Genomic DNA, 56,116 nt, shown 5'->3' on the forward strand with positions numbered 1-56,116 from the left:
CATGAACCAGCAGCTCGCGGGCTTTGCCCCGGCACCCGTCGCCGCCCGCATGGAGAACCACGGCCACCACATGGTCAAGGTCGCCATGCAGACCGGGAACGACCTCCTCGCGCGCGTGGGGTCGATGGTCGCCTACGAAGGCTTCGTGCAGTACGAGCCGAACCCGCCCGCCGTCCGCCAGATCGCGCGCGACTGGATCACCGGCGAGGGCGCCCCCCTGATGAAGTGCTCCGGAGACGGCCTGCTCTACCTCGCCGACTACGGAGCCGATGTCGTCGTCATCAACCTGGCGGGCGACTCGCTGTCCGTGAACGGCACCAACCTGCTCGCCTTCGACGCGAGCCTCCAGTGGGGTGTCGAGCGGGTCAAGGGCCTGGCGAAGTTCGCCGGGCAGGGCCTGTGGAACATCAAGGTCTCCGGCCAGGGCTGGGTGGCGCTGACCTCCCGCGGCACGCCGATCGTCGTCGACTGCGGCCGCGGCGAGGACGAGACGTATGTGGACCCGGACGCGCTGATCGCCTGGTCGCCGAACCTGAAGGTGAAGGGCAAGCGCAGCTTCAGGGCCGGCTCCCTGATCGGGCGCGGCAGCGGCGAGGCCTACCAGATGGGCTTCTCCGGAGAGGGCATCGTCGTCGTACAGCCCAGTGAGGACAGCACCGACCGCCTCCGGATCCGGAGCTGAGGGGGAGCAACACACCATGCAGAGCTCGCTTTTCGCGCACGCTGAGCAACAGACTCAGGAGCGCTACTCCGTCCAGAACCCGCAGCTCCTGCGGGTCGCCCTCGAGGGCCACGACGACGTGCTCGCCCGCAAGGGCTCGATGGTCGCCTACCAGGGGCTCATCGAGTTCGACGCCGAGTTCCAGAGCCGGGGCCAGCAGCGCGCCCGCGCGCACACCGGCGAGGGCCTGGACCTGATGCGCTGCCACGGGCAGGGCACCGTCTACCTCGCGAACCTCGCGCAGTACATCCACCTGGTGGACGTGGACCAGGACGGCCTGACGGTGGACAGCGCCTATGTCCTCGCCATGGACTCGTCCCTCACCCACCAGGTCATCGCCGTGGACAGCCAGTACGGCATCTCCGGCTCCGGGAAGTACCAGCTCAACATCACCGGGCGCGGCAAGGTCGCCCTGATGACGTCGGGCCAGCCGCTGATGCTCCAGGTCACCCCGGACCGGTACGTCAACGCCGACGCGGACGCGATCGTCGCCTGGTCCAACGGGCTGCGGGTGCAGATGCAGGCCCAGACGCACTCCTCGGGCGTCTGGCGGCGCCGCGGCAACACCGGCGAGGGCTGGGAGCTGAGCTTCATGGGGCAGGGCTACGCCCTCGTCCAGCCCAGCGAGATGCTGCCGCCGCAGCACGCCAACATCGGCCAGGGCGCGCGCGCCCAGTTCGGCATGGGGCAGCAGGGCGCCCGGGGGCAGAACCAGGGCAACGTCTGGAACTGATGCCCCCGAAGGGCATGCGTAAGGGGCGGTCGCCCTAGCGACCGCCCCTTACCGATGTCTCAGCGCTGGCGTCTCAGCGGTTGTTTCAGCGCCGCGTCACAGCCGCGCGCGCGTGTCCCGCACCAGGCGTACGACCGACTCGTCCGCCACGTCCGCCACCTCGTCGTACGCGAACCAGCGCAGGTCCAGGGACTCGTCGCTGATCGCCTCGGTCGCGTCCGCCGGGGCCAGGGCGGCGTACTGCACGTCCAGGTGCTGGGTGCACGGGCCGGGGATCGGGTGCCGGTCCAGGCGGACCGGACCGCCGGGCAGCAGGGACAGGCCCGGGACGCCCGACTCCTCGGTGGCCTCGCGCAGCGCGGCGGCGGCCAGGGAGGCGTCGCCGGGCTCGCAGTGGCCGCCCATCTGGAGCCACATCCGCAGCTTCTTGTGCAGCGTGAGCAGCACGCGCCCGCGCGCCGGGTCGACGACCAGGGCGCTGGCGGTCACATGCCCGTCCGTGCAGGCCTTCCACAGGCCGTCCTCGGGGTGCGCCGACAGATGGTCCAGGTAGTACTGGCGCAGCTCGTCCTGGGCTGCGTCCTGGTCGTCCCGGCCGTCGTATGCCTTCAGTACGAGAACCGCGTCGTCGTGCAGGCTCACTTGCTGTCGTCGTCCTTGCCCTCGCCGGAGCCGCCGTCCGCCGGGCCACCGTCCTCGGCGTCGCCCTTCTTGAGGTCCGGCTTGCCGGCAGCGCCGCCGCCCGCCGCCTCGCCGAGCATCTTGTCCAGCTCGGAGAAGTCCAGCTGCTCGCGGTGCACGAAGCCGTCCGGGTCGTCCAGGTCCGAGGCCGTCGGCAGCATGTCCGGGTGCGCCCACAGGCCGTCGCGGCCGTCCACACCGCGCGCGTCCGTGAGCGAGGCCCACAGGCGCGAGGCGTCCCGCAGACGGCGGGGGCGCAGCTCCAGGCCGATCAGGGTGGCGAAGGTCTGCTCGGCGGGGCCCCCGGTGGCGCGGCGCCTGCGCAGCGTCTCGCGCAGCGCGTCCGCGGACGTCAGACGGGGCTTGGCGGCCGCGTGCACGACCGCGTCCACCCAGCCCTCGACGAGCGCGAGAGCGGTCTCCAGGCGGGCGAGGGCGGCCTTCTGCTCGGCCGTGTCCTCGGGCTGGAACATGCCCTGCTGGAGCGCTTCCTGCAGCTGCTCCGGGTTCTGCGGGTCGAACTGGCCGACGACGTCCTCCAGCTTGGAGGTGTCGACCTTGATCCCGCGCGCGTACCCCTCGACGGCGCCGAACAGATGCGAGCGCAGCCACGGCACATGCGCGAAGAGCCGCTGGTGGGCGGCCTCGCGGAGGGCCAGATACAGGCGCACCTCCTCCATCGGCACGCCCAGGTCCTTGCCGAACGCCTCCACGTTCACCGGCAGGAGCGCGGCCTTGCCCGCGGGGCCGAGGGGCAGGCCGATGTCCGTGGAGCCGACGACCTCGCCCGCGAGGACGCCGACGGCCTGGCCGATCTGCTGGCCGAACATGGCGCCGCCCATGGAGCGCATCATGCCGATCAGCGGGCCCGCCATGGCCTGCATCTCGTCCGGCAGGACGTCGCCCATGGCGAGGCCGACCCGCTCGGCGACCGGGTCGACGAGCTCCTTCCAGGCCGGGAGGGTCGCCTCGACCCACTCGGCGCGGCTCCAGGCGACGGCGCTGCCCGCACCCGACGGCAGGGACGTCGCGTCGTCCAGCCACAGGTCCGCCAGGCGCACGGCCTCCTCGACCGAGGAGCGCTCGGCGGGGCCGACGCTCGCGTCCTTGGTGCCGTCAGGGGTGCCCTGCGAGACGGTCTGGCGGGCGATGTCCTTGGCCATGTCCCAGTTCACGGGACCGCCCTCGTACGACAGCATCTGGCCGAGCTGCTGGAACGCTGCCCCCAGGTCGTTCGGATTCATCGATCCGAACATCGCGGCGAAGGGGTTGTCGCCCCCCGCGCCGCCCGCTCCCAGCGGCCCGAAGCCGAACGGGTTGGCAGGGCCACCGGAACCCTGTCCCCCTCCGGGGGTGTCCTTCTTCTTGCCCTCGTCGCCGTTCTCCGGCTCCTCCGGCGGAAGGCCGAATCCGAATGGGGTGTCACTCACGGGGTTCCTCGGCTCGTAAGGCCACCGGATCTTGGGTCCGGCGGCGGCTGCCCGACAACACCACCCAGCGTAGACACCGCGGCGGGTTCGGGCCTCGGTGCTCCGCCGCCCCGGGGGCTGCGGCAGGATGGTGCCACCTGGTACGTACGCGTCAGTTTGCGTCTGTACTGAAGACAACCGCTGGAGACGCCCGGTGAGTTCCCCAGATCCACAGGTTCGCGCAGCGCGAAACCCCGAAGACCCGACACCGCCCGAGGCGGGCACAGGGCCGGACGCCGAGGCGGCGGGGGAGACGCCGCCCTCGGTGGTGCCGCTGCGCGACGGCTCCTCGTCCGCCTCCGCGCGCGGCCCCGTCGTCGCCGTCACCGGCGCGGCCACGGGCGTGGGCGCGCAGCTCACCGAGCGCCTGGCCGCGTCCGACGAGATCAAGCAGGTCGTGGCCATCGACGAGCGCCGCGGCGACTGCGCGCGGGCGCAGTGGCACATCCTCGACGTCCGCGACCCGGCCATCGCCGAGAAGCTGCGCGGCGTGGACGTCGTCGTGCACCTGGCGCTCGATCTCGACCTGGAGACCGACGGCGCCGCCCGCACCGCGTACAACGTGCGCGGCACGCAGACCGTCCTCACTGCGGCCGCGGCCGCGGGTGTGCACCGGGTCGTCCTGTGCACCTCGGCGATGGTCTACGGAGCGCTCTCCGACAACGAACTGCCCCTCTCCGAAGACGCCGAATTGCGGGCGACCGCGGAGGCGACGGGCGTCGGCGACCTCCTGGAGATCGAGCGGCTCGCCCGCCGCGCGCCGCGCGCGCATCCCGGTCTGAACGTCACCGTGGTCCGCCCCGCGATCCTCGTCGGTGGCACCGACACCGCGCTGACCAGGTACTTCGAGTCGCCGCGGCTTCTGGTTGTGGCCGGGTCGCGGCCCGCGTGGCAGTTCTGCCACGTCGACGATCTGTGCAGTGCGCTGGAGTACGCCGTCGTGGAGAAGGTCGACGGGGACCTGGCCGTCGGGTGCGACGGGTGGCTGGAGCAGGAGGAGGTCGAGGAGCTGAGCGGGATCCGGCGCATGGAGCTGCCGTCCGCCGTCGCTCTCGGGGCCGCGGCCCGGCTCCACCGGATCGGGCTCACACCGTCCCCGGCGGGGGATCTCGCCTACACGATGTATCCGTGGGTCGTCAGCGTCAGCCGGCTGCATGACGCCGGGTGGCGGCCGCAGTGGACCAACGAGGAGGTGCTCGCGGAGCTCCTCGAGGAGGTCGCCGGGCGGCGGACGGTCGCCGGGCGGCGGCTCGGGCGCAAGGACGCGACGGCTGCGGGGGCCGCGGGGGCGACGGTCGCCCTGCTGGGTACGGCTGCCTTGGTGCGGCGGGCGCGGAAGGCTCGGCGGCGGCTCTAGCGTCCCGCCGGGGGCGGGGCCCGCCGCTGTAGGGACGTCCAAGCGGTGGGTGCCGGTGCCGGGGGAAAACGCTATTCCTGGATGTCAGTGGTGTGCGGCACGATGGGGGCATGGCGCGTAATCCGATGGACCACCCCGGCGAGCAGGCTGCTGCCGAGCCGATTCGGCTGCTGGCGATCCGGGACACCCCGCTCTCGCTCGACGAGGTCTTCCGGGCCGTCGGGGACGACTCCGCGGGTGGGACGGCGCTGTTCGTCGGGACGGTGCGCGACCACGACGGCGGCGCGGACGTCGACGAGCTGGGGTACTCCAGCCACCCCAGCGCCGAGGCCGAGCTGCGCCGGGTGGCAGAGAAGGTCGTCGCCGACTTCCCCGTGCGCGCCCTGGCCGCGGTGCACCGGGTCGGCGACCTCGCCGTGGGAGACCTCGCGGTCGTGGTCGCGGTGTCCTGCCCGCACCGGGCCGAGGCCTTCGCGGCCTGCCGCAAGTTGATCGACGACCTCAAGCACGAGGTGCCGATCTGGAAGCACCAGCGCTTCTCCGATGGCCAGGAAGAGTGGGTGGGGGCTTAGGCCAGGGGAGCTCCGGTTGCGTAACCCGACCCCTGCCGTGAGCGTTGACGGAGCGGATGGTTAATCTGCTGATCAGTCAGTTTTGGTCGCTCATGGGGTCGGGAGGTCGACATGGCGTCGCTTGCCTGGTTGCTGATTCCGCTTCTGGCGGCGGTCGGTGCCGGTCTGTGGGCCGGTTGGGCCAATCGGAACCGCAAGAGCGGCAGGACCGGTGACATCAGCGAGCTGAACGGCTACGCCGCGTTCCGCGAGGCGATGGAGAAGTCCCACTCGGGCTCCGACACCCCTGCCTGATCCCGTACGGACGCCCCAGGGATGCACCCACAGGACCGTCCCGTACTGTCGTTCCATGCCACGCCGCACTGCGACGATGCTCGCCTCCACCCTGATGCTGATCGCGCTGCTCTGCGCCGGAGTGCTCATCAAAGTGCCGTACTCGGAGATGTCGCCGGGGCCGACCGTGAACACCCTGGGGGACCACGACGGCGAGCCGGTGCTGCAGATCTCGGGCCGCAAGACGTACCCGACGAGCGGTCACCTGAACATGACGACGGTCAGGGTGACCAGCGCCGACTACAAGATGAACCTCCCGGAGGCCGTGTACGGCTGGCTGGCGCACGACAACATCGTCGTGCCGCACGACACCCTGTACCCGAACGGCAAGACCGAGCAGCAGTCGACGCAGGAGAACGCGGAGGAGTTCAGCCAGTCCCAGGAGAGCGCCAAGGTCGCCGCCCTGAAGGAACTGAAGATCCCCGTGAAGTCGCAGGTGGTCGTCTCCACCGTCTACAAGGACAGCCCGGCCGAGGGCAGGCTGCACGCCGGTGACGTCATCAGGAGCGTCGACGGCAAGCCCGTGAAGGAGTTCACGGACGTCGCCGAGCTCGTCAGGAAGCACAAGCCGGGCGAGCAGGTCGTGTTCGGCATCGTCCCCGTCAAGGAGGCGGCCGCCGCGGAGAAGGCCGACAAGCGCCCCGCCGCGACCGAGGAAGTGAAGATCACCACGACGAAGGCCGAGGACGACCCCAAGGTCGCGATGGTCGGCATCAAGGCCGGGACCGACCACACGTACCCGTTCACCATCGACATCAAGCTCGCCGACGTGGGCGGGCCCAGCGCCGGGCTGATGTTCGCCCTCGGCATCGTCGACAAGCTCACGCCGGGCGACCTCACCGGCGGCAAATTCGTCGCAGGCACCGGCACCATCGAGGACAACGGCAAGGTCGGCCCGATCGGCGGCATCGAGATGAAGACCGTCGGCGCGCGCGACAAGGGCGCCGAGTACTTCCTGACGCCGAAGGACAACTGCGCGTCCGCCGCGAGCGACGTCCCCGACGGGCTCACGCTGGTCAAGGTGGACACCATCAAGGACGCCGTGAAGTCGCTCAAGGCCATCAGCAAGGGCGACACCGCCGACCTGCCGAAGTGCACCACGAAGGGCTGATCGGACGGCAGTGGCCGGGGCGGCCGACGCCGGCCCCGGCCACGTAGTACGGGAAAAGGATCAGGAGGCTACTCCGCGAACGTCGCCGCCAGCGCCTCCGCGAGCCCCGGCACCAGGTCCGAGCCCGTGAGGACGTCCGTCGCCGCGTCCTTCTCGCGCAGCCGCAGCGCCGACTCGCGGGCGCCGTCACGCAGCACCGCGACGGTCATGCGGACCTCCTGGCGCTCGGGGTGCTTGGCGACCCACTTCGCGAGCTGCTTCTCGCTCATGCCCTCCGGAACGGAGGCCTCCGCGGACGGCGGGAGCATCAGGCGCTCCACGCTCAGGGCGCAGCCGGCGACCGAGTCGGGCCAGGCGATGGTGCCGAGGAACTCGTCGAGCGGGGAGCCCGGGGGCAGCTCCTCCTGCTCGATGGGGGTCAGGGGCGCGGCGGCCGCGGCGTCGGCCAGGCCGAGGCGGTCCGCCAGGGTCGGCTCCTGCACACGGAGCCGGGCGGTGTCGACGAGCGCGAAGAGCCGTGCGGGCTGATCCCAGCCGAGACCGGCGACATAGTCGTCGATTTCGAGCACTGCGCGGGTGAGGGGACTCGCGGCCATCGGTGGGCCGGAGGAGGAAACGTTGGGCATGCCCAATATCCTGCCTCGTTCGGACCCGGGAACGGGAACTGAGTAAAGCGTCGGTAAGTTGCATGAGTGGGCTCTACGATCGCGGGGCCCGTTTCAGCCAGCCACAGCAACAGCTACAGCGAACTTCGAGGTGCGCACCTTGGCTTTCCAGATGCCGGACCGCGGCGGAGGCCCGACGGGGCCACGGATCAGAGTGGGCCGACCGTCCCGTCGCGTCCGGACCCTGCTCATGACGCTCGGCGTCCTGGCCGTTCTGGCCATGGCGTTCGTCATGTTCGCGGGATTCTGGACGGACTGGCTCTGGTACCGCTCCGTCGGCTACTCATCCGTCTTCACCACGACCCTGTGGACCAAGATCGGCCTGTTCTTCGTCTTCGGTCTCATCATGGCGGCCGCGGTCGGCGTGAACATCTGGCTGGCGCACCGGCTGCGCCCGCCGCTCAGCGCCATGTCGATGGAGCAGCAGAGCCTCGACCGGTACCGCATGGCGATCGCGCCCTACAAGAAGTGGCTGCTGATCGGCATCACGGCCCTCGTCGGCCTGATCGCGGGCGCGTCCGCCGCCGGCCAGTGGCGCACCTGGCTGATGTGGGTCAATGGCGTCCCCTTCCACCAGAAGGACCCCCAGTTCCATCTGGACGTGTCCTTCTTCGCCTTCGACCTGCCCTGGTACCGCTTCCTGCTGGGCTTCGGCTTCGCCGCCGCGGTGCTCTCGGTGATCGCCGCCGCCCTGACCCACTACCTGTACGGCGGGCTGCGCATCACCAGCCCCGGCGGACGGGCCACGGCCGCGGCCACCGGTCACCTCTCGGTGCTCATCGGCATCTTCGTGGCCCTCAAGGCGGTCGCGTACTGGCTCGACCGGTACGGCCTCGCGGTGAAGTCCAGTGACTTCAAGGCCACGGGCAACTGGACGGGTCTGCGCTACGTCGACGCGAACGCCTACCTCCCGGCGAAGACCATCCTGTTCTGCATCGCCGTCATCTGCGCGCTGCTGTTCTTCGCGACGCTGTGGCGACGCACCTGGCAGCTGCCGGTCATCGGCTTCGGCCTGATGGTGCTCTCCGCGATCCTCATCGGCGGTCTCTACCCGGCCATCGTGCAGAAGTTCCAGGTCCAGCCGAACGAGCAGGCCAAGGAAGCCCCGTACGTCGAGAAGAACCTGGAAGCGACGCGTAAGGCGTACGACATCGGCGGCACCGATGTGAAGAAGTACCCGGGCGTGAGCAGCACCCAGGACACCTCGAAGCTGCGGGGTGCCGCGACCGACGCCGCCAGCTTCCGCCTGCTCGACCCGAACATCGTCTCGCCGACGTTCCAGCAGCTCCAGCAGATGAAGGCCTACTACGGCTTCCCGTCGAACCTGGACGTCGACCGCTACAAGGACAAGGACGGCAAGGAGCAGGACACCGTCGTCGGCCTGCGCGAGCTCGACCTGGACGGCGTCCAGAAGAACAACTGGATCAACGACCACTTCCGCTACACCCACGGCTACGGCGTCGTCGCGGCCAAGGGGACCGAAGCGAAGGGATCGGGCGAGCCGGTCTTCACGGAGTCCGACCTGCCGTCGAAGGGCAGCCTGCCGCCGTACGAGCAGCGCATCTACTACGGCGAGAAGACCACTCAGTACTCCATCGTCGGCGGTCCGCAGAAGGAGATCGACTACTCGGACGACAGCGGCGAGAAGACGACCAGCTACAAGGGCAAGAGCGGCGTCAACCTCTCCAACCCGCTCAACAGGGCGGCGTACGCGGTGTCGTTCGGCGAGCCGCAGATGCTGTACTCCGGAGCGATCGGCGATGGCTCGCGGATCCTGTACAACCGCACGCCCAAGGAGCGTGTCGAGGCGGTGGCCCCCTGGCTGACGATCGACGGTGACGCCTACCCGGCGGTGGTCGACGGCAAGATCCAGTGGATCGTGGACGCGTACACGACGACCAACGGCTATCCGTATGCCTCGCGCACCACGCTCGGCGACACCACGGCCGACTCGCTGACGGCGAAGAACAACCAGCGCGCGGTGGTGGCCCAGCAGAACCAGGTCAACTACATCCGCAACTCGGTGAAGGCGACCGTCGACGCGTACACCGGTGACGTCAAGTTGTACGAGTGGGACACCAAGGACCCCGTTCTGAAGACGTGGCGCAAGGCCTTCCCGGGCACGGTCAAGGACAAGAGCGAGATCTCCTCGGCCCTGATGGACCACCTGCGCTACCCGCAGGACCTGTTCAAGGTGCAGCGCGAGCTCCTCACCCGCTACCACGTGAAGGACGCCGACACCTTCCTCAGCGGCAGTGAGGTGTGGGAGGTCCCGAGCGACCCGACGAACCAGACGTCCAGCGCGGTCCCGCCGTACTACCTGAGCATGAAGATGCCGGGTGCCAAACAGCAGGACTTCTCGCTGACGACGACGTTCGTGCCCAACAAGCGCAACAACCTCAGCGCCTTCATGGCGGTCAACGCGGACGCGCGATCGCCTGACTACGGCAAGATGCAGATCCTGAAGATGCCGACGGACAGAACGGTCGACGGACCAAAGCTGGTGCAGAGCCAGTTCAACTCCGACAAGGACATCGCGGAACAGATCAGGCTCCTCAAGGGCGGCGACTCGGAAGTCGACTACGGCAATCTGCTGACCGTGCCCCTGGATGGCGGGCTGCTGTATGTGGAACCGGTCTACGTCAAGGGCGGCGGGCTCAAGTACCCACTCCTGAAGCGGGTCCTGGTCACCTATGGAGACAAGATCGCCTTCGAGAGCACCCTGGAGAAGGCCCTGAACGTGGTCTTCGGCACCGAGGGAGCGACACCGGTCGAGCCACCGGACAAGCCGGGCAGCGGTGAGAAGGACAAGCCCGACAAGCAGAAACCGCCGACGTCGGACAACCCCGCCCTCCAGAAGGCCATCGACGATGCCCAGAAGGCGATCGACGACGGCAAGGAAGCTCTCAAGAACGACGACTGGGAGGAGTACGGCAAGGCGCAGGAGAGGCTCCAGGAGGCACTGGAGCGCGCCGAGGACGCCCAGCCGAAGAAGAAGAGCGACAAGGGCGGCGACGGGGGCGGTTAGGGGCACCTCAGCAGGCCCGTAGCGCGCGACAGCGCACGGGCACCACCCCGCGCCGTGGTACGGTTGCAACACAACGGCGCGGGGTGGAGCAGCTCGGTAGCTCGCTGGGCTCATAACCCAGAGGTCGCAGGTTCAAATCCTGTCCCCGCTACTCACGCGAAGGCCCGGATCCTCTAGAGGATCCGGGCCTTCGTCATGCGCCGGTCCGGTCCTGGTGCGATCAGGGCTTATACCGGTGGCCCATGCCATCGGTGTGGGGTTCGTGCGAAGAGTGGTCCGGGCGGGGGGAGTTGGGCAAAGCTGTGTTTCACTTATCTCTCTGTGGGCATGTCGACAAAACGCTGAAGTGACCTCACTGGCTGCGGTATACCAGGTGTACCCAGGTTGCAGGTGGTGCGACGATGGACGTTATGGGGGACAAGGCAACTCTGTTGGAGAGTGGGCGGTTTGCGCAGCCGGCCGAACGGGAGGATCCCGGGTCGGCCGCTGAGGAGATGCGGCACCGGATCGCGGCTGAGGCCGGAGACGTGGACGCGATGAGCGTTCTCGGCAGCCTGCTGCTGCGTCGCGGTGATCTCGACGGTGCCGAATCCTTGCTGCGGGCCGCGACCGCGGCCGGTGACCGTGCCGCCGCCAACAACCTCGGCGTCCTTCTGCACCAGCGTGGATATGTCGACGAAGCGGCAGGATGGTGGCGCATCGCCGCCGTCGCCGGTTCCGCCGCGGCGGCGCACGCGCTCGGCCGCCACCACCGTGAGCGCGGCGACGAGCCCGCCGCCGAGTACTGGCTCCGGCAGTCCGCCGAGCAGGGCCACACGCTGGGGGCTTACGCCCTCGCCGACCTCCTGGAACACCGCGGTGACGTGGGCGCCGAGCGCTGGATGCGCACGGCGGCCGAGCGCGGCCACCGCGAGGCGGCGTACAGGCTCGCGCGGGTGCTCGACAAGCGCGCGGAGCGGGAGGGGCCGGGGGAGTCCGGCGCCCGGACCGGGACCGGTCTGCGCCCCGCGCTGTCCGCGCTGTCCGGTCAGTCCGCGCGCCCCGGCGCGGGCGGGCGGACGGACGGCGCGAAGCCCGGTCTCGTACGCCCCGACATGGGGGCGCGCATCGGAAGCATGCGCCCTGCCAGTGGTGCGCGCTCCGGTGACGCGCGCTCTGACAACGGACGCAAAGAAGGTGTCCGCGCGGGCGGCGCCGACGCCCGGCGCGGCGACCGCGGCCTCTCGCTCACCGACGAGGCCGAGCAGTGGTACCGCCAGGCGGCCGCGCGCGGCCACCGCCGGGCCGCCCTGCACCTGGGCGCGATCCTGGAGCGGCGCGGCGACCTCAAGGAAGCCGGGCGCTGGTACCTGACGTCCGCCAAGGACGGCGAGGCGCGTGCCGCCTGCGCGCTCGGCTTCCTGCTGCGCGACGCGGGCGACGAGGAGAACGCCGCCGTGTGGTGGCTGCGGGCCGCCCAGGACGGCGACGGGAACGCCGCCAACGCCCTGGGCGCGCTGCACGCAGAGCGCGGCGAGACCCAGACCGCCGAGCGCTGGTACCGCGCGGCCATGGACGCGGGCGACAACAACGGCGCGTACAACCTCGGCCTGCTCTGCGCCGAGCAGAAGCGCACCGCGCAGGCCGACCAGTGGTACCGCCGCGCCGCCTACGCCGGGCATCGCGAGGCGGCCAACGCGCTCGCCGTGCTGCTGCTCCAGGGCGGCGACGCGGCCGGGGCCGAGCCGTGGTTCTCCAAGGCCGCGGAGGCCGGCAGCGTGGACGCGGCGTTCAACCTCGGGATTCTGTACGCGAGTCGGGGTGACGACACCGCGGCCCTCAAGTGGTACGAGCGGGCCGCCGCTGCCGGGCACACCGAGGCCGCCCTCCAGGTCGGCACGGCGCGGCTGCGCGACGGCGACGAGCGGGACGCCGAGCGGCACCTGCGGTGCGCGGCGGGCGGCGGCAGCGCGGAGGCGGCGTACCGGCTCGGCACCGTGCTCGACGCGCGGCGTCCGCCCGCGGGGCCGCCCGCGCTCGGGGAGCCCGCCGCGCAGAAGACCGAGTGCGAGGAGTGGTACGAGCGCGCGGCCGAGCAGGGGCACCGGCGTGCCCAGGTGCGGGTCGGGATGCTCGCCGCGGGCCGGGGCGACGTGGTCGAGGCCGCGCGCTGGTACCGGCTCGCCGCGGAGGCGGGCAGCCGGAACGGAGCCTTCAACCTGGGGCTGCTGCTGGCCCGGGAGGGCAGTGAGCCGGAGGCCGCGCTGTGGTGGACCCGGGCCGCCGACGCGGGGCACGGGCGGGCGGCGCTGCGGCTCGCGCTGCTGTACGCGCGGCGGGGGCAGCTCACTGAGGGGCAGCGGTGGGCCTCGCGGGCCGTGGAGCTCGGGCCCGCCGAGGTCGCCGAGCGGGCCGCGCGGTTGCGCGAGGCGCTGCGGCAGGAGCTGACGGCGTAGCCACCGGAAGCGATTTGCGCTGGTCGTGGGCCTGGCGTACTGTTGGGTTCACCGACGCGGGGTGGAGCAGCTCGGTAGCTCGCTGGGCTCATAACCCAGAGGTCGCAGGTTCAAATCCTGTCCCCGCTACTGAAAGACCGAGGGCCGGATCCATTGCGGATCCGGCCCTCGGTCGTATGCGCACACGGCCGCGTGTACGCGTTGAACGGCGAAGGCCCGGCACCCACGGTGCCGGGCCTTCGTGCGAGATTCGTGTGAGGAAAAGAGACGCTACGCCGCGCAGCTGGGGCACACGCCTCGGTACGTGACCTCGACGTCCGAGATCGTGAAGCCGAAGCGCTCCGAGTCGGGGAGCGCCGACAGCGGGTTCCCCGTCGGGTGCACATCGCGGATGGCGCCGCAGCGGGCGCACACCAGGTGCTGGTGGGGGCGGTGCGCGTTCGGGTCGTACCGTTTGGCTCTGCGGTCCGTCGAGACCTCGAGGACCTCGCCGAGCGAGACCAGCTCGCCGAGGGTGTTGTAGACGGTCGCCCGGGAGATCTCCGGCAGCTTGTCGACGGCACGGGCATGCACCTCGTCCGCCGTCAGATGCACATGCTCTCCGTCGAGGACCTCGGCCACGACACGCCGCTGCGCGGTCATCCGCCAGCCGCGTCCGCGCAGTCGTTCCAACAGGTCACTCATGACAGCCAGCCTAACAGGCAAGGGGACCAGGTCCCGAACGGGTGTGACTTTGGAAGCTTACTTGACTTAGACATTGTCTATTGTAGGATCGAGTTCGGCATCAGCCAAGGGACAGGACTTGCACCAAATGACGCAGGAGGCGCACGTGACGCAGGGACCCCTCACCACGGAGACCGGCGCGCCGGTAGCGGACAACCAGAACAGTGAGACCGCGGGCGTCGGCGGGCCGATGCTGATCCAGGACCAGCTTCTGCTGGAGAAGCTCGCGCACTTCAACCGCGAGCGCATCCCGGAGCGCGTCGTGCATGCCCGGGGCGCGGGCGCGTACGGCACCTTCACGGTGACCGCGGACGTCACGAAGTACACGCGCGCCGCGTTCCTCTCCGAGGTCGGAAAGGAGACGGAGACGTTCCTCCGCTTCTCCACGGTGGCCGGGAACCTCGGCGCGCCCGACGCGGTGCGCGACCCGCGCGGCTTCTCGCTGAAGTTCTACACCGAGGAGGGCAACTACGACCTCGTCGGCAACAACACCCCGGTGTTCTTCATCAAGGACGCCATCAAGTTCCCCGACTTCATCCACACGCAGAAGCGCGACCCGTACACGGGCTCGCAGGAAGCCGACAACGTGTGGGACTTCTGGGGGCTCAGCCCGGAGTCCACCCACCAGGTGACCTGGCTGTTCGGCGACCGCGGCATCCCGGCGTCGTACCGCCACATGAACGGCTACGGCTCGCACACGTACCAGTGGACCAACGAGGCCGGTGAGGTCTTCTGGGTCAAGTACCACTTCAAGACGGACCAGGGGATCAAGAACCTGACCGCCGCGGACGCCGAGGTCCTCGCGGGCAAGGACCCGGACTCCCACCAGCGCGACCTGCGTGAGTCCATCGAGCGCGGCGAGTTCCCGTCCTGGACCGTGCAGGTGCAGATCATGCCGGCGGCCGAAGCGGCGAACTACCGCTTCAACCCCTTCGACCTCACCAAGGTGTGGCCGCACGAGGACTACCCGCCGGTCGAGATCGGCAAGCTGGAACTCAACCGCAACCCGGAGAACATCTTCGCGGAGGTCGAGCAGTCCATCTTCAGCCCCGCCCACTTCGTGCCGGGCATCGGCCCGTCGCCGGACAAGATGCTCCAGGGCCGCCTGTTCGCGTACGGCGACGCCCACCGGTACCGCGTCGGCATCAACGCCGACCACCTGCCGGTGAACCGCCCGCACGCCACCGAGGCGCGCACGAACAGCCGGGACGGCTTCCTGTACGACGGCCGACACAAGGGCGCGAAGAACTACGAGCCGAACAGCTTCGGCGGCCCCTTCCAGACGGACCGCGCGCTGTGGGCGTCCACCCCCGTCAGCGGCGGCACCGGCAACCACGAGGCGCCGAGCCACGCCGAGGACGACGACTTCGTGCAGGCGGGCAACCTCTACCGGCTGATGTCCGAGGACGAGCAGGCGCGTCTGATCGAGAACCTCGCGGGCAACATCGCGGGCGTCTCCCGCGACGACATCGCCGAGCGAGCCATCGACAACTTCCGCAAGGCGGACGGTGACTTCGGCAAGCGCCTGGAAGCCGCGGTCCAGGCCCTACGGGGCTAGCGCCCCTCCCCTTCTGCGCCTAAACCGGCGCCGCTCTCGCGGACCTGGTTTCTCGGCGTGGGGGTTGCTCAATTGATGGTTGCTGTTTCGTGCGGCGCCTGTGCGGATGTCGTCCGCACAGGCGCCGTTGTGCTCAGGCCAGGGTCGTCGCCCGGCGGCGTATCGGCGCCCAGCAGCGGATGATGTCGCGTACGGAGACGATGCCCACCGGCTCGTCGCCGTCGAGCACGATGAGGTGCCGGAACCCGCCGTGCGACATCGCGTCGCCGGCGTCCTCCAGGGTCCAGGTCGGCGCGGCGAAGACGACGTCGGTCGTCGTGTGCGTGCCCGCGGTCTCGGTGTCGGGGTCCTGGCCGAGGCCGAGGGAGATGAGGACGTCGCGCTCGGTCAGAATGCCGAGGCCGTAGGTGTCGGGGTCGAGGACGACGGCCGCGCCGACGCGGCGGGCCGACATCAGCCGGGCCGCCTGCCGGAGGGTGTGGGCGGGGCCGATGGTGAGGACCATCGTGCTCATGGCGTCGCGGACGAGCATGGGCTGGAGCCACCTCCTTGGTGAACCCGTGGTCCGTGCGATGGCGAAGGATTGCCTCCGCTTGACGGCGGAGGAAGGCCTCCCCGTCATCGACTTGGAGAACGGGTTCACAAGTTCACAAGTGGGGGAGCTCTCAGAGTCGCAGCCGCGCGGGGTGTCAACAAGAGGGCGTACGGGGTCAGTTCGCCGGCGCGGGAAGCGCCGCCTCACCTCAGTAGCGCTGGTTGAGGTACCCGAGCAGCTCGTCGTGGAGCAGGCCGTTCGACGCCGCCGCGTTGCCGCTGTGCGGGCCGGGGGTGCCGTCGAGGCCGGTGAAGCTGCCGCCCGCCTCGGTGACGACGATCGCGGTCGCCGCCATGTCCCAGAGCGACAGCTCCGGCTCCGCGCACAGGTCGACGGAGCCCTCGGCGACCATCATGTACGGCCAGAAGTCCCCGTAGCCACGGGTGCGCCAGCAGGCCCGGGTGAGGTCGAGGAAGCCGTCGAGGCGGCCCTGGTCCTCCCAGCCGCTCAGCGAGGAGTACGCGAGCGAGGCGTCCTGGAGCCGCGAGACCTCGGAGACGCGCAGCCGCGTCGCGGACGTCAGGCTGCGGCCCGTGTACGCGCCGCCGCCCTTCGCCGCCCACCAGCGGCGGCCGAGCGCCGGCGCCGAGACGACGCCGACCACCGGCTGATATCCGCCCTCGCCGGCCTCCATGAGGGAGATGAGCGTGGCCCAGACGGGTACGCCGCGTACGTAGTTCTTGGTGCCGTCGATCGGATCGATGACCCAGCGGCGGGGGCCCGTGCCCTCGACGCCGTACTCCTCGCCGAGGATCGCGTCCCGCGGCCGTGCCCGCTGGAGCTGGCCGCGGATCAGCTCCTCGGCGGCCTTGTCGGCCTCGCTGACCGGCGTCATGTCCGGCTTGGTCTCGACCTTGAGGTCGAGGGCCTTGAACCGGTCCATGGTCGCGGCGTCGGCGGCGTCCGCGAGGACGTGGGCGAGGCGCAGATCATCGTGGTAGTCGGGCATGGGTGAACAGTATCGATCCCGTTTCGCACGAGCCACAGCGCGTATCGGGCGGTGCCCGCAGGAACCCTTGACAGTGCCCGCGGGCGCGTCAACTCTGGCGAACAGGACCGCAAGGGCCGTCCAGGCCCGGGGCAGCGGGAGGCGACGATGCCTGCAGCGCGGGAGTCACTGCTGGACGCGGCCTACACCGCGCTGGCCCGCAGGCCGTGGGCCGGGGTGCGGATGGTCGATGTGGCAGCCGTCGCCGGGGTGTCCCGGCAGACCCTCTACAACGAGTTCGGCAGCAAGGACGGCCTCGCCCGGGCGCTGCTCCGGCGCGAGACCGACACGTATCTGCGCGGCGTCGAGCGGGCGCTCGCACAGGCCCGCGACCCCGTGGACCGGCTCGCGGCGGTGAGCGCGTGGACGATCGGGGCGGCGCGCGACAACGTCCTGGTCCGTGCGGTGCTCACCGGCTTCTGGGGCGAGCGCCTGCCGATGCCGAGCCGGGCGGCCGTGTCCAGCTCCCCGGTCCCCGCCCAGCGCCGCGCCGACGCGGGCGTGCCCACCCCCGCCGAACTCCTGGCCCAGGTCAGGGACCGCGCGATGGCCGCCCTCACGGAGCGCGGCCGCCCCTCGGAGACGGAGGAGCTGGCGCGGGCCTGCGAGAGCGCGGTGCGGGTGGCGCTGTCGTACGTGGTGGCGCCCGCGGGGCGGGAGGAGGACCCGGCGCGGCTGGTGCGGAGGGTGATCGCGGGGGCGGCGGGCCGCTAGCCGGCCGGCGTCAGTGCGCCGAGCCCGACAGCTGGAGGCCGATGACGCCGACGATCACCAGCGAGATGGAGACGATCTTCAGCGTGGAGACCAGGTCACCGAGGAAGATCATGCCGTAGATCGCCGTGCCCGCGGCCCCGATGCCGGTCCAGACCGCGTACGCGGGCCCCACGTCCAGCTTCTTCAGGGCGAGCGTCAGCAGCCCGAAGCTGCCGAGCGCGAAGGACGCGAACGCGATGGTGGGCCAGAGGCGGGTGAAGCCGTGGGACAGCTTCAGGCAGACCGCGAAGCCCGTCTCGAGGATCCCGGCGACGATGACCAGCAGCCACGCCATGGTTGTGCCTCCCACGTCCGTACGTTCCGTGACCGCTTCACCAAAGCTTGAATCAATCTTGGTGCGATTATGCACTTACCGGAGCGACGGGGGCGTAAACAACGCGGAGTTCAGGGCCGACGGAGTTCAGTGCTGATGGAGTTCGGTGCCGATCAGTCGCCCTCGTGCCGTTCGCGCGTCGCGAGCAGCCGCCGCAGCGAGTAGAGGCGCGCCGGATCCGCGTGCCCCTCGGCCACCCACGCGTCGAGTCCGCAGTCCGGCTCGTCGTGGCTGCACGCGCGCGGGCAGTTCTCCGTGCCGGCCTCCAGGTCGGGGAAGGCGTGGATGACGCGCGACGGGTCGACGTGGTGCAGGCCGAAGGAGCGCACGCCCGGGGTGTCGACGACCCAGCCCTCGTCGTCGGGCAGGGGCAGCGCGAGGGCGGAGGTGGTGGTGTGCCGGCCGCGTCCCGTCACCGCGTTCACATGGCCGGTGCTGCGCCGCCGCTCCGGCGGGACCAGGGCGTTGACCAGGGTCGTCTTGCCGACGCCGGAGTGGCCGACGAACGCCGTGATCTTCCCGGCGAGTTCGGCGCGCACGCGGTCGGCGGCGTCGCCGTTCTCCAGCTCCTCGCGGTTGGTGACGACATAGGGGATGTCCAAGTCGCCGTACAGCTCCAGGAGTTTGTCCGGGGGAGCGAGGTCGGACTTGGTGAGGACGAGGAGCGGGGTGAGGCCGCCGTCGTAGGCCGCGACGAGGCAGCGGTCGATCATGCGGGGGCGCGGCTCGGGGTCGGCGAGGGCGGTGACGATGGCGAGCTGGTCGGCGTTGGCGACGACCACGCGCTCGTAGGGATCGTCGTCGTCGGCGGTGCGGCGAAGGACGGAGGTGCGGCCCTCGATGCGGACGATGCGCGCGAGGGTGTCCTTCTTGCCGGTCAGATCGCCGACGATGGCGACGCGGTCGCCGACGACGGCGGCCTTGCGGCCCAGCTCACGGGCCTTCATCGCATGGATGACGCGGTCCTCGACGAGGCAGGTGAGGCGGCCCCGGTCGACGGTGAGGACCATGCCCTCGGCGGCGTCCTCGTGCTTGGGGCGGATGTGCGTGCGCGGGCGGTTGCCCTTGCGGTTGGGGCGGACGCGGATGTCGTCCTCGTCCGGGTTCTTGCCGTAGCGGCGCATGGTCGTGATCGCCCGTCAGTTCCCGAGCATCCCGGCCCACAGCTCGGGGAAGTCCGGCAGCGTCTTGGCGGTGGTCGCGACGTTCTCGATCTGTACGCCGGGCACGGCGAGGCCGATGATCGCGCCCGCGGTGGCCATGCGGTGGTCGTCGTACGTGTGGAAGACGCCGCCGTGCAGCCGGCGCGGGCGGATGTGCAGGCCGTCGGCGGTCTCGGTGACGTCGCCGCCCAGCTCGTTGATCTCCTTGGTGAGCGCGGCCAGGCGGTCCGTCTCGTGCAGGCGCAGGTGGGCGACGCCGCGCAGGGTGGAGGGGGAGTCGGCGAGGGCGGCGACGGCGGCGATGCCGGGGGTCAGCTCGCCGACCTCGCTGAGGTCGACGTCGATGCCGTGGACGGAGCCGGAGCCGGTGAAGGTCAGGCCCTGCTCGGTCAGCTCGCAGGAACCGCCCATCTCGGTGAAGATCCGGCGCAGCGCGTCGCCGGGCTGCGTGGTGCGCGCGGGCCAGTCGGGGACGGTGACGCGGCCGCCGGTGATCAGGGCCGCGGCCAGGAACGGCTGGGCATTGGACAGGTCCGGCTCGACGGTCAGGTCACGGCCGAGCAGGGCGCCGGGCGTGACCCGCCAGACGTTCGGCTCGCCGCCGGCCTCGGGGGTGTCGACCTGGGCGCCGCACGCGCGCAGCATGTCGACGGTCATCCGGATGTGCGGCATGGACGGCAGGGCGCTGCCCACGTGCCGCACCTCCACGCCCTGGTTGAAGCGCGGGCCCGAGAGCAGCAGGGCGCTCACGAACTGGGACGAGGAGGAGGCGTCGATCTCGACCTGGCCTCCGTCCAGGGCGCCGCCGCCGTGCACGGTCAGGGGCAGGGCGCCACGGCTGTCGTCGTCGATGCGGGCGCCGAGGGCGCGCAGCGCGTCGATCACGCCGTGCAGGGGGCGCTCGTACGAACGGGGGTCGCCGTCGAAGCGGATCGGGCCGTCGGCCAGCGCGGCGACCGGCGGCAGGAAGCGCATGACCGTGCCCGCGTTGCCGACGTCGACCGTGGCGGGGCCGCGCAGGCCCGAGGGGATCACACGCCAGGCCTCACCGGAGCCGTCGGGGCCCACGCCCTCCTCGATGCCCACCCCCATGGCGCGCAGCGCGGCCGCCATCAGGAGGGTGTCGCGGGAGCGCAGCGGGCGGCGCAGCCAGCCGGGCTCGGCGGCGAGCGCGGCGAGGACGAGGCCACGGTTGGTGACCGACTTCGACCCCGGCACGTGGACCGTCGCGGCGACGGCTCCGCTCGCGTGCGGGGCGGGCCAGAGGGCGGTGTGTGTCGGGTTCACGGTCATGCCCACACTTTAGTGGCTGGCGCCGACCGCGAATCTTGATCAAATGTGGCGAAACCCAGGCGAAACAGAGAACGGGCGGGGAGTACCGGGCCACCACGGGGTGACCGCGGGCCGTCCGCCGGATGTCACACCGTGAGCATCCAGCGCGCTCCCCCTATGAGCGAGCACAGCGAGACGGCGTGGAACAGGAACAGCCACATCCCCGCCGGAACGTGCGTGAGCCGCGACAACTGGTCCGCGTCGGAGTCCCCGGCGCCCCCGTGCCTGCGCTTGGACTGCAGCTCGAAGGCGGGACGTACGCCGCCGAGCAGCAGGAACCACACCACGGTGTACGCGAAGGCCGCCTGCACGTCCGTGTCCGCGAGCCAGGAGACGCCGAGGAACACCCCGCCCGAGATGATCACGGTGAGCGCGCCGTAGGCGTTGCGGATCATCACCAGCATGGCGACGAGCAGGGCCGTGGCGACCCACAGGAGCGCCGTGATGCGGCCCTCGCCGAGCAGCGCGGCGCCCGCGAGGCCGAGCAGCGGCGGCGCCGTGTAGCCCGCGGCGGCGGTGAGGATCATGCCGAGGCCGGTGGGCCTGCCGCGGCTGACGGTCAGGCCGCTGGTGTCGGAGTGCAGCCGGATGCCGTCCAGGCGGCGCCCGGTGAGCAGGGCGACCAGGCCGTGGCCGCCCTCGTGGGCGATGGTGACGGCGTTGCGGGAGACCCGCCAGACGGCGTGCGGCAGGACGGCGGCGAGGGCGACGGCCGCGGTGACGAACACCAGCCACTGCTCGGGGGCGGCCTGCGTGCCGGTGAGGCGGTCCCAGAGATCGCCCAGGCTGGCGGAAGCGGTGGTGTGCATTGCTTCGTTGGCTCCCTAACGTCGGCCGTGGCGTGGCAGTCTGGCACGTATGTGCGGACGGTATGCATCGAGTCGTAGGCCCGAGGATCTCGCAGGAATCTTTGAGATCGAGAAGTGGGAGCCGGAAGAGGCCCTGGAGCCCGACTACAACGTCGCTCCCACCAAAGAGGTCTACGCCGTCCTCGACCGCCCTCTTAAGGACGCCGAGGACCGCCGTCCGGTTCGTCAGCTGCGCAAGCTGAAGTGGGGACTCGTACCGTCCTGGGCGAAGACGCCCGAGGGCGGCGCGCGGATGATCAACGCGCGCGCGGAGACGGTGCACGAGAAGCCGTCGTACCGGCGGGCCTTCACCACGCGCCGGTGCGTGCTGCCCGCGGACGGCTATTACGAGTGGGTGACCGGCGAGGCCGAGCGGGAGCTCGAGGTCGAGGGCAAGAAGAAGCGGCCCCGCAAGCAGCCGTACTTCGTGACCCCGGCCGACGGGTCGGTGTTCGCGATGGCGGGGCTGTACGAGTTCTGGCGCGACAAGACGCTCCCCGACGAGCACCCCCTCTCCTGGTGGGTGACCTGCTCGGTGATCACCACGGAGGCGGAGACCGCCCCGCTGGCCGTCGGCCCCAAGGAAGGCCCGCAGGCGCTCGCGGACATCCACCCGCGTATGCCGCTGATGCTGACCCCCGACCGCTGGGACGCCTGGCTCGACCCCGCTCGCACGGACGTGGACGACCTGCGCTCCCTCCTGGAGCCGCCCCCGCACGGCCTGATGCGGGCCTACCCGGTGTCCACGGCGGTGAGCAGTGTGAAGAACAACGGACCGGAGCTGCTGACGGAGCTGGAGGCTCCGGAAGAGGGCACACTCTTCTGACGTGACCAAGAGCGAGACCGTTAAGTCGGCCAAGTCGGCCAAGTCGGCCAAGTCCGTGGAGACAGTGGAGACCGGTGCCGGTGAGGCGCGGATCACCTGGTACGCCGCCGAGGGCGCACGGCTCGTCCTCGCCGTCAGCCACGGCGCCGGCGGCGGGATCGAGGCCAAGGACCTCCAGGCCCTCGCCGCCGAGCTGCCCGCGCACGGCGTGACCGTGGCCCTGGTGGAGCAGCCGTGGCGTGTCGCGGGCAAGAAGGTGGCGCCCGCCCCCAAGACCCTCGACGTCGGCTGGCGCGGCCTGTGGCCCGCGCTCGCCGAGCCCGGCCTCCCGGTGATCGCGGGCGGCCGCAGCGCCGGGGCCCGGGTCGCCTGCCGCACCGCGGGCGAACTGGGCGCGGCGGCCGTGCTCGCGCTCAGCTTCCCGCTGCACCCGCCCGGCAAGCCGGAGAAGTCCCGCGCGGACGAACTGCTCGGCGCGGGCGTGCCCACGCTCGTCGTCCAGGGCGGCAACGACCCCTTCGGCAAGCCCGCGGAGTTCCCGGACACGAAGAACGCCAAGAGCGCCAAGAGCAACAAGAACGCCGAGAGCGGCAAGGGCTCGTACGATCTCGTCGAGATCCCTTTCGCGGACCACGGCTTCTCCGTACCGAAGAAAGCGGACCTCTCTCAGGACGAAGCGGTGAAACTCATCACGGACGCCGTCGTCGCATGGACCGCGGGAATGGTGAAGCGGTGACCGCTGTTGTGCGGAACAGACTGCACAAGCCGTTCGTACTAGAGGGAGTCCGCCGCATGGGTTCGACCATCTGCCCGAACCGCTCCACCACGTCTGACCTGGAGTGGACGGTGCTGAGCGCGCCCAAGGCCACGCCTATTCGGGCGGCGCGCGGTGCGGGTCGTCGTCTATCCTCCGATTCGAGTGGGGCCGCTTTCGGACCCGCCACGTCGTTGGAGGAGGTGGGTCCGGTCACTGGGACCGACGCAGGGACCGAGAACGGCCACGCCGAGCAGTCCGGGCAGCCCGAGGAGACGGCCGCGCAGCGCACGGCCCGCTTCGAGCGGGACGCGCTGACCTTCCTCGACCAGATGTACTCCGCGGCGCTGCGCATGACGCGCAACCCGGCGGACGCGGAGGACCTGGTCCAGGAGACCTACGCGAAGGCGTACGCGTCGTTCCACCAGTTCCGCGAGGGCACCAACCTCAAGGCCTGGCTCTACCGCATCCTCACGAACACGTTCATCAACTCGTACCGCAAGAAGCAGCGCGAGCCCCAGCGCAGCGCCGCCGAGGAGATCGAGGACTGGCAGCTCGCGCGCGCCGAGTCGCACATGTCCACCGGTCTGCGCTCGGCCGAGTCGCAGGCGCTCGACCACCTGCCGGACTCCGACGTGAAGAACGCGCTGCAGGCGATTCCGGAGGAATTCCGCATCGCCGTCTATCTCGCGGACGTAGAGGGCTTTGCGTACAAGGAGATCGCCGACATCATGGGTACACCCATCGGTACGGTGATGTCCCGTCTCCACCGCGGCCGCCGCCAACTCCGCGGCATGCTGGAGGACTACGCGCGTGACCGCGGCCTGGTCCCGGCCGGTGCCGGGGAGTCGAACGAAGCGAAAGGCTCGGGCTCATGAGCTGCGGAGAGCCGCACGAGACTGACTGCAGTGAGGTCCTGGACCATCTTTATGAGTTCCTGGACCACGAGATGCCGGACAGTGACTGCACCAAGTTCGAGACGCACTTCGAGGAGTGCTCTCCGTGCCTGGAGAAGTACGGCCTCGAGCAGGCGGTCAAGAAGCTGGTGAAGCGCTGCTGCGGCCAGGACGACGTGCCCGCCGACCTGCGGGCCAAGGTCATGGGCCGGATCGACCTGATCCGCTCGGGCCAGGCGGTCCCCGACCAGGACCTGACGGCGACGCCCGTGGACGGCGCGGCCGCCAGGGTCACCGAGGCCTGATCCGGCCTCTGGGCCCTGATCTGGCCCCTGATCCGGTCGGGGCGGCGCGGGCGGGCGGTGCGGGTGTGACTCGCTGAGCCGTTCGGGCGGCGGAATTCAGCCGTCGGACGTTCGTTTCTCTTCTTTCTTACGCGCTTTCTCACTCGAAGGTGCTAATTCGCGGCTGCGAGCCGTGGCATGCCCGAACCCCGTTCTAGTCTCCGGATCTCCGGACCTGGATCGGGGAGGAGGCGGCCATGCGCTCGGTTCCGGCACGGGCCCGCGGATACGTCCTGTGCGTCGCCCTCGGCGGCGCCGCCTGCGTCGCGCCCGCGCTCGGCCCGGACACCCGGTGGACCGTCGTCGCGCTGCTCGCCGCCCTGTACGCGGGGGGCGAGCGCGCCGTGCGGCACGAGGTCGCCGCCCGCACGTTCTTCCCCGTCCTGCTCGCCGGGGTCTTCCTGCTGCCGCCCGCGGCCGCCGCCCTCGTCGCCGTACCGGGAGCCCTGTGCGCCCGCGTCGAGCGGCGGCCGCGATGGCTGCGCCGGGCCTGGCGCGCCGCCCAACTCGCCCTGGCCGCCTGGGCTTCGGGACAGGCGTACGCCGTGCTCGGCGGGCCCGGGGCCGCATCGCCGCCCCACTTCCCGTACGTCCTGCTGCCCGCCGCGGCCGCCGTGCTCGCCTTCGCCGGGGTCCTCGCCGCGCTCGACGGCGGGATCCTCGTGACGGCCGAGCGGGTGCCCGCGCGGACCGCCTGGCGCGGCACCCTGCCCCGCTCGCTCGCACCCGTCGCCGTGCACGGGCTCGCCGGGCTGATGATGGCCGTCCTGTGGCAGAGCCCCTACGGCCCGCCCGCCGCCCTCCTCGTGCTGCTTCCGATGGGCGTCTCGTGCTGGGTGTTCGCCCAGTACCACCGCGAACGCGCCGCCCACCGGGCCACCATCCGCGCGCTCGTGCAGGCCGTCGACCTGAAGGACCGCTACACCCGCGGCCACAGCGAGCGCGTCGGCCGCGCCGCCGTCCTCATCGCCCGCGAACTCGGCATGGCCGACGAGCGCGTGGAGGTGCTGCGCTTCGCCGGGATCCTGCACGACGTCGGCAAACTCGGCGTCCCCACCCGGCTGTTGCGCAAGGAGGGACCGCTGACCCCGCAGGAGCGCCGGGTGATCGAACTGCACCCCGAGTACGGGCACGAGATGGTCCGGGGCATCGGCTTCCTCGGCGACGCGCGGGCGGCGATCCTGCACCACCACGAACGCATCGACGGCAGCGGCTACCCCTACGGCCTCACCGGCACCCAGATCCCCGAGTCCGCCCGCGTGGTCGCCGTCGCCGACGCCTTCGACGCCATGACCTCGTCCCGCTCCTACCGCCGCGCCCGCCCCGTCCCGGCCGCCGTCGCCGAGCTGCGGCGCTGCGCCGGGGTCCAGTTCGACGCGGCGATGGTCGGGGCGCTGGTGCGGGCCCTGGACCGCCACGGGTGGGACTCGGAGGTGACGGCCGGGGACGGTGCCGAGGAGCGCGGGACGGGCAGTGCGGACGGGGGCACTGCGGCCGGAGTGGCTCCGGGGGTGGACGGGGACGCCATGGCCGGGGTGGCCCCCACCGCGTCGTGACGGGTGTGGTCCGCGCCGCCGCCGGGCTCCTCGCCGCCGTGGCGCTCGGGGCGACCCTGTGGAGCGGGGCCGAGGAGCCGGGGGTCGCGCTGGCCTTCGGGGTGCTCATAGCCGTGGGGGAGCTGGCCCGGTGGGGGAGCGGTGCGGAGCGGGAGCCCGCACCGCTCGGGTCCGCGGGGGCGCTCGCGTACGCCCTGCTCGGCGAGTGCGGCGGGCGGCCGACCCACCACGGGGTCCTGCAGGTCGTCGCCGTCGTCGTCGCGGCGGGCCTGGTCGCGGCCGTGCCGCATGTGGCGCTCGGCCGCGGCCCGTCCCTCGACCACATCGCCCGCCGGGTGCTGACCGTGGCCTTCGCCGCGCTGTGCTTCCAACCCCTCTACAACTCCGGCCAGTTGGCGGCCATCGCCGGTCACGGGCCCGGGTACGCCGCCGTCATCGTGATACTGCTCGCGCTCACCGCGCTGTGCGACGCCGTGCTCGCCGCCGCCATGGCGCACGCCCGGTCGGGGTGGCCGTTCGGGCCGCTGCTGCGGGACGAACTGCGGGGCATGGCGGGGATCGGGTCGGCCGTGTGCGCGACGGGGGCCGTGATGGCGCTCGCGGTCGCCGTGGCCGGGCTGTGGGCGCTGCCCGTCTTCAGCCTGCCGCTGCTCCTGACCCAGCTGGCCTTCCGCCGGTACGCGGCCGTCCGCACCACCTACCGGCAGACCATCGCCTCCCTCGCCCGCGCCACCGAGATCGCCGGATACACCCCGCCCGGCCACGCCCGCCGCGTCGCCGACCTCAGCCGCGCCACCGGCCGCGAGCTCGGCCTCTCCGGCGCCGACCTGGGCGTCCTCGAGCACGCCGCCCTGATGCACGACATCGGCCAGCTCTCCCTCGTCGACCCCGTCCCCGCGGGCGCCACCGCCGCCCTGCCCGAGGCCGAGCAGCGCCGGATCGCCCTGCTCGGCGGCGCCGTCGTACGCCAGACAGGTGTCGCCGCCGACGTCGCCGTGGTCGTGGAGCGCCAGGCCGATCCGTACCGCGACCAGCCGCTCACCGCGCGCATCGTGCGCGTCGCGAACGCATACGACGAGATGGCTCGGGAACACGGGCCGCAGGGGCCGCTCAGCGCCCTGGAGCGGCTGCGCCTCGCCACCGGCAGGGACTACCAGCCGGAGGTCGTGGAGGCCCTGGCACGGGTGCTCGCACGGGGCCGGGGGCGGCCGGGGGAGCGACGGCAGGCCCCCGGGCCGCCGGAGCCGCCCCAGGAGGGCTCCGGCGGGCTTCGCGAGGGGCCCGCGGGGGAGCGCGGGTGACGGCGCGGTGGTGTGGGCCACGGGCCGTCTGACCCCGTGCCCGGCTGGGTAACCCATGGGTAATGAGCGGCCGTCCGACGGTCCGTGGTTGGATGCGAAGGAAGCGCGGAAGCGCGACAGCACGGCAGCGGGGAAACCCCGACAAGAGCTGGCAGGCGGGAATCGTGAGGATCTTCGGCAAGGGACGGCACCGGCCCTCCGCCTCCTGGCGGCAGGCCACCGACCGGGCGTTCACGCTCATCGGCGACGGCCGCTACGAGGACGCGGGCGCGCTCCTGACACGCGCCGCCGATCTCGAACCCTGGCTGTCCGAGTCCTGGTTCAACCTCGCGCTCCTGCACAAGTTCCGGCACGACTGGGAGCAGGCGCGGGCCGCGGGCCTCAGGGCCGTGGCGCTGCTCGACCGCTCCGCGGGGGCCCCCGACTGGTGGAACGTGGGCATCGCGGCGACCGCGCTCCAGGACTGGCCGCTCGCGCGCCGCGCCTGGCAGGCGTACGGCCTGAAGGTGCCCGGCGGTGTCGCCGCCACCGGCGAGCCCACGGGCATGGAGCTGGGCAGCGCGGCCGTGCGGCTCTCGCCGGAGGGCGAGGCGGAGGTCGTGTGGGGCCGCAGGCTGGACCCGGCGCGGATAGAGGTGCTCTCCATCCCGCTGCCGTCCTCCGGGCGCCGCTGGGGCGAGGTCGTCCTGCACGACGGGGTGCCGCACGGCGAGCGGACCACGGCCGCCGGGCACGCGTACCCCGTCTTCGACGAGATCGAGCTGTGGGCACCCTCGCCGGTCCCCACGTGGGTGGTGCTCCTTGAGGCCGCCACCGAGGAGGACAGGGACGCCCTGGAGCGGCTCGCCGCCGACGCCGGGTTCGCCGCCGAGGACTGGTCGTCGTCCGTGCGGCTGCTGTGCCGGATGTGCTCGGAGTCGCGGATGCCGAGCGACGAGGGGGACGGGGAGCACCTCGACCCCCACGACCACAGTGAGCCCGGGCATCCGGGGCCGCTCGGGCATCGCAGCCCGGGGGCGCTGTGGGTGCCGGAGCGCGAGTGCGGCCTGGCCGCGCCGGCCGGGCTCGTGCGGGGGCTGCTCGACGGGTGGGTCGCCGACAGCCCGGACTCGCGGGACTGGCGGGACCTGGAGGAGGTCTGCTAGCCCCTGGGCGCAGCGGGCCTGTCCGGTGAGTGCGGACGCCGTACCCTGTACGGGCACCACAGGCAGCGGTTCCCAGGAAGTCCCAGGAAGAAGGCATACGGCGGACATGGCGCAGGACACTGAGCAGAGTTACACGGGTGGCGTGCTCCCGGTCGACGACGAGGGCTTCGTCATCGACACGGAGGACGCCGAGGAGCGCGAGACGGCCTACCGTGAGCGCGGCACCTCCCGGCCGATCACGGTCGTCGGCAACCCGGTCCTGCACAAGGAGTGCAAGGACGTCACCGCCTTCGACGACGATCTCGCGAAGCTGGTCGACGACATGTTCGCCAGCCAGCGCACCGCGCAGGGCGTGGGCCTGGCCGCCAACCAGATCGGCGTGGACCTGAAGGTCTTCGTCTACGACTGCATGGACGACGAGGGCGTCCGGCACGTCGGCGTCGTGTGCAACCCCGTGCTCCAGGAGCTGCCCGCCGACCAGCGCAGCCTGGACGACTCGGGCGAGGGCTGCCTGTCCGTGCCGACGGCGTACGCGCCGCTGGCCCGCCCGGACTACGCCGTCGTGACCGGCCAGGACGAGCAGGGCAACCCCGTCAAGGTGCGCGGCAACGGCTACTTCGCGCGCTGCCTGCAGCACGAGACGGATCACCTGTACGGGTATCTCTACATCGACCGTCTCTCCAAGCGGGAGCGCAAGGACGCGCTGCGGCAGATGGAAGAGGGCACACCGCGCTACCCCGTGGTGCCGAATGACTGAACTGCGCCCCAGTTGAGGCGCACGGGAAGTACGTGACAGCAGCGGCCCCTGGTCGGGAACACCCCACTGACCAGGGGCCGTTGGCGTGCCCGTGCAGAACCGGACAGGACTGGCCCACGATCGGACGCCGGTGATCCAGATTCAGTCACTTAAGGGGATGTTCTCGGCACACCGGGGTAGTGAATGGCGCAAATCTGTTCCCTGAACGGTCAGTTGTGGTGCTGAATGGAAAGCGCGGGGATACGCAACGGCGCGCGCCCGGCACGGCGGGAGGGGCGTGTGTCCTCAGGCGGTCGAGAGGGGTTTGTTCGTGCCTGCTTCCTCACACAGCACTTCGCAGTCGGACCGGACGGCACGGGAACCGACAAGGCTTCCGGCATATGCGGCGGAACGCGTACCACGGCAACGCCGCAAGCCGACTGGGCCGATGCGTCCAGTCGTTCGAACGCGGGCGGTATCGGTACCGCCCCCACTGGCCCTTCCGGTGGTGGAGTCGGAGTTTCCTCGTCATCTCCATCCGTATTGGCCAAAGCTTCAGGAGAACTCGCGGGCATGGCTCCTGGAAAAGCGGCTCATGCCCCCCGACAAGGTTGCGGCATATGCCGACGGCCTTTGCTACACCGACCTGGTCGCTGGGTACTACATCGGTGCCCCGGACGAACTGCTCGAAGCCATCGCGGACTTGAGCTCCTGGTTCTTCGGCTGGGACGACCGGCACGATCGGGATGCGGTGCACGGCAGGACGGCGCAGTGGCGGCGGCTGTGCCAGGGACTGCACGCGACACTGGAGCACCCGAGGCAGCAACTGGTCCATCCGGACCCACTGGTCGCGGGTTTCGCGGACTGTGTCCTGAGGCTCTACTCGCACCTCGGGCCACGCTGGAACGCGCGGTTCGCCCGGCACTTCCACCCGGTGATCGACGCCTACGACCACGAGTTCGGCAACCGGCGTACCGGGACCGTCCCGGCCGTCGAGGCGTACGTGGAACTGCGGCGCCTCACTTTCGCGCACTGGGTGTGGATCGATCTGCTCGAACCCACCGCGCGCTGTGAATTGCCGGACGCCGTCCGTAAACACCCGGCATATCGCGCGGCGGCGCTCGCGACCCAGGATTTCTCCGCCTGGTACAACGACCTCTGCTCGCTTCCCAAGGAGCTTGCGGGCGACGAGGTGCACAACCTCGGAATATCCCTCATGCAGCACGAGGGTCTTTCGCTCCAGGAGACGGTGGCGGAAGTGCACCGGCGCGTGAGCGATTGTGTCAGTGATTTCCTGGCGGTGGAGCCGGAACTCCTTCTGCTGGCCGATGGAATGGCGGCCGAGGGGGCGTACGGAAAACGCATCGGCGCCGCGCTCACATCCTGTGTCTTCAATATGCGGAACTGGTTCAGTTCCGTGTACTGGTTCCACCATGAATCCGGCAGGTATCGCGTCGAGAGTTGGGACGACAGGGCCCTTCCCCCGTATGTGTCCGACGCCGGAGTTCCCGAATTCCCGAGCACCGACCTGGCAGAAACCGATCCCTCTGGTGGTGAAGAATGACCGTCGAATCCACGGCCTCCGCGATACCCGCGACCACGACCACCGCGCAGCTCCGCACCCCACCGCTGGTACAGGGCGGAGCACCGGTTCTCGGCCACGCCTGGAACCTGGTGCGCGACCCGCTCGGCTTCCTCGCCGCCCTGCGTGACCATGGAGATCTCGTCCGGATCAGGCTGGGGCCGAAGACCGCGTACGCGGTGTGCGATCCCGAACTGGTCGGGCGGATGCTCAAGAGCCCGGAGTACATCGTCGGCGGACCTCTCTGGGACACCCTGGAGGTCCTGCTCGGCAAGGGCGTGGCCACCAGCAACGGCCCGCTGCACCGCCGCCAGCGGCGCATGATGCAGCCCGCGTTCCGCCCCGAGCGCATCGCCGACTACGCGCGCGTGATGGCCGAGGAGGCACAGGCGACGGCGGCCCGCTGGGACCACGGGAGCACGGTGGACGTGAGCGCGGAGATGTTCCGCACCGCCGTGCGCATCGTGTCCCGCTCGCTCCTGGAGGTCGACTCGATCGGTGAGAAGGCGGACCGCATCAGCGACTCGCTGCACACCGTCTTCGAAGGTCTCTACCGCCGCATGGTGCTCTCCGTCGGCCCGCTCTACCGCGTGCCGACCCCCGCCAACCGGCGCTTCGAGCGCGCGCTCGCGGACCTGCACGCGCTCGTCGACGAGATCATCGCCGAACGCCGCGCCCTCGGCACCGGCCAGGAACAGGACCTCCTGGCCGAATTGCTCCGCGCGCGCGACGAAACCGGGGAGCCGATCGCCGATCAGGAGATCCACGACCATGTGGTCTCACTCGTGGTCGCGGGTGCGGAGAATGTCGCGTCCACGCTGGCATGGACGTTCCATCTGCTCACCGAACACCCCGAGCAGGAAAGGCGGTTGGTTGAAGAAGTAAATTCCGTGACGTCGGGACGCCCGGTGGCCTTCGCCGATCTCATGGAGCTGCCGCACACCCGCAATGTCGTCACGGAGGCGATGCGTATACGTCCGGCCGCGTGGATTTTCACGCGCCGCTCGGTGGCCGAGACCAGTCTCGGCGGCTATCGCATTCCGGCCGACGCGGACATCGTCTACAGCGTGTACGCGATGCAGCGCGATCCGCGTTCGTTCGAGCGGCATCTGGAGTTCGACCCGGACCGCTGGAATCCGGAACGCGCCGCGAGCGTGCCGGAGTTCGCGATGATGCCGTTCAGTGTCGGCAACCGTAAGTGCCCCGGAGATCACTTCAGTCTGGCGGAGCTGACCCTGATCCTGGCCACCGTCCTGCCGAAGTGGCGCCTCACCCCGGTCGACGCGACCGACACGGCCACCAAGGTCGGCATCACGCTGCACCCGAAGAAGCTGGTCCTGCGCGCCGAACGCCGCTGACCCGGGGCCCGCGGCCGACTCGCCCCCGCCGTCAGGCGGCCGAGTCGGCCTCGGGCCCGCGGAACGTACGCCGGTAGGCGTTGGGCGTCGTGCCGAGCGCGCGGACGAACTGATGGCGCAGCGCGGCGGCGTTCCCGAAGCCGGAGCGGCCCGCGATCGCGTCCACCGTCTCGTCCGTGGCCTCCAGCAACTCCTGGGCGTGCAGAAGCCGTTGGCGCAGCAGCCAGCGGTAGGGCGTGGTGCCCGTCTCCTGCTGGAAGCGGCGCGCGAACGTACGCGGCGACATATGGGCGCGGGCGGCGAGCTGGTCGACGGTCAGCTCCCGGTCGAGATGGCGCTCCATCCAGGCGAGCACGCCGCCGACGGTGTCGCAGCGGGTGCGGGGCAGCGGCCGCTCGATGTACTGGGCCTGGCCGCCGTCGCGGTGCGGCGGGACGATCATCCGGCGCGCGATGGCGTTGGCGACCTCCGTGCCGTTCTCCCTGCGGACGAGGTGCAGGCAGGCGTCGATGCCCGCGGCGGTGCCCGCGGAGGTGATGACCGGGTCCTCGTCGACGTACAGCACGTCCGGTTCGACGATCGCGCGCGGATGGCGCCGCTTCAGCTCCTCGGCGTGCCGCCAGTGCACGGCGCACCGCCGTCCGTCGAGCAGCCCGGCGGCGGCGAGCACGAAGACACCCGTGCAGACGCTGAGCACCCGGGCGCCGCGGTCGGCGGCGCGGCGCAGGGCGTCGAGCAGGTCGGGCGGAAACTCCCTGGTCACGTAGGAGTCGCCGGCCGGGACGGTGATGAGGTCGGCCTCTTCCAGGCGGTCCAGGCCGTGCGCGGTGGTGATCGAGTACCCGGCGTGGGTGGAGAGCCGAGGGCCCTCGGCGGAGGCGACCGCGAAGTCGTACACCGGCAGTCCCTCGTCGCTGCGGTCGAGGCCGAACACCTCGCAGACGACGCCGAGTTCGAAGGGATGCACGCCGTCGAGCACGACGGCGGCCACGTTGTTCAGCATCCTGCCAGTGTGCCGCAGGGCTGGCAGGAAATCGAGGGTGTGCGGCAGTCCTGCCACTGACGACGAAGGACGGCCGGCGCGAGAGTGGAGGTCATGAACGCACATGACGCACTCAACACGCTGGCCGTCCTCGGAGTCTTCCTGCTGATGGCGCTGCCCTCGCTCATCGGCCACGCGCACGACCGGCGGATCGACCGCCAGCTGCGCGAGGCCGAGCGGGGGCAGCGGCCCTCAGCCGCGGGCCCGGCTCAGAACTCGTCGTCGAAGGAGACCGAACCCTCCACGGCGACCTGGTACGCCGACGGGCGCCGCTCGAAGAAGTTGGTCAGCTCCTGAACGCCCTGCAGCTCCATGAACGAGAACGGGTTCTCGGAGCCGTAGACCGGCGCGAAGCCGAGGCGCTGGAGGCGCTGGTCGGCGACGCACTGCAGGTACTCGCGCATCGACTCGGTGTTCATGCCGGGCAGGCCGTCACCGCACAGGTCGCGCGCGAACTGCAGCTCGGCGTCGACCGCCTCCTTCAGCATGTCCGTGACCTGCTGCTGCAGCTGGTCGTCGAACAGCTCCGGCTCCTCCTTGCGGACGGTGTCCACGACCTCGAAGGCGAAGCTCATGTGCATCGTCTCGTCGCGGAACACCCAGTTGGTGCCGGTCGCGAGGCCGTGCAGCAGACCGCGGCTGCGCAGCCAGTAGACGTACGCGAAGGCACCGTAGAAGAACAGGCCCTCGATGCAGGCCGCGAAGCAGATCAGGTTCAGCACGAACCGGCGCCGGTCGGCCTGGGACTCCAGGCGGTCCAGCTTCTCCACCGAGTCCATCCACTTGAAGCAGAACTCGGCCTTCTCCCGGATGGACGGGATGTTCTCCACGGCCGCGAAGGCGGCGGCGCGGTCGTCCGGGTCGGGGAGATAGGTGTCGAGCAGCGTCAGATAGAACTGGACGTGCACGGCCTCCTCGAACAGCTGCCGGCTCAGGTAGAGCCGCGCCTCGGGGGAGTTGATGTGCTTGTACAGCGTGAGCACGAGGTTGTTCGCCACGATCGAGTCGCCGGTCGCGAAGAACGCGACCAGACGGCCGATCAGGTGCTGCTCCTCGGGCGTGAGCTTGGCCAGGTCGGCCACGTCCGAGTGGAGGTCGACCTCCTCGACGGTCCAGGTGTTCTTGATCGCGTCGCGGTAGCGCTCGTAGAAGTCCGGGTAGCGCATGGGCCGCAGGGTCAGCTCGAAGCCCGGGTCGAGCAGGTTCTTCTCACCGGTGGTGGAGACGGTGTGGGCAGCGGACTGGGACATTACTGGCAGGCCTCGCAGGACTCGGGGTTTTCCAGGGAGCAGGCGATCGCCTCGGGGTCGGTCACCTGCTGGGGGACGGGGGCAGCGGCGGCGGCCTGGCCGGACGCCGCGCGGGCGATGCGCGTCGCCGGGCGCGAGCGCAGGTAGTACGTGGTCTTCAGGCCGCGCTGCCAGGCGTAGGCGTACATCGAGGAGAGCTTGCCGATGGTCGGCGTCTCCAGGAACAGGTTCAGGGACTGCGCCTGGTCCAGGAACGGCGTGCGGTCGGCGGCCATGTCGATGAGGCCGCGCTGCGGGATCTCCCAGGCTGTGCGGTACAGATCGCGCACGTCCTGCGGGACCCAGGTGAAGCCCTGCACCGAGCCGTTGGACTCGCGCAGCGCCTCGCGGGTCTGCGCGTCCCACACGCCGAGCCGCTTCAGCTCGGCCACCAGGTAGGAGTTGACCTGGAGGAACTCGCCGGACAGGGTCTCGCGCTTGAAGAGGTTGGAGACCTGCGGCTCGATGCACTCGTACACGCCCGCGATGGACGCGATGGTGGCGGTCGGCGCGATGGCGAGGAGCAGCGAGTTGCGCATGCCCACCTTGCCGATACGTTCCCGCAGCGCCGCCCACCGGTCGGGCCAGGTCAGCTCGACGTCGTAGTGGTCGGGGTGCAGGACGCCGCGCGCGGTGCGGGTCTTCTCCCAGGCGGGGAGGGGACCGTTGCGCTCGGCCAGGTCGGCGGAGGCCTCGTACGAGGCGAGCATGATGCGCTCGGCGATGCGGGTCGAAAGCGCCCGTGCCTCGGGCGAGTCGAACGGCAGCTTCAGCTGGAAGAAGACGTCCTGGAGGCCCATCGCGCCCAGGCCCACGGGCCGCCACTTGGCGTTGGAGCGCCCGGCCTGCTCGGTCGGGTAGAAGTTGATGTCCACGACGCGGTCGAGGAAGGTGACGGCCGTGCGCACGGTGGCGTCGAGCCGCTCCCAGTCGATGTCGCCGCTCGCGGTGTCGACGAACGCGCCCAGGTTCACCGAACCCAGGTTGCACACGGCCGTCTCGCCGTCGTCCGTGACCTCCAGGATCTCCGTGCAGAGGTTGGAGGAGTGGACGGTGTGGCCCGGCTCGGCCGTCTGGTTGGCCGTGCGGTTGGCGGTGTCCTTGAAGGTCATCCAGCCGTTGCCGGTCTGCGCGAGGGTGCGCATCATGCGGCCGTACAGCTCACGGGCGGGGATGGTCTTCTGCGCGAGACCGGCCGCCTCCGCCTTCTTGTACGCGGCGTCGAACTGCTCGCCCCACAGGTCGACGAGCTCGGGCACGTCGGCCGGGGAGAACAGCGACCACGGCTGGTCGGCGGCGACGCGGCGCATGAACTCGTCGGGGATCCAGTGCGCCAGGTTCAGGTTGTGGGTGCGCCGGGCGTCCTCGCCGGTGTTGTCCCGCAGCTCCAGGAACTCCTCGATGTCGGAGTGCCAGGTCTCCAGGTAGACCGCGGCGGCGCCCTTGCGGCGGCCGCCCTGGTTCACGGCGGCGACGGAGGCGTCGAGCGTCTTCAGGAACGGCACGATTCCGTTGGAGTGCCCGTTGGTGCCGCGGATCAGCGAGCCGCGGGAGCGGATGCGGGAGTACGAGAGCCCGATGCCGCCCGCGTGCTTGGAGAGCCGTGCGACCTGGTGGTAGCGGTCGTAGATGGAGTCCAGCTCGTCGAGCGGCGAGTCGAGGAGGTAGCAGGACGACATCTGCGGGTGCCGGGTGCCGGAGTTGAAGAGCGTCGGCGAGGACGGCAGGTAGTCGAGACGGCTCATCAGGCGGTAGAGCGCGGCGACCTCGTCAAGGGCCCGCTCGGAGGCGTCCTCGGCGAGACCGGCGGCCACGCGCAGCATGAAGTGCTGCGGGGTCTCGACGACCTTGCGGGTGATCGGGTGCCGGAGCAGATAGCGGCTGTGCAGCGTACGAAGGCCGAAGTAGCCGAAGCGGCGGTCGGCGCCGTCGGCGAGCGCGTCGGCCACGAGGCCGTCGAGGCGCTCGGCGTGCAGAGTGGCGAACTCGGCGGTGCGGTCCGCGATCAGGCCCTCGCGGTGGCCGACGGCGACAGACTGGGAGAACGACGTGACGCCCTGCGAGGCGGCTTCCTCGCGGATACCGATGGTCAGCAGCCGGGCCGCGAGCTGGGAGTACGCAGGGTCCTCGGAGATGAGCCCGGCGGCCGCCTCGGTCGCGAGCTCCCGCAGCTCCACCTCGTCGGCCTTGGCCGACCGGCCGCGCAGGGCGGCGGCGGCGACCCGGCCGGGGTCGGCGTCGGGGAGGTCGGCGGTGAGGTCGGTCAGGACGCGCAGCAGGGCGGTTCCTGGGCCGTCGGTGGTCTGCGCGGCCTGCTCGGCCTCGGCCTGCGTGCCGGCCTGCGCTGACGCGGGTTCGGCGGGCGCGATGGTCACGTGGTGCTCTCCCTCGCTCGGCTCTGGGCCCGCGGAGAGAGGCATGGCGCGGCTGCGCCCGCGCAGGGGCGACTCCGCGTCCACCAACCCATTCCTCGAGGCCCGGACGTCTCGGCACCCGGACCGGACGGTCCAGGCGCGCTGTCGGCAGGTCGTCGGACTCACCGGCGCATGTTGTGGGCGCGAGCGCACAAATGCGTACCAGTACACCGTTGCGGGACAGTTCCGGACTTGCACCGGATTCCCCTGCGGCGACAGCGAGGACGAGCATACATCTTGTGCTGGCTTTCGGTGCCACCCCTAGATGTTGTGTCGGAGGGTAGCGGCGTTGTCGCGGGACGAGGCGCCCTGAACCTCAACTCGGGGGCGGGGCGTGGCATTCCAAGGGGGCGTCCGGGTGCCGTCCGGGGCCCGCTCAGAGGTCGCTGGGGCCCCGCTCGGCCGTCACCGCGGCCGTCTTCAGCCGCCCACGCCCGGCGGGTCCTGGGGGGCGCCGTCGCCGTCGCGGGGGATGTCGCCGCGCTCCACCGGCGGGGCGGGGGATGTCTTCTTCGGCAGCACGGCGTCCAGCTCGGCGGCGTCCGCGCGGTGGGCCTTCTCGGCGGCGGCGCGCAGCGTGTCGCGGTCCACGAGGCCGGGGTCGGCGGAGACCTGGATGCGCAGGCCGTGCTCGGAGCGGGCGTACGCGTGCCAGGACTCGGCGGGGCCAGAAGAGCCCGACGACCCCGACGAGCCCGCGGAGCCGGGCGTGCGGTACCAGCCCTTCCCGTCCTTCTCGCAGCGCTCGGCCGGGGGATACACGCTCCGGCAGGTCCTGCCGTCGACGGTGCCCCGCTCGACGTCGACCTTGATCTGCGCGCCGCCCTCCTTCGCCACGTACACCGCCTGGAAGCCGTCGTCCCCGAGGACGCCCACGGACTGCTCCGCCAGCGTGAACCCGTCGGCCTCGGTCACGTACACGTGCGCCGTCCGGGTCTGGGCGGCGCGGGCGCGGGCCTCGAGGTCGGCGCGGGAGGGCTTCGGTCCGGCGCCGGAGCCCGCGTCCCCGGAGCCCGCGCTCTCGGAGGCCCTGTTCTCGGACCCGGCGGTCTCGGAGCCGCAGCCGGTGAGGGCGAGGGGCGCGAGCAGCAGCAGGGCGGCGGGGAACAGGAGGCGAGGACGCGGCATGGGCCCATTCTTTCGTACGCCGGTTCGGGGCCGGAGGCGGCACGGCGAAGGCCGCCGCGTCCCGGACGGAACGCGGCGGCCTTCAGGAAGGGCCGGGGCCCGGGCGTCAGTGCCCGGCACCCACCTTCGGCAGTTCGACCGCCACGCCCTTGTCGCCGGCGTCCGCGGTGTAGTCCTCCGGGGACGTCTCGTCGACGCCGTCGGGGGCGCCCACGGCCTTGAGGACGAAGGTGAGGACGACGGTCACGACGACGTTCAGGACGAACGCGGTCAGGCCGATGTAGCCGATCTCGCCGATGCCCGGGATCTCCTTGGACGAGCCGCCGAAGTGCTTCTGCGTCGGCGAGGCGACCCCGTACGCGGCGACCGTCCCGTAGATCATGCCGACCGCCCACCCGGCGAGCAGCGCCCACCGGTGGAACCAGCGCGTGAACAGGCCGCCGACGAGGGCGGGCATGGTCTGCAGGATCCAGATGCCGCCGAGCAGCTGGAAGTTGATGGCGACGGTCTTGTCCATGGTGAGGACGAAGGCGAGCGCGCCCACCTTCACCAGGAGCGAGACCAGCTTGGAGACCTTGGTCTCCTGCTCGGGTGTCGCGTCGGGCCTCAGGAAGTCCTTGTAGATGTTGCGGGTGAAGAGATTCGCGGCCGCGATGGACATGATGGCGGCCGGGACGAGCGCGCCGATGCCGATGGCCGCGAAGGCGACGCCCGTGAACCAGTCCGGGAACATGTCCTCGAACAGCTGCGGGATCGCCAACTGCCCGTTCTCGACCTTCACTCCGGCCGCGATGGCCATGAACCCGAGCAGGCCGAGCAGGCCGAGCATCAGTGAGTACAGCGGCAGGATGGTGGTGTTGCGGCGGATCACGTCGCGGCTGCGCGAGGACAGCGTCGCGGTGATCGAGTGCGGGTACATGAACAGCGCGAGCGCGGAGCCGAGGGCCAGGGTCGCGTACGTCCAGGTGCCCGCCTCGCCCGGCACGAGGGAGCCGACGGGTTTGCCGGTGGCCTCGTTGGTCGCGGAGAACTTCTCGTTCGCCGCGCTGAAGATGTCGTCGAACCCGCCGAGCTTGATCGGGATGTAGATGATGGCCACCACGATCACGATGTAGATCAGGGTGTCCTTCACGAACGCGATCAGCGCGGGTGCCCGAAGGCCGGACGAGTACGTGTACGCGGCGAGCACGCCGAAGGCGATGAGCAGCGGCAGGTCCTTGACGAACCAGTTGGTGTCCTCGCCGCCGCCGACGCCCATCACGTCCAGGACGGCCTGGATGCCGACCAGTTGGAGCGCGATGTAGGGCATCGTCGCGAGGATGCCGGTGACCGCCACGGCCAGCGAGAGCCCCTTGGACCCGAAGCGGCCACGGACGAAGTCCGACGTCGTCACGTACCCGTGCTTGTGCGAGACGGACCACAGGCGCGGCAGGAAGGTGAAGATCAGCGGGTAGACGAGGATGGTGTACGGCACGGCGAAGAAGCCGGCCGCGCCCGCCGCGTAGATCGCCGCCGGGACGGCCACGAAGGTGTACGCGGTGTAGAGGTCGCCGCCGAGCAGGAACCAGGTCACCCAGGTCCCGAACGACCGGCCGCCCAGGCCCCATTCGTCGAGGCTCTGCTCGTTCTCGGCCCTGCGCCAGCGGGACGCCAGGAAGCCCATGACGGTGACCGCGAGGAAGAAGAAGATGAAGACGGCGAGCGCGACGCCGTTCACGCCGTCGTTCACCGGGACGCACCTTCCTCAAGGGCCTTGCGGGCGCGCTGGTCACGCTGCCACAGCTGGTAGGCGATCATCGTGAGCGCGGTCGAGATCAGCACCCACAGCATCTGGTACCAGTAGAAGAACGGGATCCCGATGAAGGCCGGGTCGGCCTTCGCGTACGAACTCACCCAGAGCATCGCCACGAAGGGCGCGAGGAGGCAGAGGGCGATGACCACGCGGACCGGCGTGACCACCGGCTGTCTCACTTCAGGCGCAACTGGCACTTCAGGCGCATCTGACATACCGCGGCTCCGTTCCCTCACTTATCCCGTTCTTAACGTTCGGGAAATCTAAGTCAGAGATCTCGCGGTACGGAACCCCCGTCCGTATAACGGACGGGTACCGGAAGTGCCGTCGTGCCTGCTCAGCAGCAGCGGAAGCCCTGTCGGGGGTCCGACTCCTGCCGGTCCGTCCGCATCCGCTCGAACGCGCGGCGGCTCGGCACGACGGCGGCCGGATGATCTTTGCGAACGTGCGCCACGTACCGCTCGTACGCGGACTCGTCGGTCAACTCCCTTACGTACCAACGCAGTCCGCGCAGCGCGCGCAGCAGTGGTCCGCTCATGACGAGCCCGCCGTCTCCCGCTCCTCGGCCGCCGCCAGTTCCGCCTTCTCCTCCTTCGTCGCGAAAAGACCGGCGGGCGCGACCGTCTTGGACTCCACGAACGGCGCCTCGCTCAGCTTCGACGACAGCGGATCGCGGATGTGGCGGACGCAGATGCGGAGCGCGTCGGCGATGACGATCACGATGAGGAGCGCGAGCGCGGCCGAAAGGACGCCGTCCACCGTGGAGTTGGTGACGACGGTGTGCATGTCGTCCATCGACTTGGCGGGCGGCAGGACCTTGCCGTCGTCGATGGCGTCCTGGTAGATCGAGCGCTGCTTGAAGAAGCCGACGCGCGGGTCGCTGGAGAACACCTTCTGCCAGCTCGCCGTGAGCGTCACCGTGGCGTCCCAGACCAGCGGAACGCCCGTGATCCAGGCCCACTTGAGGCGTCCGGACTTCACGAGCAGGGTGGTGCAGACCGCGAGCGCGACGGCCGCGAGCAGTTGGTTGGCGATGCCGAAGATCGGGAAGAGCTGGTTGATGCCGCCGAGCGGCTCGTGCACGCCGACCCAGAGGAAGTAGCCCCACAGGCCGGTCACGGCGGCGCTGGTGAGGACGAGGCCCGGCTTCCAGCTGATGTTCCTGAAGGGCTTGTAGACGTTGCCCAGCATGTCCTGGAGCATGAAGCGGCCCACGCGCGTGCCCGCGTCCAGCGCCGTGAGGATGAACAGCGCCTCGAACATGATCGCGAAGTGATACCAGAAGGCCTTCAGCGAGCCGCCGGTGACCTTGGAGAAGATCTCCGAGACGCCGATCGCGAGGGTGGGCGCGCCGCCGGTCCGTGAGAGCAGCGAACTCTCCTCCACGTTCTTGGCGGCCTGCGCCAAGTCCTCGGGGGAGATGGTGTATCCGAAGCCCGCGACGGCCTTCGACGCCTCCTGCACGGTGTCGCCGACCACGCCCGCGGGCGCGTTCATCGCGAAGTAGAGACCCGGGTCGATGATCGACGCGGCCACCAGGGCCATGATCGCCACCGCCGACTCCATCAGCATGGAGCCGTAGCCGATCATCCGGACCTGCGTCTCCTTCTGGATCATCTTCGGCGTCGTGCCGGAGGAGATCAGGGAGTGGAAGCCGGAGAGCGCGCCGCAGGCGATGGTGATGAACACGAACGGGAAGAGCGAGCCCGCGAAGACCGGCCCGTCGCCGCGCGAGGCGAAGTCGGTGACCGGGTCCATCTTCAGCGTCGGCAGCGCGATGACGACGCCGAGCGCGAGCAGCACGATGGTGCCGATCTTCATGAACGTCGACAGATAGTCGCGCGGCGCGAGCAGCATCCACACCGGCAGGATCGAGGCGATGAAGCCGTACGCCACCAGCCAGATCACGAGCGTCGACGGCGCGAGCGTGAACGCCTCCGCCCACGAGGACTCCGCCACCCAGCGCCCCGCGATCAGCGCGAAGAGCAGCAGCGAGACCCCGATGAGCGAGACCTCGCTGACCCGGCCCGGCCGCAGGATCCGCAGGTAGAAGCCCATGAACAGGGCGATCGGGATCGTCATCGCGATGGAGAAGGTGCCCCACGGCGACTCGGCGAGCGCGTTCACGATCACCAGGGCGAGCACACCGAGCAGGATGATCATGATCGCGAAGGCGGCGAGCAGCGCCGCGGCCCCGCCGAACGGGCCGATCTCGTCCCGCGCCATCTGGCCGAGCGAGCGGCCGTCGCGGCGGGTGGAGAAGAACAGGACCACCATGTCCTGCACGGCCCCCGCGAAGATCACTCCCGCGATGATCCAGATCGTGCCCGGCAAATAGCCCATCTGGGCGGCGAGCACCGGCCCGACCAGCGGCCCGGCGCCCGCGATGGCCGCGAAGTGATGGCCGAGCAGCACCCGTCGGTCCGTCGGGTGGTAGTCGATGCCGTTGTCGAGGCGCTCGGCGGGCGTGGCCCGGCGTTTGTCGACCTTGAGCACCTTGTACGCGATGAACTTCGCGTAGAAGCGATACGCGATGGCGTACGAGCCGAGGGCGGCGGCCACCATCCAGGCGGCGGACACCTCCTCGTCCCGGGAGAGGGCGAGTACGGTCCAGCCCGACGCGCCGATCAGCGCGACGACTGTCCAGAGGGCGATGCTCTTGGGGTTCGCTGTGCGCACGGGCCGTCCTCCCGTTCACGTTCTGCGGTGACGGGAGGACGGTAGGGCAGGAACGTGATCCGCGCCATGGGGCGGACGGGACCGGGTCCGAACGGGCGTGCCGAGGGGGCGGGCGGGGCTGCCCGCGCGGGTCAGTCCTGGGGGCGTTTGAGGCGGGCCACGAACTTGTACCGGTCGCCCCGGTACACCGACCGCACCCACTCCACCGGCTGGCCCCGGCCGTCCAGGGAGTGCCGCGACAGCATCAGCATGGGCAGGCCGACGTCGGTGCCGAGCAGTCCGGCCTCGCGCGGGGTGGCCAGGGAGGTCTCGATGGTCTCCTCGGCCTCCGCGAGGTGGACGTCGTAGACCTCCGCGAGCGCGGTGTAGAGGGAGGTGTACTTCACGAGGGAGCGTCTGAGGGCCGGGAAGCGCTTGGCCGACAGGTGCGTGGTCTCGATGGCCATCGGCTCGCCGCTGGCCAGGCGCAGCCGCTCGATGCGCAGGACGCGGCCGCCGGTGGCGATGTCGAGGAGGCCGGCGAGGGTGTCGTCGGCGGTGATGTAGCCGATGTCGAGGAGCTGGGAGGTCGGCTCCAGGCCCTGGGCCCGCATGTCCTCGGTGTACGAGGTGAGTTGGAGCGCCTGCGAGACCTTCGGCTTGGCCACGAAGGTGCCCTTGCCCTGGATCCGCTCCAGACGGCCCTCGACGACCAGCTCCTGCAGGGCCTGGCGCACCGTCGTGCGCGAGGTGTCGAACTCGGCGGCGAGCGTGCGCTCGGGCGGGACCGGGGTGCCGGGCGGCAGGGTCTCGGTCATGTCGAGCAAGTGCCGCTTCAGGCGGTAGTACTTGGGCACCCGCGCCGGACGTACCGACTTGCCGGGGCCCGAGCCGTCTGCTGTCGTGGAGGCGGCCGCGCTCGTGGATCCCGTTGCGGACGTGCCCGCCCCGGCCTGGGTACTGTCCGCCTCTGTGCCCATGCTCCGCCTTCCCGGCTCCTGTGCTGCTGCTGTCACCGGCTCCTGCGCTGTCGCCACCGGGTCCTCCGTCTGTCGCGGCTCACATCGTGGCACGGTCCGGGGCGAGGGGCGCCCCCTGCTCGCGCGAAGGTCGCGCGGGGCCGCGGTCCCGGGGTCGTTCCGGGGGTGCGACACGGGCCCGTACCCACTCAGGTGTCGGTCCGATAACGGACGTGACTGCCCTTCTTATACACCCTTGACACCTATAAAGGTCTAGGCCAAGCTCCCCGTACTGGTCTACACCATTAAAGACCAGGTCCAGTCCCACGGGCAGTCTTTCGGTCCTCTTGGTCGCTGCGGGTGGGGGGTTGGCTGGCATCCAAAGGAGGATGACTGTGAAGCGCAAGCTCATAGCGGCTATCGGTGTCGCGGGCATGTTGGTCTCCATCGCGGCCTGTGGCGGCGATGACAAGGACGACAAGAAGTCCGGGGCGGACGGCTTCAAGGGCGAGACGCTGACGCTCTGGGCCATGGACGGCTCGACGCCGGACCAGTGGCAGAAGGACGTCACGGCCGCCTTCGAGAAGAAGACCGGCGCGAAGCTGAAGTTCGAGGTCCAGCAGTGGAACGGCATTCAGCAGAAGCTGACGACCGCCCTCTCCGAGGAGAACCCGCCGGACGTCTTCGAGATCGGCAACACCCAGACCGCCGCGTACGCCAAGACCGGCGGCCTCGCCGAGCTCGGTGACCTCAAGGAGTCCATCGGCGCCGACTGGACCGAGTCGATGAACAAGGCCTCGGTCATCGACGGCAAGCAGTACGCCGCCCCGTGGTTCGTCCTCAACCGCGTCGTCGTCTACAACAAGAAGGTCTGGGCCGACGCCGGCATCAAGGAGCTTCCGAAGACGCGCGCCCAGTTCCTCAAGGACCTCAAGCAGATCGGCGAGAAGACCGAGGCCGAGCCGATCTACCTGCCCGGCCAGAACTGGTACCACTTCGTCGGCCTGACCATCGGTGAGGGCGCCGAGCTGGTCAAGAAGGACGGCGACAAGTACGTCTCCAACCTCGACGACCCCAAGGTCGCCGCGGCCATGAAGACGTACAAGCAGTTCGCGGACCTCTCCAAGGCGCCGAAGAACAAGGACGAGGCCACCCCGCAGCAGGCCGAGGTCTTCGCCAAGGGCAAGACCGGCGCCTTCATCGGCATGAGCTGGGAGGCCGCGACCGCGATCAAGGCCAACAAGAAGATCGAGAAGGACATCGGCTTCTTCACGATCCCCGGCGCCACCGCCGCCAAGCCCGAGGGCGTCTTCCTCGGCGGCTCCAACCTCGCCGTCGCCGCGACCAGCAAGAAGCAGGAGCTCGCCAAGGAGTTCCTGAAGATCGCGCTGTCCGACAAGTTCGAGGGTCAGTTCGCCAAGGAAGGCGGCACGATCCCGAACAAGAAGGCCCTGGAGTCCAACCTCAAGGGCAACGCGGCCGCCGAGGCCGCCGCTCCCGCCACCGCCGGCGGCGGCACCACCCCGCTGATCCCGGAGTGGGGCGCGGTCGAGAACCCGCCGAACCCGATCAAGAACTACATGACTGCGGTGCTCAACGGTAAGTCGCCTGCCGACGCCGCCAAGCAGGTCGAGGGCGAGCTCAACAAGCGCCTGGCGCAGAAGCAGTAAGAACGCAGACCCCGCCGGGGGCGGCGGGTGAACCGACCCCGCTGCCCCCGGCGTACCCATGCGCTCTCCGCGCCCCCAGCGGCGCGACCATGCGTTCTCCGCGCTGCCCACGGCGCCCCCGCTGCCCCCAGCGTCTCCCGCGCTGCCCCCAGCGTTTCGCGTTGCCCACGAAAGAGATGGCGAGCATGACCGTGCAGAAGACCGAACGGCCGCCCTCCGGCCCGACGGAGGTGCAGACACCGGACGGCGGACCACGACCAGGAGGCCCGCGCGGGTCCCGGGAACGTCTCGCCGGCCTGACGCCCTATCTGCTCCTTGCCCCCGCGATCATCGCCACCCTGCTGCTGCTCGGCTGGCCGCTGGTCAACAACGGGATCCTGTCGTTCCAGAACCTCAACATGCGGCAGTTCATCCTGCACTTGACCGAGTGGAACGGAATCGACAACTACAAGGAGGTCCTCACCAGCGAGGACTTCTGGCGGGTCACCGGCCGCTCGGTCGCCTTCACCGCCGTCAACGTCGTGCTGATCATGATCCTCGGCACGCTGGTGGGACTGCTCCTGGCCCGCCTCGGCCGGAAGATGCGCACGTTCCTCCTGGTCGGCCTCGTACTCGCCTGGGCGATGCCCGTCGTCGCGGCGAGCACGGTCTACCAGTGGCTGTTCGCGCAGCGCTTCGGCGTCGTCAACTGGGTGCTCGCCAAGATCGGCTTCGATTCGATGGCCGACCACGACTGGCTGGCCACGCAGTACTCGACCTTCTTCGTGGTCCTGCTGCTCATCGTCTGGATGTCCATCCCCTTCGTGGCGATCAACCTGTACGCCGCCACGACCACCATTCCCAAGGAGCTGTACGAGGCCGCGTCGCTCGACGGCGCCGGGGCCTGGAAGCAGTTCACCCAGGTGACGCTGCCCTATCTGCGGCCCTTCCTCTACGCCACGACGTTCCTGGAGATCATCTGGGTCTTCAAGGCGTTCGTGCAGGTCTTCACGATCAACGAGGGCGGCCCCGACCGGCTCACCGAGATCCTGCCCGTCTACGCCTACATCGAGGGCATGGGCAACCAGCACTTCGGCATGGGTGCCGCGATCGCGCTGCTCACCATCGTCATCCTGCTGGCCATCACCTCGTTCTACCTGCGGATCGTGCTCAAGCAAGAGGAGGACGAGCTGTGAAGCGCTCGCTGATGGGCCGGCTGTGGCCCAACCTGGTCGCCGTCGTCATCTTCGTCTTCTGCGTCTTCCCCGTGTACTGGATGTTCGCGACGGCCTTCAAGCCGACCGGCGACATCATCGCCGAGGACCCGGTCTGGTTCCCGACCGACGCCACGCTCGAACACTTCAAGACGGCGATGGACGTCGACCACTTCTGGACCATGGTCGGCAACTCCCTCACCGTGACGATCCTCGCGGTCGTCTTCTCCCTCATCATCGGAGTGACCTCGGCGTTCGCCCTCGCCCGGATGCGCTTCAAGGGCCGCCGCGGCTTCATCATCGGCTTCATGCTGGCGCAGATGGCGCCGTGGGAAGTCATGGTCATCGCGATCTACATCATCGTGCGCGACGCGGACATGCTGAACAGCCTGATCCCGCTGACCCTCTTCTACATGGTGATGATCCTGCCCTTCACCCTCCTCACGCTCCGCGGCTTCGTCGCCGCCGTGCCCAGGGAGCTGGAGGAGTCCGCCATGGTCGACGGCTGCACCCGGATGCAGGCCTTCCGCCGGGTGATCCTGCCGCTCCTTGCACCCGGCCTGATGTCGACCTCGCTCTTCGGCTTCATCACCGCCTGGAACGAGTTCCCGCTGGTCCTCGTGCTCAACAAGGAAGCGGACGCCAAGACGCTGCCGGTGTGGCTCTCCAGCTTCCAGACCGCCTTCGGCGACGACTGGGGCGCCACCATGGCCGCGGCCTCGCTGTTCGCCATCCCGATCCTGATCCTCTTCGTCTTCCTCCAGCGCAGGGCCGTGGCCGGCCTGACCGACGGCGCCGTGAAGGGCTAACGCACCATGACCTCCTCCTACACCGCCTCCGCGGGCACACAGGACTCCCTCACGCGCGACGCCCTGACCGTGCTCCAGCCCGGCTTCGGCGGCACCACCGCCCCCGACTGGCTGCTGCGCCGCATCGGCGAGGGCCTCGCCTCCGTGGGCCTGTTCGGCCGCAACATCCAGACCCCCGAGCAGGTCGCCGCGCTCACCGCCCAACTGCGGGCCGAGCGCGAGGACATCGTCGTCGCCATCGACGAGGAGAGCGGCGACGTCACCCGCCTCGAGGTGCGCACCGGCTCCTCCTTCCCCGGCAACCACGCGCTCGGCGCCGTCGACGACGTCTCGCTCACCCGGGGCGTCGCCGCGGAGCTCGGCCGCCGCCTCGCCGAGTGCGGCGTCACCTTCAACTGGGCGCCGTCCGCCGACGTCAACTCCGACCCCGGCAACCCGGTCATCGGCGTACGCTCCTTCGGCTCCGACCCGGACCTGGTGGCCCGGCACACCGGCGCCTACATCGAGGGCATGCAGTCCTCCGGCGTCGCCGCCTGCGCCAAGCACTTCCCCGGCCACGGCGACACCGCGGTCGACTCGCACCACGCGGTGCCGCACATCGACGTCGACGCGGACATCCTGAACGCCCGCGAACTCATCCCCTTCCGCGCGGCCATCGCCGCCGGTACGCGCGCGGTGATGAGCGCCCACATCAGCGTCCCGGCCCTCGACCCGGACCTTCCGGGCACGCTGTCCCGGCGCATCCTCACCGACCTGCTCCGCGGCGAACTCGGCTTCGACGGCCTGATCGTCACCGACGGCATCGAGATGCGGGCCATCTCCGGGACCTACGGCATCGAGCGCGGCACCGTCCTCGCCGTCGCCGCGGGCTGCGACGCGATCTGCGTCGGCGGCGGACTGCACGACGAGCTGACGGTCCTTCGGCTGCGGGACGCCCTGGTGGCGGCCGTCCGTGCGGGCGAACTCCCCGAGGAGCGGCTCGCCGACGCCGCCGCCCGGGTGCGCGCCCTCGCCGACTGGGCCTCGGCCTCGCGCGCGGCCGGCGCCGGGGGAGCGGCCGACCCGGAGATCGGCCTGCGCGCGGCCCGCCGCGCCCTGACGGTCACCCACAGCGAGTCCTCCGCGGGCGCGCTCACCGAGGCGCCCTACGTCGCCGCCTTCACCCCGCTGGCCAACATCGCCGTCGGCGACGAGACCCCGTGGGGCGTCGCCGCCGAGCTGGCCCGCCGTCTGCCCGGCACGGAGACCGGCTCCTTCAGCGGCGACGACGCGGGCGCGAAGGCCCTCGTGGCGGCGGGCTCCCGACGCGTGGTCGCCGTCGTCCGCGACGCCCACCGCCACCCGTGGATGGCCGCCGCCGTCGACCACCTTCTCGCCGCCCGCCCCGACACCATCGTCGTCGAAATGGGCGTTCCCCAGTCCAAGCCCACGGGGTCCCTGCACATCGCCACGTATGGCGCCGCGCGGGTCTGCGGGGAGGCTGCGGCGGAGGTGCTGATCGGGGGGTGAACCCCGGGGCTCGGACGCCGGGGCTCGGACGCCGGTGCCGGTGCCGGTGCCGGGGCTGAGGTTGAGGTTGAGGCCGGGGCTCGGGCCGACCCCGGCGCCGGGCGGCTCGGCCCGGCCCGGAGCAGTACCCGCATGCCCGGAGCAGGAGCAGTACACGCATGAAGGAGGGGGCGCCCCAGACCCTGGGGCGCCCCCTCCTTCATGCGTCGCTGTGTCGCCGTATCCCCTACAGCCCCTGCCAGGCGGGCTTGTTGGCATACGTGTGCCGGAAGTAGTCCGCCAGCTTCAGCTTGGACGCGGCCGCCTCGTCCACGATCACCGTGGCGTGCGGGTGCAGCTGGAGCGCGGAGGCGGGCACCACGGAGGCCACCGGACCCTCGACCGTCGCCGCCACGGCGTCGGCCTTGCCCTCACCCGTCGCGAGCAGCACCAGGTGCCGGGCCTCCAGGATCGTGCCGATGCCCTGCGTGATGACGTGGTGCGGGACCTGCTCGATGTCGCCGTCGAAGAACCGCGCGTTGTCCACCCGGGTCTGCTCGGTCAGCGTCTTGATCCGCGTCCGCGACGCCAGCGACGAGCAGGGCTCGTTGAACCCGATGTGCCCGTCCGTACCGATCCCCAGCAGCTGCAGGTCGACACCGCCCGCCTCCGCCAGCGCCCGGTCGTACGCCTCACACGCCCCCTGCACGTCCGCGGCACTGCCGTCCGGCCCCATGAAGGCCGACTCGTCGAGGCCGAGCGGCGCCACGACCTCACGCAGCACCACCGAGCGATACGACTCCGGGTGTCCGGCCGGCAGCCCCACATACTCGTCGAGCTGGCAGATCCGGGCCCGCGACGCGTCCACCTCACCCGCGCGGACCTTCGCCGCCAACGCCTCGTAGATGGGCAGCGGGGTCGAGCCGGTGGCGACACCGAGCAGGGCGTCGGACTTGCGGCGCACGAGGGCGGCCATGGCCTCCGCGATGAGCTCGCCGCCTGCCTTGGCGTCCGGGACGATGACAACTTCCACGCTGGGCCTGCCGATCTGATGTAGGGGAGGAGCGGGACTGGCGCTCGGACGAGTGTGGTATAGACCAATCTAGCAGAGCCGCACCGCCCAGGTGCAGGGGTCGAACCCCCAAACGCCCACGACACCAGCGGTTCCCCGCCCCCACACGTGCACGCCCCCACACGTCCATCCTCCGCCCCGAACCCGACCCTCGCCCGCTGGGCCGAGCCCTGCCCGCCGCCGAACCCTGCCCCCCCGCACAGGGCCCCAGGCCAGCCCCTCCGCCCGAAGGGCAAGCGCTCCCGGCCAGTAGCCAGCACAGTGGGAAGCATGACTGTGATGTCGTCCTCCCCTTACAGCGAGCAGCCCGGCCGCATCATGTCCCGTGAGATGGCCGAACAGCCCCAGGTCCTGCGGCGGCTCCTCGACACCGGTGCCCCTGCGATCCGCGAGACCGCCCGACAGGTGGCCGCGCAACGCCCCCGCTTCGTCCTCCTCACCGCCCGTGGCACCTCCGACCACGCCGCCCTCTACGCCAAATATCTCCTCGAAGTCCGCCTCGGCCTGCCCTGCGGCCTCACCTCCATGTCCACGACCACCGCCTACGGCGCCAAGCCCGACCTCCGGGACGTCCTGGTCGTCACCGTGAGCCAGTCCGGTGGCTCGCCCGACCTCGTCGCCTCCACCCAGGCCGCCCGCGAGGCCGGCGCCATCACTCTCGCGGTCACCAACAACCCCGACTCCCCGCTCGCCGCCGTCTCCGAGCACCACATCGACATCCTCGCGGGCCCGGAGAAGGCCCTCCCGGCCACGAAGACCTACACGGCGTCCCTGCTCGCCCTCTACCTCCTCATCGAGGGGCTGCGCGACGGCGACGGAGCCGCCGCGGGCCCGCTGCCCGACCTCGCCGCCGACCTCCTGGCCCGGCAACCGGAGATCCGGACCCTCGCCGCCCGCTACCGCTTCGCCGAACGCATGGTGATCACCTCGCGCGGCTACGGCTATCCCACGGCCAAGGAAGCCGCCCTGAAGCTGATGGAGACCAGCTACATCCCCGCCCTGGCATACTCCGGCGCCGACCTTCTGCACGGTCCCCTCGCCATGGTCGACAACATCTCGCCGGTCATCGCCGTCGTGCCGGACGGCAGGGGAGGGGAAGCGCTCCAGCCCGTCCTCGACCGGCTGCGCGGACGCGGCGCCGACCTGGTGGTCATCGGGCCCAAGACCCAGGTCGAGCAGGCCTCCGCCGGGTTCGCCCTGCCGACGGACGGGGTCCCCGAGGAGGTCCAGCCCATCCTGGAGATCATCCCCCTCCAACTCCTCGCCTACGAGGTGACGATCGCCCGTGGTCAGGACCCGGACGCGCCCAGAGCTCTTGCCAAGGTGACGGAGACGAGGTGAGGGGGTGGGGCGTGGGTGTGGGGGCGGGGGAGGAGGTGGGTGAGGTGGCGGAGCCGGGGACGGCACCGCGGCCGCCGTGTGGGTCGGCCCGCGGTGCCATCCGGGGCGCAATCCGGGCCGCCCCCGCCGTCCCTCCACGCCCCCTGGCCGTGGCCCTGCTCCCGCCCCGCCGGGCCGAGGCACCGCTCAGCTCAGCGAACCCCCCGTCGCGTCCAGCCAGTGCCCCGTCACCCAGCGCCCGTCCTCCGAGGCGAGGAACGCGACCGCGTCGGCTATGTCCTGCGGCGTCCCGACCTTGCCGAGGGCTGATATGGCCGCCGCGCCCTCCCACGCTTCCTTGTTCTCCTCGCCGCGCAGCCAGGCGGCGTTGACGTCCGTGTCCACGATGCCCGGGGCCACCGAGTTGACCGTGATGCCGCGGGCGCCGAGCACCTTCGACAAGTTCTGGGTGAAGACGTCCAGGGCGCCCTTGGTCATGGCGTACGTCATGATCTGAGGCATCACGGCGGAGCGGGAGAGGCCGGACGAGATGTTGATGACGCGCCCGCCGTCCCGCAGCCGCTCCGCGCCGAGCTGGGTGATGAAGAACGGTGCCTTGACGTTCACCGCGAACAGCCGGTCGTGCTCGTCCTCATCCGCCTCCGTGAACGAGCGCGACGTGCCGATCCCGGCGTTGTTCACCAGGATGTCCAGGCCGTCCGCGTGCGCGTCGAACGCCGCCCACAGCGCCGCCGCGTCCCCCGGCACGCCCAGCTCCGCGCCGATCGCGAACGCCGAGCCGCCCGCCTGCTCGATCGCCGAGACCGTCTCCTTCGCGGCGGCCTCGTTGCTGCCGTAGTGCACGGCGACCCGCGCGCCGTCCTGGGCCAGTCGCTCGGCGATCCCTCGCCCGATGCCCCGGCTTCCGCCCGTGACCAGGGCGGTCTTGCCCGCGAGCCGCTTCACCGGCGCTCCGCCCTCCGCGAGGCCCTCAGTCGTCTCGGCGGTCTGCCCGTTTGCCGTCTTCTCCGTCAGCGCACCCATGATCAGGCGCCCCCCAACTTTCTCTAGCGGTCGCTACACAAAGAACCGTACCGGATCACCCACCGCTTTTCTAGTGCCCGCTATAGAATTCCTCCATGGCGACGAAACAGCGAGGCAGGCCACGCTCCTTCGACCGCGAGACGGCGTTGGAGAAGGCCTTGCGCCAGTTCTGGGAGCACGGGTACGAGGCGACGTCCGTCGCCGACCTCACCCGCGAGATGGGCATCGGCGCCCCGAGCCTGTACGCGGCCTTCGGCGACAAGCGGACGCTCTTCGAGGAGGTCCTGGTGCGCTACGCGGGCTCGTACGGAGCCTTCGGCGGGCGCGCGCTGACCGAGGAGCCGACGGCTCACGGCGCGATGGAGCGCATCCTGCGCGAGGCCGCCGACGCCTTCACGGAGCCGGGGTATCCCCACGGCTGCCTCGTCATCCACGCGGCGACCAACTGCACCACGCCGGAGGTCGAGCAGACCCTGCGCGAGCGCCGCAACGCGAACATCGCGACCTTCGCGGCCCGCATCCAGCAAGGCATCGACGCGGGCGAGATCGCCGCCGGCGCCGACGCCGCTGACATCGCCCGCTACGTCGGCGCGGTGTTCCAGGGCCTGTCCCAGCAGTCCCGCGACGGCGCCACCAGGGAGAACCTGCAGGCCGTCGTCGATCTGGCGATGCGGGCCTGGCCTGCGGCCTGAGGGAGGGGCGGGCCGAGCGGCGGGCGGAGGGGCGGGTCGGGCTGCGGGCGGATGGGTGGCCGGGCGGCAGGCGGCGGCCGGATGGGCGGTCCCGGGCGGCGGGCGTAAAGGCAGCCCGGGCGACGGGCGCGGCGGCGGTCGGGTGAGCCCTCGGCCCGGGCTCCCCGCCGAGCCGGTGCCCGCCCCCGATTCTGGAGGAAGATCCGACAACAAACCCCGTCCCGCACATAGACATGGGAGAATGGTCTAGTCCACAATGCGGGAGTAAAGCTCCGCTCTTCCCGCACAGAAGAGCGGCCGAGGAGCCGGTGCTCTCTGCCCTGACCGCGCCGGGCACTCCTCAATCGGCGGCCGGTACCGCACATTCTGGCTGCCGATGCACCGAAGGGCCGCGGTGTTGGGGTCGGGTTGAGGGTCCCGCCCCGGCGCCGCTGCCCGACGGGGACCGGCGCCGGGAGGTGAACACTCCCGGACCTGCCCGGACCGCCAGGTACGCTCGCACACGTGCCCTCCATGAACGACCTCGTACGCGAGCACACGGCCCTCGGCGACTCCGACCTCGAGTGGCTCCATCTGCTGGTCTCGGAGTGGCAGCTGCTCTCCGACCTCTCCTTCGCCGACCTCGTGCTGTGGGTGCCCACGCGCGACGGCACGCGCTATGTCTCCGTCGCGCAGATGCGGCCCAACACCGGCCCGACGTCCTACCAGGACGACATGGTCGGCCACCTCGTCCCGCGCGGCCGCCGCCCGCTGCTCGACGCGGCGCTCGACGAGGGGCGCATCGTGCGCGAGGGCGACCCGGAGTGGCGCGAGGAGGTGCCGGTGCGGGTCGAGTCCATCCCCGTGCGCAGGGAGGGGCGCGTCCTCGGAGTCATCGCCCGCAACACCAACCTCCTTACGGTGCGCACCCCTTCGCGCCTCGAACTCACCTACCTCCAGTCGGCGTCCGACCTGGCGCAGATGATCGCCGCGGGATCGTTTCCCTTCGAGGGGCAGCAGGTCGACATGGACGCCTCCCCGCGCGTGGGCGACGGACTGGTGCGCCTGGACGCGGACGGTGTCGTCCAGTACGCCTCGCCGAACGCCCTCTCCGCGTACCACCGGCTCGGCCTCGCCGCCGACCTGGTGGGCCACCACCTGGGCAAGGCCACCGCCGAACTCGCCCCGTCCCGGGGCCCGGTGGACGAGGCCCTGACCAAGCTGGCCAGCGGCTGGGCGCCCCGCGAGTTCGAGATCGAGGGCGGCGACGGCGTGATCCAGCTGCGCGCCATCCCGCTCAAGCCCAAGGGGCCGCGCATCGGTTCGCTCGTACTGCTGCGGGACGTCACCGAACTGCGCCGTCGCGAGCGCGAGTTGATCACCAAGGACGCCACCATCCGGGAGATCCACCACCGGGTGAAGAACAACCTTCAGACGGTCGCGGCCCTGCTGCGCCTCCAGGCGCGCCGCATCGACTCCGTCTCCGGCCGCGAGGCCCTGGAGGAGGCGGTGCGGCGCGTGGGCTCCATCGCCATCGTCCACGAGACGCTCTCCCAGAACCTGGACGAGCGCGTGGAGTTCGACGAGATCGCCGACCGAGTCCTCGCCATGGTCGCGGAGATCTCTCCCGGTACGGTCACGGGTCGGCGCACCGGCCGCTTCGGCATTCTCGACGCCGAGGTCGCGACGCCGCTGTCGATGGTTCTCACGGAGATCCTGCAGAACGCCCTGGAGCACGGTTTCGCACAGGGGGACACCGGCACCGTCGAGGTCTCCGCGGTCCGCGGCGGCACCGCGAAGGAGGCCCGCCTTCTGATCACCGTCCAGGACGACGGCGTCGGACTTCCCGACGACTTCGACCCGCACCGCTCGGGCAACCTGGGGCTGCAAATCGTGCGCACCCTCGTCGAGGGCGAGCTGGGCGGCACGTTCGACATGGTCAAGGCGCCGGAGCGAGGGACCCGCGTCGTCCTGGATGTTCCGGTACGCGGCGACAAGTAGCACTCGCACACAGCAAGGTCAGCACACGCACAGCAAAGGTGTCGGCAGTCCCGCGCGGCGGGACACATGGCGCCGCACACAGCAGGAAGCCCCGGACCGTGTCGGTCCGGGGCTTCCTGCTCACGTTGCGATGCGCATCGGGGGTACTGCGCGGCTGCGGCTCGGGGGCGGGGGTTGCGTACGCGCTGTCTACGGAGTAATGCCGTCAGGCACACGCGCCGCCAAGCTCAGGCTCGTAAAGGGGCGTGGGCGTCAGGCGCTGGCCTGGCGCGCCCGGTTGCGGGCGGCGCGGCGCTTCATCGCGCGGCGCTCGTCCTCGCTGAGGCCACCCCAGACGCCGGAGTCCTGGCCGGACTCAAGCGCCCACTGCAGGCACTGCTCCATGACGGGGCAGCGACGGCAGACGGCCTTGGCTTCCTCGATCTGCAGCAGCGCAGGACCGGTGTTGCCGATGGGGAAGAACAGCTCGGGGTCTTCCTCGCGGCAAACGGCGTTGTGACGCCAGTCCATGGCTGCTACCTCTCCTTGGTCTTACATGAAGATTGCTTGTGAATGTGAACGCTTTCACGAATCCCCCCGCACGGGAAGGGTCGACTCCCAGTTGCCTGGTGTGGACCTTGTGGTGAGAGGAGGGGTTCTGGCGACCTGTAGAGGCCGATGTTGCGGGCCGTCCCGATCGCCATGTAGAGATTCGCAAACCTCGGCGGCGGATACAACCCCTTCCGGAAAGTTTTTTTTGATTCCTCGGTGTCGACTGAGTCACAGCCGTACTTCCATGGGGTGGAGCCTGGCCTAAACGTTCGAGTGAAAGGACTTTAGGCCCTTCCACTCACACAATCACACGCAGTGCACGGCGTACGCCTGTGAACGTCACGCTCGTCCGCAGCCCCAGGTGGTCACCGTCCATCTGGAGGGGGAGGGGCACCTTCGAATGCAAGGTGAAGTCCGTCAGGTCGTGCAGCGAGACGGCGTTCTTTCCGTGGGGCCCGCGGTCGGGTGTGGACCGCAGCAGCTGGGTGCCGTACCGGGCCACCGAAGCCGTCGAGAGACGCTTGAGTCCCAGCACGTCCAGGCCCGTCTCGAAGGACGCCTTCGGAGACGCGTACAACGGACGATTGCCCAGGTAGGACCAGGGGGAGGTGTTGCAGACTATGGACATCACAAGGTCCGTCACCGGCTCCTCGCCGGCCCGCTCCAGCGTGATCGAACCGTGTCGGCGGTCGCCCTCGCCGAGGAACTGGCGTACCACCTGGCGCACGTAAAGAGCGTGCGTCGAGCGCTTGCCGCGCTCCCGGTGCTGTTCGACCCGACCGACCACACCGGCGTCGAATCCCAGCCCCGCCGCGAACGTGAACCAGCGCGACGGCACCGCTTCATCATCCGTCCCGGGAGTCCCGGAGACCCGCCCGAGGCTCACTGTGCGTTCACTTCCCTCACGCAGCGCGTCCAGGAGGGCGCCGGTCGCCTCCACGGCGTCGTTCGGCAGGCCCAGGGCGCGCGCGAAGACATTCGTCGAGCCCCCGGGGACGACGGCGAGGCGAGGCAGGTTCTCCGGAGAGGGGCCGTTGTGCAGCAGACCGTTGACGACTTCGTTGACGGTGCCGTCGCCGCCGAGGGCCACCACCAGCTCGATGTCCTTGCTCTCCGCGGCCTGCCGACCGAGGTCCCG

51 protein-coding genes, 2 tRNA genes and 1 riboswitch (1 of these 54 only partly in view) are annotated in these 56,116 nt (G+C 70.6%); of the genes, 30 read left to right on the top strand and 23 right to left on the bottom strand.

Annotated elements, in window-relative coordinates:
- Position 1 precedes the first annotated feature (1 nt).
- Both ACZ6AA_RS03995 and ACZ6AA_RS04000 read left to right on the top strand, forming a co-directional pair.
- Positions 2-682, top strand: a complete 681-nt coding sequence (locus ACZ6AA_RS03995; protein ID WP_058849678.1) for an AIM24 family protein — start codon at positions 2-4, stop codon at positions 680-682.
- 16 nt (positions 683-698) lie between these two features.
- On the top strand, positions 699-1,454 hold the full coding sequence (locus tag ACZ6AA_RS04000) for an AIM24 family protein (protein ID WP_030359827.1): 756 nt from the start codon (positions 699-701) through the stop codon (positions 1,452-1,454).
- Positions 1,455-1,550: 96 nt separating this feature from the next.
- On the opposite strand, the gene ACZ6AA_RS04005 is transcribed toward ACZ6AA_RS04000, so the two are convergent.
- On the bottom strand, positions 1,551-2,096 hold the full coding sequence (locus tag ACZ6AA_RS04005; RefSeq protein ID WP_468451567.1) for an NUDIX hydrolase: 546 nt from the start codon (positions 2,094-2,096) through the stop codon (positions 1,551-1,553).
- Positions 2,093-3,565 carry a zinc-dependent metalloprotease gene (locus tag ACZ6AA_RS04010; protein WP_468451569.1) on the bottom strand — a complete coding sequence of 491 codons (1,473 nt, stop codon included), beginning with the start codon at positions 3,563-3,565 and terminating at the stop codon, positions 2,093-2,095. Before ACZ6AA_RS04010 ends, ACZ6AA_RS04005 begins: the two co-directional genes overlap by 4 nt.
- Positions 3,566-3,758: 193 nt before the next feature.
- Between ACZ6AA_RS04010 and ACZ6AA_RS04015 the strand changes: the two genes are divergently transcribed.
- The 4 genes from ACZ6AA_RS04015 to ACZ6AA_RS04030 all read left to right on the top strand — a co-directional run bounded on the left by ACZ6AA_RS04015 (position 3,759) and on the right by ACZ6AA_RS04030 (position 6,977).
- On the top strand, positions 3,759-4,961 hold the full coding sequence (locus tag ACZ6AA_RS04015) for an SDR family oxidoreductase (RefSeq protein ID WP_468451571.1): 1,203 nt from the start codon (positions 3,759-3,761) through the stop codon (positions 4,959-4,961).
- A gap of 110 nt (positions 4,962-5,071) precedes the next feature.
- Positions 5,072-5,533 (top strand): molybdenum cofactor biosynthesis protein MoaE, encoded by a 462-nt coding sequence (locus ACZ6AA_RS04020; protein ID WP_468451572.1) that lies wholly within the window; start codon positions 5,072-5,074, stop codon positions 5,531-5,533.
- A 111-nt stretch (positions 5,534-5,644) separates the two neighbouring features.
- Positions 5,645-5,827, top strand: coding sequence for a hypothetical protein (locus tag ACZ6AA_RS04025; protein WP_289946054.1), 183 nt, complete (start codon positions 5,645-5,647; stop codon positions 5,825-5,827).
- A gap of 55 nt (positions 5,828-5,882) precedes the next feature.
- Positions 5,883-6,977, top strand: coding sequence for a YlbL family protein (locus tag ACZ6AA_RS04030; protein WP_468451575.1), 1,095 nt, complete (start codon positions 5,883-5,885; stop codon positions 6,975-6,977).
- A gap of 68 nt (positions 6,978-7,045) precedes the next feature.
- Here the strand turns inward: ACZ6AA_RS04030 and ACZ6AA_RS04035 are convergent, their stop codons facing one another.
- The gene (locus ACZ6AA_RS04035; RefSeq protein ID WP_471456129.1) at positions 7,046-7,603 is read right to left on the bottom strand and encodes a PPA1309 family protein; all 558 of its coding nucleotides are present in this window, start codon (positions 7,601-7,603) and stop codon (positions 7,046-7,048) included.
- A 151-nt stretch (positions 7,604-7,754) separates the two neighbouring features.
- Here ACZ6AA_RS04035 and ACZ6AA_RS04040 point away from each other — a divergent pair, with 151 nt between their 5' ends.
- The 4 genes from ACZ6AA_RS04040 (at position 7,755) to ACZ6AA_RS04055 (ending at position 13,234) form a co-directional block, all read left to right on the top strand.
- Positions 7,755-10,670, top strand: coding sequence for a UPF0182 family membrane protein (locus tag ACZ6AA_RS04040; protein WP_468451743.1), 2,916 nt, complete (start codon positions 7,755-7,757; stop codon positions 10,668-10,670).
- Positions 10,671-10,747: 77 nt separating this feature from the next.
- Positions 10,748-10,821: transfer RNA gene (locus tag ACZ6AA_RS04045), tRNA-Met, on the top strand.
- 343 nt (positions 10,822-11,164) lie between these two features.
- Positions 11,165-13,105 carry a tetratricopeptide repeat protein gene (locus ACZ6AA_RS04050; protein ID WP_468451579.1) on the top strand — a complete coding sequence of 647 codons (1,941 nt, stop codon included), beginning with the start codon at positions 11,165-11,167 and terminating at the stop codon, positions 13,103-13,105.
- Positions 13,106-13,160: 55 nt separating this feature from the next.
- A tRNA-Met gene (locus ACZ6AA_RS04055) sits at positions 13,161-13,234 on the top strand.
- Positions 13,235-13,375: 141 nt separating this feature from the next.
- Here ACZ6AA_RS04055 and ACZ6AA_RS04060 read toward each other — a convergent pair.
- Complete coding sequence (locus tag ACZ6AA_RS04060; RefSeq protein ID WP_468451581.1) at positions 13,376-13,789, bottom strand: Fur family transcriptional regulator; 414 nt, start codon at positions 13,787-13,789, stop codon at positions 13,376-13,378.
- A gap of 145 nt (positions 13,790-13,934) precedes the next feature.
- Between ACZ6AA_RS04060 and ACZ6AA_RS04065 the strand changes: the two genes are divergently transcribed.
- Positions 13,935-15,386 carry a catalase gene (locus ACZ6AA_RS04065; protein ID WP_471456132.1) on the top strand — a complete coding sequence of 484 codons (1,452 nt, stop codon included), beginning with the start codon at positions 13,935-13,937 and terminating at the stop codon, positions 15,384-15,386.
- Between the two features lie 133 nt (positions 15,387-15,519).
- Here the strand turns inward: ACZ6AA_RS04065 and ACZ6AA_RS04070 are convergent, their stop codons facing one another.
- Together ACZ6AA_RS04070 and hisN are read right to left on the bottom strand one after the other, a co-directional pair.
- Positions 15,520-15,918: a CBS domain-containing protein gene (locus ACZ6AA_RS04070; protein WP_471456134.1), complete on the bottom strand. Its 399-nt coding sequence runs from the start codon at positions 15,916-15,918 to the stop codon at positions 15,520-15,522.
- 211 nt (positions 15,919-16,129) lie between these two features.
- Positions 16,130-16,930: a histidinol-phosphatase gene (gene hisN, locus ACZ6AA_RS04075; RefSeq protein WP_468451587.1), complete on the bottom strand. Its 801-nt coding sequence runs from the start codon at positions 16,928-16,930 to the stop codon at positions 16,130-16,132.
- 147 nt (positions 16,931-17,077) lie between these two features.
- On the opposite strand from hisN, the gene ACZ6AA_RS04080 reads away from it, so the two are divergent.
- Positions 17,078-17,683: a TetR/AcrR family transcriptional regulator gene (locus ACZ6AA_RS04080; RefSeq protein WP_468451589.1), complete on the top strand. Its 606-nt coding sequence runs from the start codon at positions 17,078-17,080 to the stop codon at positions 17,681-17,683.
- A gap of 10 nt (positions 17,684-17,693) precedes the next feature.
- Here the strand turns inward: ACZ6AA_RS04080 and ACZ6AA_RS04085 are convergent, their stop codons facing one another.
- The 4 genes from ACZ6AA_RS04085 to ACZ6AA_RS04100 form a co-directional block, all read right to left on the bottom strand.
- Positions 17,694-18,017, bottom strand: coding sequence for a DMT family transporter (locus tag ACZ6AA_RS04085; RefSeq protein ID WP_016645400.1), 324 nt, complete (start codon positions 18,015-18,017; stop codon positions 17,694-17,696).
- 152 nt (positions 18,018-18,169) lie between these two features.
- Complete coding sequence (gene rsgA, locus ACZ6AA_RS04090) at positions 18,170-19,180, bottom strand: ribosome small subunit-dependent GTPase A (protein WP_468451591.1); 1,011 nt, start codon at positions 19,178-19,180, stop codon at positions 18,170-18,172.
- Between the two features lie 15 nt (positions 19,181-19,195).
- The gene (gene aroA / locus ACZ6AA_RS04095) at positions 19,196-20,512 is read right to left on the bottom strand and encodes a 3-phosphoshikimate 1-carboxyvinyltransferase (RefSeq protein WP_471456138.1); all 1,317 of its coding nucleotides are present in this window, start codon (positions 20,510-20,512) and stop codon (positions 19,196-19,198) included.
- A gap of 125 nt (positions 20,513-20,637) precedes the next feature.
- Positions 20,638-21,360, bottom strand: coding sequence for a M50 family metallopeptidase (locus ACZ6AA_RS04100; protein WP_468451595.1), 723 nt, complete (start codon positions 21,358-21,360; stop codon positions 20,638-20,640).
- A 49-nt stretch (positions 21,361-21,409) separates the two neighbouring features.
- On the opposite strand from ACZ6AA_RS04100, the gene ACZ6AA_RS04105 reads away from it, so the two are divergent.
- The 10 genes from ACZ6AA_RS04105 (at position 21,410) to ACZ6AA_RS04150 (ending at position 31,897) form a co-directional block, all read left to right on the top strand.
- On the top strand, positions 21,410-22,225 hold the full coding sequence (locus ACZ6AA_RS04105) for an SOS response-associated peptidase (protein WP_471456140.1): 816 nt from the start codon (positions 21,410-21,412) through the stop codon (positions 22,223-22,225).
- Position 22,226: 1 nt separating this feature from the next.
- Positions 22,227-22,961 carry an alpha/beta hydrolase family protein gene (locus ACZ6AA_RS04110; protein ID WP_468451599.1) on the top strand — a complete coding sequence of 245 codons (735 nt, stop codon included), beginning with the start codon at positions 22,227-22,229 and terminating at the stop codon, positions 22,959-22,961.
- A gap of 221 nt (positions 22,962-23,182) precedes the next feature.
- Positions 23,183-23,857, top strand: coding sequence for a sigma-70 family RNA polymerase sigma factor (locus ACZ6AA_RS04115; RefSeq protein ID WP_030359848.1), 675 nt, complete (start codon positions 23,183-23,185; stop codon positions 23,855-23,857).
- The gene (gene rsrA, locus ACZ6AA_RS04120; RefSeq protein ID WP_468451601.1) at positions 23,854-24,180 is read left to right on the top strand and encodes a mycothiol system anti-sigma-R factor; all 327 of its coding nucleotides are present in this window, start codon (positions 23,854-23,856) and stop codon (positions 24,178-24,180) included. The genes ACZ6AA_RS04115 and rsrA overlap by 4 nt, the downstream gene beginning before the upstream one ends.
- 236 nt (positions 24,181-24,416) lie before the next feature.
- A complete protein-coding gene (locus ACZ6AA_RS04125; RefSeq protein ID WP_471456143.1) occupies positions 24,417-25,775 on the top strand; it encodes an HD-GYP domain-containing protein in 1,359 nt (452 codons plus the stop codon).
- Positions 25,772-27,076: an HD-GYP domain-containing protein gene (locus tag ACZ6AA_RS04130; protein WP_468451605.1), complete on the top strand. Its 1,305-nt coding sequence runs from the start codon at positions 25,772-25,774 to the stop codon at positions 27,074-27,076. The genes ACZ6AA_RS04125 and ACZ6AA_RS04130 overlap by 4 nt, the downstream gene beginning before the upstream one ends.
- Before the next feature lie 164 nt (positions 27,077-27,240).
- Positions 27,241-28,221: a tetratricopeptide repeat protein gene (locus ACZ6AA_RS04135; protein ID WP_385721180.1), complete on the top strand. Its 981-nt coding sequence runs from the start codon at positions 27,241-27,243 to the stop codon at positions 28,219-28,221.
- A gap of 106 nt (positions 28,222-28,327) precedes the next feature.
- On the top strand, positions 28,328-28,978 hold the full coding sequence (gene def / locus ACZ6AA_RS04140; RefSeq protein ID WP_468451607.1) for a peptide deformylase: 651 nt from the start codon (positions 28,328-28,330) through the stop codon (positions 28,976-28,978).
- A gap of 427 nt (positions 28,979-29,405) precedes the next feature.
- Positions 29,406-30,521: a terpene synthase family protein gene (locus ACZ6AA_RS04145; protein WP_468451609.1), complete on the top strand. Its 1,116-nt coding sequence runs from the start codon at positions 29,406-29,408 to the stop codon at positions 30,519-30,521.
- Complete coding sequence (locus ACZ6AA_RS04150) at positions 30,518-31,897, top strand: bifunctional albaflavenone monooxygenase/terpene synthase (protein ID WP_468451610.1); 1,380 nt, start codon at positions 30,518-30,520, stop codon at positions 31,895-31,897. The genes ACZ6AA_RS04145 and ACZ6AA_RS04150 overlap by 4 nt, the downstream gene beginning before the upstream one ends.
- A gap of 31 nt (positions 31,898-31,928) precedes the next feature.
- On the opposite strand, the gene ACZ6AA_RS04155 is transcribed toward ACZ6AA_RS04150, so the two are convergent.
- Positions 31,929-32,900: a GlxA family transcriptional regulator gene (locus ACZ6AA_RS04155; protein ID WP_468480570.1), complete on the bottom strand. Its 972-nt coding sequence runs from the start codon at positions 32,898-32,900 to the stop codon at positions 31,929-31,931.
- Between the two features lie 93 nt (positions 32,901-32,993).
- On the opposite strand from ACZ6AA_RS04155, the gene ACZ6AA_RS04160 reads away from it, so the two are divergent.
- Positions 32,994-33,236 (top strand): hypothetical protein, encoded by a 243-nt coding sequence (locus ACZ6AA_RS04160; protein WP_468451614.1) that lies wholly within the window; start codon positions 32,994-32,996, stop codon positions 33,234-33,236.
- Here ACZ6AA_RS04160 and ACZ6AA_RS04165 read toward each other — a convergent pair.
- From ACZ6AA_RS04165 to ACZ6AA_RS04200, 8 genes are all read right to left on the bottom strand, one after another.
- Positions 33,149-34,189 carry a ribonucleotide-diphosphate reductase subunit beta gene (locus ACZ6AA_RS04165; protein WP_468451616.1) on the bottom strand — a complete coding sequence of 347 codons (1,041 nt, stop codon included), beginning with the start codon at positions 34,187-34,189 and terminating at the stop codon, positions 33,149-33,151. The two genes, ACZ6AA_RS04160 and ACZ6AA_RS04165, sit on opposite strands and share 88 nt — an antisense overlap.
- Complete coding sequence (locus ACZ6AA_RS04170) at positions 34,189-36,603, bottom strand: ribonucleoside-diphosphate reductase subunit alpha (protein ID WP_468451618.1); 2,415 nt, start codon at positions 36,601-36,603, stop codon at positions 34,189-34,191. The genes ACZ6AA_RS04165 and ACZ6AA_RS04170 overlap by 1 nt, the downstream gene beginning before the upstream one ends.
- A 129-nt stretch (positions 36,604-36,732) precedes the next feature.
- Positions 36,733-36,874: riboswitch (cobalamin riboswitch) on the bottom strand.
- A gap of 188 nt (positions 36,875-37,062) precedes the next feature.
- Positions 37,063-37,770 carry a hypothetical protein gene (locus ACZ6AA_RS04175; protein ID WP_471456147.1) on the bottom strand — a complete coding sequence of 236 codons (708 nt, stop codon included), beginning with the start codon at positions 37,768-37,770 and terminating at the stop codon, positions 37,063-37,065.
- Positions 37,771-37,876: 106 nt separating this feature from the next.
- Complete coding sequence (mctP, locus tag ACZ6AA_RS04180) at positions 37,877-39,499, bottom strand: monocarboxylate uptake permease MctP (protein ID WP_468451622.1); 1,623 nt, start codon at positions 39,497-39,499, stop codon at positions 37,877-37,879.
- Positions 39,496-39,777 carry a DUF3311 domain-containing protein gene (locus ACZ6AA_RS04185; protein ID WP_471456149.1) on the bottom strand — a complete coding sequence of 94 codons (282 nt, stop codon included), beginning with the start codon at positions 39,775-39,777 and terminating at the stop codon, positions 39,496-39,498. Before ACZ6AA_RS04185 ends, mctP begins: the two co-directional genes overlap by 4 nt.
- 122 nt (positions 39,778-39,899) lie before the next feature.
- Entirely contained in the window at positions 39,900-40,100 is a 201-nt protein-coding gene (locus tag ACZ6AA_RS04190; protein WP_468451626.1) for a YbdD/YjiX family protein, read from the bottom strand.
- Positions 40,097-42,241 (bottom strand): carbon starvation CstA family protein, encoded by a 2,145-nt coding sequence (locus ACZ6AA_RS04195; RefSeq protein WP_468451628.1) that lies wholly within the window; start codon positions 42,239-42,241, stop codon positions 40,097-40,099. Before ACZ6AA_RS04195 ends, ACZ6AA_RS04190 begins: the two co-directional genes overlap by 4 nt.
- A 131-nt stretch (positions 42,242-42,372) precedes the next feature.
- Complete coding sequence (locus tag ACZ6AA_RS04200; RefSeq protein WP_471456151.1) at positions 42,373-43,200, bottom strand: GntR family transcriptional regulator; 828 nt, start codon at positions 43,198-43,200, stop codon at positions 42,373-42,375.
- 374 nt (positions 43,201-43,574) lie between these two features.
- Between ACZ6AA_RS04200 and ACZ6AA_RS04205 the strand changes: the two genes are divergently transcribed.
- From ACZ6AA_RS04205 to ACZ6AA_RS04220, 4 genes are all read left to right on the top strand, one after another.
- The gene (locus tag ACZ6AA_RS04205; RefSeq protein ID WP_471456153.1) at positions 43,575-44,849 is read left to right on the top strand and encodes an extracellular solute-binding protein; all 1,275 of its coding nucleotides are present in this window, start codon (positions 43,575-43,577) and stop codon (positions 44,847-44,849) included.
- A gap of 185 nt (positions 44,850-45,034) precedes the next feature.
- The gene (locus tag ACZ6AA_RS04210) at positions 45,035-46,024 is read left to right on the top strand and encodes a carbohydrate ABC transporter permease (RefSeq protein WP_468451634.1); all 990 of its coding nucleotides are present in this window, start codon (positions 45,035-45,037) and stop codon (positions 46,022-46,024) included.
- Entirely contained in the window at positions 46,021-46,851 is an 831-nt protein-coding gene (locus ACZ6AA_RS04215; RefSeq protein ID WP_468451636.1) for a carbohydrate ABC transporter permease, read from the top strand. Before ACZ6AA_RS04210 ends, ACZ6AA_RS04215 begins: the two co-directional genes overlap by 4 nt.
- A 6-nt stretch (positions 46,852-46,857) precedes the next feature.
- Entirely contained in the window at positions 46,858-48,360 is a 1,503-nt protein-coding gene (locus tag ACZ6AA_RS04220) for a glycoside hydrolase family 3 protein (RefSeq protein ID WP_468480574.1), read from the top strand.
- 226 nt (positions 48,361-48,586) lie between these two features.
- On the opposite strand, the gene nagB is transcribed toward ACZ6AA_RS04220, so the two are convergent.
- Positions 48,587-49,372, bottom strand: a complete 786-nt coding sequence (gene nagB, locus ACZ6AA_RS04225) for a glucosamine-6-phosphate deaminase (protein ID WP_468451640.1) — start codon at positions 49,370-49,372, stop codon at positions 48,587-48,589.
- 309 nt (positions 49,373-49,681) lie between these two features.
- Here nagB and ACZ6AA_RS04230 point away from each other — a divergent pair, with 309 nt between their 5' ends.
- Positions 49,682-50,752, top strand: coding sequence for an SIS domain-containing protein (locus ACZ6AA_RS04230; protein WP_471456156.1), 1,071 nt, complete (start codon positions 49,682-49,684; stop codon positions 50,750-50,752).
- 186 nt (positions 50,753-50,938) lie between these two features.
- Here the strand turns inward: ACZ6AA_RS04230 and ACZ6AA_RS04235 are convergent, their stop codons facing one another.
- A complete protein-coding gene (locus ACZ6AA_RS04235) occupies positions 50,939-51,775 on the bottom strand; it encodes an SDR family oxidoreductase (RefSeq protein ID WP_471456158.1) in 837 nt (278 codons plus the stop codon).
- Positions 51,776-51,870: 95 nt separating this feature from the next.
- On the opposite strand from ACZ6AA_RS04235, the gene ACZ6AA_RS04240 reads away from it, so the two are divergent.
- On the top strand, positions 51,871-52,467 hold the full coding sequence (locus ACZ6AA_RS04240) for a TetR/AcrR family transcriptional regulator (protein ID WP_471456160.1): 597 nt from the start codon (positions 51,871-51,873) through the stop codon (positions 52,465-52,467).
- 513 nt (positions 52,468-52,980) lie between these two features.
- On the top strand, positions 52,981-54,447 hold the full coding sequence (locus tag ACZ6AA_RS04245; protein ID WP_471456616.1) for a sensor histidine kinase: 1,467 nt from the start codon (positions 52,981-52,983) through the stop codon (positions 54,445-54,447).
- Between the two features lie 252 nt (positions 54,448-54,699).
- Here ACZ6AA_RS04245 and ACZ6AA_RS04250 read toward each other — a convergent pair whose 3' ends face one another.
- On the bottom strand, positions 54,700-54,957 hold the full coding sequence (locus ACZ6AA_RS04250) for a WhiB family transcriptional regulator (protein ID WP_016639615.1): 258 nt from the start codon (positions 54,955-54,957) through the stop codon (positions 54,700-54,702).
- Positions 54,958-55,276: 319 nt separating this feature from the next.
- On the bottom strand, positions 55,277-56,116 hold the 3' portion of the coding sequence (locus ACZ6AA_RS04255; protein WP_405660972.1) for a diacylglycerol/lipid kinase family protein. The gene runs 129 nt beyond the window's last position; the window shows 840 of its 969 coding nt (coding positions 130-969); its start codon lies off the right edge, out of view; its stop codon occupies positions 55,277-55,279.

It is taken from the genome of Streptomyces sp. NPDC040610, from assembly GCF_055594065.1.

What these genes read in the sequence shown, in the direction of transcription:
- ACZ6AA_RS04240 (WP_471456160.1), top strand. Translation starts at nt 51,871, where the DNA reads ATGGCGACGAAACAGCGAGGCAGGCCACGCTCCTTCGACCGCGAGACG.
- ACZ6AA_RS04125 (WP_471456143.1), top strand. Translation starts at nt 24,417, where the DNA reads ATGCGCTCGGTTCCGGCACGGGCCCGCGGATACGTCCTGTGCGTCGCC.
- ACZ6AA_RS04190 (WP_468451626.1), bottom strand. Translation starts at nt 40,100, where the DNA reads ATGAGCGGACCACTGCTGCGCGCGCTGCGCGGACTGCGTTGGTACGTA.
- ACZ6AA_RS04220 (WP_468480574.1), top strand. Translation starts at nt 46,858, where the DNA reads ATGACCTCCTCCTACACCGCCTCCGCGGGCACACAGGACTCCCTCACG.
- ACZ6AA_RS04165 (WP_468451616.1), bottom strand. Translation starts at nt 34,189, where the DNA reads ATGTCCCAGTCCGCTGCCCACACCGTCTCCACCACCGGTGAGAAGAAC.
- ACZ6AA_RS04155 (WP_468480570.1), bottom strand. Translation starts at nt 32,900, where the DNA reads ATGCTGAACAACGTGGCCGCCGTCGTGCTCGACGGCGTGCATCCCTTC.
- ACZ6AA_RS04175 (WP_471456147.1), bottom strand. Translation starts at nt 37,770, where the DNA reads ATGCCGCGTCCTCGCCTCCTGTTCCCCGCCGCCCTGCTGCTGCTCGCG.
- ACZ6AA_RS04245 (WP_471456616.1), top strand. Translation starts at nt 52,981, where the DNA reads ATGAACGACCTCGTACGCGAGCACACGGCCCTCGGCGACTCCGACCTC.
- aroA (WP_471456138.1), bottom strand. Translation starts at nt 20,512, where the DNA reads ATGACCGTGAACCCGACACACACCGCCCTCTGGCCCGCCCCGCACGCG.
- ACZ6AA_RS04200 (WP_471456151.1), bottom strand. Translation starts at nt 43,200, where the DNA reads ATGGGCACAGAGGCGGACAGTACCCAGGCCGGGGCGGGCACGTCCGCA.
- ACZ6AA_RS04040 (WP_468451743.1), top strand. Translation starts at nt 7,755, where the DNA reads ATGCCGGACCGCGGCGGAGGCCCGACGGGGCCACGGATCAGAGTGGGC.
- ACZ6AA_RS04100 (WP_468451595.1), bottom strand. Translation starts at nt 21,360, where the DNA reads ATGCACACCACCGCTTCCGCCAGCCTGGGCGATCTCTGGGACCGCCTC.
- ACZ6AA_RS04145 (WP_468451609.1), top strand. Translation starts at nt 29,406, where the DNA reads ATGCGTCCAGTCGTTCGAACGCGGGCGGTATCGGTACCGCCCCCACTG.
- ACZ6AA_RS04230 (WP_471456156.1), top strand. Translation starts at nt 49,682, where the DNA reads ATGACTGTGATGTCGTCCTCCCCTTACAGCGAGCAGCCCGGCCGCATC.
- ACZ6AA_RS03995 (WP_058849678.1), top strand. Translation starts at nt 2, where the DNA reads ATGAACCAGCAGCTCGCGGGCTTTGCCCCGGCACCCGTCGCCGCCCGC.
- ACZ6AA_RS04000 (WP_030359827.1), top strand. Translation starts at nt 699, where the DNA reads ATGCAGAGCTCGCTTTTCGCGCACGCTGAGCAACAGACTCAGGAGCGC.
- ACZ6AA_RS04025 (WP_289946054.1), top strand. Translation starts at nt 5,645, where the DNA reads ATGGCGTCGCTTGCCTGGTTGCTGATTCCGCTTCTGGCGGCGGTCGGT.
- ACZ6AA_RS04020 (WP_468451572.1), top strand. Translation starts at nt 5,072, where the DNA reads ATGGCGCGTAATCCGATGGACCACCCCGGCGAGCAGGCTGCTGCCGAG.
- hisN (WP_468451587.1), bottom strand. Translation starts at nt 16,930, where the DNA reads ATGCCCGACTACCACGATGATCTGCGCCTCGCCCACGTCCTCGCGGAC.
- ACZ6AA_RS04035 (WP_471456129.1), bottom strand. Translation starts at nt 7,603, where the DNA reads ATGCCCAACGTTTCCTCCTCCGGCCCACCGATGGCCGCGAGTCCCCTC.
- rsrA (WP_468451601.1), top strand. Translation starts at nt 23,854, where the DNA reads ATGAGCTGCGGAGAGCCGCACGAGACTGACTGCAGTGAGGTCCTGGAC.
- ACZ6AA_RS04160 (WP_468451614.1), top strand. Translation starts at nt 32,994, where the DNA reads ATGAACGCACATGACGCACTCAACACGCTGGCCGTCCTCGGAGTCTTC.
- ACZ6AA_RS04085 (WP_016645400.1), bottom strand. Translation starts at nt 18,017, where the DNA reads ATGGCGTGGCTGCTGGTCATCGTCGCCGGGATCCTCGAGACGGGCTTC.
- ACZ6AA_RS04105 (WP_471456140.1), top strand. Translation starts at nt 21,410, where the DNA reads ATGTGCGGACGGTATGCATCGAGTCGTAGGCCCGAGGATCTCGCAGGA.
- def (WP_468451607.1), top strand. Translation starts at nt 28,328, where the DNA reads ATGGCGCAGGACACTGAGCAGAGTTACACGGGTGGCGTGCTCCCGGTC.
- ACZ6AA_RS04185 (WP_471456149.1), bottom strand. Translation starts at nt 39,777, where the DNA reads ATGTCAGATGCGCCTGAAGTGCCAGTTGCGCCTGAAGTGAGACAGCCG.
- ACZ6AA_RS04060 (WP_468451581.1), bottom strand. Translation starts at nt 13,789, where the DNA reads ATGAGTGACCTGTTGGAACGACTGCGCGGACGCGGCTGGCGGATGACC.
- ACZ6AA_RS04050 (WP_468451579.1), top strand. Translation starts at nt 11,165, where the DNA reads ATGCGGCACCGGATCGCGGCTGAGGCCGGAGACGTGGACGCGATGAGC.
- ACZ6AA_RS04235 (WP_471456158.1), bottom strand. Translation starts at nt 51,775, where the DNA reads ATGGGTGCGCTGACGGAGAAGACGGCAAACGGGCAGACCGCCGAGACG.
- ACZ6AA_RS04070 (WP_471456134.1), bottom strand. Translation starts at nt 15,918, where the DNA reads ATGCTCGTCCGCGACGCCATGAGCACGATGGTCCTCACCATCGGCCCC.
- ACZ6AA_RS04250 (WP_016639615.1), bottom strand. Translation starts at nt 54,957, where the DNA reads ATGGACTGGCGTCACAACGCCGTTTGCCGCGAGGAAGACCCCGAGCTG.
- ACZ6AA_RS04210 (WP_468451634.1), top strand. Translation starts at nt 45,035, where the DNA reads ATGACCGTGCAGAAGACCGAACGGCCGCCCTCCGGCCCGACGGAGGTG.
- ACZ6AA_RS04150 (WP_468451610.1), top strand. Translation starts at nt 30,518, where the DNA reads ATGACCGTCGAATCCACGGCCTCCGCGATACCCGCGACCACGACCACC.
- ACZ6AA_RS04030 (WP_468451575.1), top strand. Translation starts at nt 5,883, where the DNA reads ATGCCACGCCGCACTGCGACGATGCTCGCCTCCACCCTGATGCTGATC.
- ACZ6AA_RS04080 (WP_468451589.1), top strand. Translation starts at nt 17,078, where the DNA reads ATGCCTGCAGCGCGGGAGTCACTGCTGGACGCGGCCTACACCGCGCTG.
- rsgA (WP_468451591.1), bottom strand. Translation starts at nt 19,180, where the DNA reads ATGCGCCGCTACGGCAAGAACCCGGACGAGGACGACATCCGCGTCCGC.